The organism is Paenibacillus sp. J2L1-98, from assembly GCF_056269405.1.
Genome location: NZ_JBWDNW010000018.1, coordinates 1 through 57,671 on the forward strand (window position 1 = coordinate 1; position 57,671 = coordinate 57,671).

Annotated in this window: 45 protein-coding genes and 2 pseudogenes (1 of these 47 running past the window's edge); 36 read left to right on the forward strand and 11 right to left on the reverse strand. The window is 46.9% G+C overall.

Translation table 11 applies throughout. The features are described 5' to 3' along the window. Positions 1 to 474 precede the first annotated feature (474 nt). On the forward strand, positions 475 to 1,218 hold the full coding sequence (locus tag AC0YNZ_RS23675; protein WP_475828957.1) for an SDR family oxidoreductase: 744 nt from the start codon (positions 475 to 477) through the stop codon (positions 1,216 to 1,218). A 61-nt stretch (positions 1,219 to 1,279) separates the two neighbouring features. Here the strand turns inward: AC0YNZ_RS23675 and AC0YNZ_RS23680 are convergent, their stop codons facing one another. Further along, on the reverse strand, positions 1,280 to 1,660 hold the full coding sequence (locus tag AC0YNZ_RS23680; protein ID WP_475828958.1) for an SET domain-containing protein: 381 nt from the start codon (positions 1,658 to 1,660) through the stop codon (positions 1,280 to 1,282). Between the two features lie 266 nt (positions 1,661 to 1,926). Here AC0YNZ_RS23680 and AC0YNZ_RS23685 point away from each other — a divergent pair, with 266 nt between their 5' ends. From AC0YNZ_RS23685 to mglC, 6 genes are all read left to right on the forward strand, one after another. After that, positions 1,927 to 3,576, forward strand: a complete 1,650-nt coding sequence (locus tag AC0YNZ_RS23685) for a response regulator transcription factor (protein ID WP_475828959.1) — start codon at positions 1,927 to 1,929, stop codon at positions 3,574 to 3,576. Further along, the gene (locus tag AC0YNZ_RS23690; protein WP_475828960.1) at positions 3,576 to 5,324 is read left to right on the forward strand and encodes a cache domain-containing sensor histidine kinase; all 1,749 of its coding nucleotides are present in this window, start codon (positions 3,576 to 3,578) and stop codon (positions 5,322 to 5,324) included. Before AC0YNZ_RS23685 ends, AC0YNZ_RS23690 begins: the two co-directional genes overlap by 1 nt. Then, positions 5,324 to 6,307 carry a substrate-binding domain-containing protein gene (locus AC0YNZ_RS23695; RefSeq protein ID WP_475828961.1) on the forward strand — a complete coding sequence of 328 codons (984 nt, stop codon included), beginning with the start codon at positions 5,324 to 5,326 and terminating at the stop codon, positions 6,305 to 6,307. Before AC0YNZ_RS23690 ends, AC0YNZ_RS23695 begins: the two co-directional genes overlap by 1 nt. A gap of 112 nt (positions 6,308 to 6,419) precedes the next feature. Then, entirely contained in the window at positions 6,420 to 7,430 is a 1,011-nt protein-coding gene (locus AC0YNZ_RS23700; protein ID WP_475828962.1) for a galactose ABC transporter substrate-binding protein, read from the forward strand. 106 nt (positions 7,431 to 7,536) lie between these two features. Then, positions 7,537 to 9,054 carry a sugar ABC transporter ATP-binding protein gene (locus tag AC0YNZ_RS23705; protein WP_475828963.1) on the forward strand — a complete coding sequence of 506 codons (1,518 nt, stop codon included), beginning with the start codon at positions 7,537 to 7,539 and terminating at the stop codon, positions 9,052 to 9,054. 30 nt (positions 9,055 to 9,084) lie between these two features. Beyond that, positions 9,085 to 10,101: a galactose/methyl galactoside ABC transporter permease MglC gene (gene mglC / locus AC0YNZ_RS23710; protein WP_475828964.1), complete on the forward strand. Its 1,017-nt coding sequence runs from the start codon at positions 9,085 to 9,087 to the stop codon at positions 10,099 to 10,101. A gap of 81 nt (positions 10,102 to 10,182) precedes the next feature. Here the strand turns inward: mglC and AC0YNZ_RS23715 are convergent, their stop codons facing one another. From AC0YNZ_RS23715 to AC0YNZ_RS23725, 3 genes are read right to left on the reverse strand one after another with little or no spacing between them, the layout of a single operon-like run. Then, the gene (locus tag AC0YNZ_RS23715) at positions 10,183 to 11,163 is read right to left on the reverse strand and encodes an ABC transporter ATP-binding protein (protein WP_110773854.1); all 981 of its coding nucleotides are present in this window, start codon (positions 11,161 to 11,163) and stop codon (positions 10,183 to 10,185) included. Between the two features lie 21 nt (positions 11,164 to 11,184). Next, entirely contained in the window at positions 11,185 to 12,003 is an 819-nt protein-coding gene (locus tag AC0YNZ_RS23720) for an ABC transporter permease (RefSeq protein ID WP_475828965.1), read from the reverse strand. 10 nt (positions 12,004 to 12,013) lie between these two features. Continuing rightward, the gene (locus AC0YNZ_RS23725; protein ID WP_475828966.1) at positions 12,014 to 12,811 is read right to left on the reverse strand and encodes an ABC transporter permease; all 798 of its coding nucleotides are present in this window, start codon (positions 12,809 to 12,811) and stop codon (positions 12,014 to 12,016) included. Between the two features lie 226 nt (positions 12,812 to 13,037). On the opposite strand from AC0YNZ_RS23725, the gene AC0YNZ_RS23730 reads away from it, so the two are divergent. Beyond that, positions 13,038 to 14,330: an ATP-binding protein gene (locus tag AC0YNZ_RS23730; RefSeq protein WP_475828967.1), complete on the forward strand. Its 1,293-nt coding sequence runs from the start codon at positions 13,038 to 13,040 to the stop codon at positions 14,328 to 14,330. A 61-nt stretch (positions 14,331 to 14,391) separates the two neighbouring features. Here the strand turns inward: AC0YNZ_RS23730 and AC0YNZ_RS23735 are convergent, their stop codons facing one another. After that, positions 14,392 to 15,237, reverse strand: a complete 846-nt coding sequence (locus tag AC0YNZ_RS23735; protein WP_475828968.1) for an HAD hydrolase family protein — start codon at positions 15,235 to 15,237, stop codon at positions 14,392 to 14,394. A gap of 283 nt (positions 15,238 to 15,520) precedes the next feature. On the opposite strand from AC0YNZ_RS23735, the gene AC0YNZ_RS23740 reads away from it, so the two are divergent. From AC0YNZ_RS23740 to murI, 7 genes are all read left to right on the forward strand, one after another. Continuing rightward, a complete protein-coding gene (locus AC0YNZ_RS23740) occupies positions 15,521 to 17,353 on the forward strand; it encodes a sensor histidine kinase (RefSeq protein ID WP_475828969.1) in 1,833 nt (610 codons plus the stop codon). Further along, complete coding sequence (locus tag AC0YNZ_RS23745) at positions 17,331 to 18,875, forward strand: response regulator (protein ID WP_475828970.1); 1,545 nt, start codon at positions 17,331 to 17,333, stop codon at positions 18,873 to 18,875. Before AC0YNZ_RS23740 ends, AC0YNZ_RS23745 begins: the two co-directional genes overlap by 23 nt. A 169-nt stretch (positions 18,876 to 19,044) precedes the next feature. Next, positions 19,045 to 20,289, forward strand: coding sequence for an ABC transporter substrate-binding protein (locus AC0YNZ_RS23750; RefSeq protein WP_475828971.1), 1,245 nt, complete (start codon positions 19,045 to 19,047; stop codon positions 20,287 to 20,289). Positions 20,290 to 20,396: 107 nt separating this feature from the next. Then, positions 20,397 to 21,317: a carbohydrate ABC transporter permease gene (locus AC0YNZ_RS23755; RefSeq protein WP_475828972.1), complete on the forward strand. Its 921-nt coding sequence runs from the start codon at positions 20,397 to 20,399 to the stop codon at positions 21,315 to 21,317. A 6-nt stretch (positions 21,318 to 21,323) separates the two neighbouring features. Further along, positions 21,324 to 22,145, forward strand: a complete 822-nt coding sequence (locus AC0YNZ_RS23760; protein WP_475828973.1) for a carbohydrate ABC transporter permease — start codon at positions 21,324 to 21,326, stop codon at positions 22,143 to 22,145. A 228-nt stretch (positions 22,146 to 22,373) separates the two neighbouring features. Further along, positions 22,374 to 24,260, forward strand: coding sequence for an LTA synthase family protein (locus AC0YNZ_RS23765; RefSeq protein WP_475828974.1), 1,887 nt, complete (start codon positions 22,374 to 22,376; stop codon positions 24,258 to 24,260). A 1,377-nt stretch (positions 24,261 to 25,637) separates the two neighbouring features. Beyond that, complete coding sequence (murI, locus tag AC0YNZ_RS23770; RefSeq protein WP_475828975.1) at positions 25,638 to 26,435, forward strand: glutamate racemase; 798 nt, start codon at positions 25,638 to 25,640, stop codon at positions 26,433 to 26,435. A gap of 161 nt (positions 26,436 to 26,596) precedes the next feature. Here murI and AC0YNZ_RS23775 read toward each other — a convergent pair whose 3' ends face one another. After that, the gene (locus tag AC0YNZ_RS23775; protein WP_475829043.1) at positions 26,597 to 27,355 is read right to left on the reverse strand and encodes an exodeoxyribonuclease III; all 759 of its coding nucleotides are present in this window, start codon (positions 27,353 to 27,355) and stop codon (positions 26,597 to 26,599) included. Positions 27,356 to 27,524: 169 nt separating this feature from the next. On the opposite strand from AC0YNZ_RS23775, the gene AC0YNZ_RS23780 reads away from it, so the two are divergent. The 9 genes from AC0YNZ_RS23780 (at position 27,525) to AC0YNZ_RS23820 (ending at position 37,592) form a co-directional block, all read left to right on the forward strand. Further along, complete coding sequence (locus AC0YNZ_RS23780) at positions 27,525 to 28,880, forward strand: helix-turn-helix domain-containing protein (RefSeq protein WP_475828976.1); 1,356 nt, start codon at positions 27,525 to 27,527, stop codon at positions 28,878 to 28,880. Positions 28,881 to 28,901: 21 nt separating this feature from the next. Next, entirely contained in the window at positions 28,902 to 29,069 is a 168-nt protein-coding gene (locus tag AC0YNZ_RS23785; RefSeq protein ID WP_475828977.1) for a hypothetical protein, read from the forward strand. Continuing rightward, entirely contained in the window at positions 29,018 to 29,422 is a 405-nt protein-coding gene (locus AC0YNZ_RS23790; RefSeq protein WP_475828978.1) for a VOC family protein, read from the forward strand. Before AC0YNZ_RS23785 ends, AC0YNZ_RS23790 begins: the two co-directional genes overlap by 52 nt. Before the next feature lie 184 nt (positions 29,423 to 29,606). Next, the gene (locus tag AC0YNZ_RS23795) at positions 29,607 to 30,263 is read left to right on the forward strand and encodes an SGNH/GDSL hydrolase family protein (protein ID WP_475829044.1); all 657 of its coding nucleotides are present in this window, start codon (positions 29,607 to 29,609) and stop codon (positions 30,261 to 30,263) included. 99 nt (positions 30,264 to 30,362) lie between these two features. Next, positions 30,363 to 32,159, forward strand: a complete 1,797-nt coding sequence (locus AC0YNZ_RS23800; protein ID WP_475828979.1) for a sensor histidine kinase — start codon at positions 30,363 to 30,365, stop codon at positions 32,157 to 32,159. A 4-nt stretch (positions 32,160 to 32,163) separates the two neighbouring features. Further along, positions 32,164 to 33,738 (forward strand): response regulator transcription factor, encoded by a 1,575-nt coding sequence (locus AC0YNZ_RS23805; protein ID WP_475828980.1) that lies wholly within the window; start codon positions 32,164 to 32,166, stop codon positions 33,736 to 33,738. Positions 33,739 to 33,922: 184 nt separating this feature from the next. Then, positions 33,923 to 34,885 carry an ABC transporter permease gene (locus tag AC0YNZ_RS23810; protein ID WP_475828981.1) on the forward strand — a complete coding sequence of 321 codons (963 nt, stop codon included), beginning with the start codon at positions 33,923 to 33,925 and terminating at the stop codon, positions 34,883 to 34,885. Positions 34,886 to 34,936: 51 nt separating this feature from the next. After that, complete coding sequence (locus AC0YNZ_RS23815) at positions 34,937 to 35,815, forward strand: carbohydrate ABC transporter permease (protein WP_475828982.1); 879 nt, start codon at positions 34,937 to 34,939, stop codon at positions 35,813 to 35,815. A gap of 67 nt (positions 35,816 to 35,882) precedes the next feature. Beyond that, on the forward strand, positions 35,883 to 37,592 hold the full coding sequence (locus AC0YNZ_RS23820) for an extracellular solute-binding protein (protein WP_475828983.1): 1,710 nt from the start codon (positions 35,883 to 35,885) through the stop codon (positions 37,590 to 37,592). A gap of 66 nt (positions 37,593 to 37,658) precedes the next feature. Here the strand turns inward: AC0YNZ_RS23820 and AC0YNZ_RS23825 are convergent, their stop codons facing one another. Beyond that, positions 37,659 to 38,906, reverse strand: coding sequence for a helix-turn-helix domain-containing protein (locus AC0YNZ_RS23825; protein ID WP_475828984.1), 1,248 nt, complete (start codon positions 38,904 to 38,906; stop codon positions 37,659 to 37,661). 673 nt (positions 38,907 to 39,579) lie between these two features. On the opposite strand from AC0YNZ_RS23825, the gene AC0YNZ_RS23830 reads away from it, so the two are divergent. From AC0YNZ_RS23830 to AC0YNZ_RS23840, 3 genes are all read left to right on the forward strand, one after another. Next, positions 39,580 to 39,834, forward strand: a complete 255-nt coding sequence (locus AC0YNZ_RS23830) for an XF1762 family protein (protein ID WP_475828985.1) — start codon at positions 39,580 to 39,582, stop codon at positions 39,832 to 39,834. Positions 39,835 to 40,368: 534 nt separating this feature from the next. After that, entirely contained in the window at positions 40,369 to 43,038 is a 2,670-nt protein-coding gene (locus tag AC0YNZ_RS23835; protein WP_475828986.1) for a beta-glucosidase, read from the forward strand. A 187-nt stretch (positions 43,039 to 43,225) separates the two neighbouring features. Then, a complete protein-coding gene (locus tag AC0YNZ_RS23840; RefSeq protein ID WP_475828987.1) occupies positions 43,226 to 44,578 on the forward strand; it encodes a glycoside hydrolase family 30 protein in 1,353 nt (450 codons plus the stop codon). Between the two features lie 157 nt (positions 44,579 to 44,735). On the opposite strand, the gene AC0YNZ_RS23845 is transcribed toward AC0YNZ_RS23840, so the two are convergent. Next, positions 44,736 to 44,993, reverse strand: a complete 258-nt coding sequence (locus tag AC0YNZ_RS23845) for a GerAB/ArcD/ProY family transporter (RefSeq protein ID WP_475828988.1) — start codon at positions 44,991 to 44,993, stop codon at positions 44,736 to 44,738. On the opposite strand from AC0YNZ_RS23845, the gene AC0YNZ_RS23850 reads away from it, so the two are divergent. Next, positions 44,917 to 45,273, forward strand: a complete 357-nt coding sequence (locus AC0YNZ_RS23850; RefSeq protein WP_475829052.1) for a hypothetical protein — start codon at positions 44,917 to 44,919, stop codon at positions 45,271 to 45,273. The genes AC0YNZ_RS23845 and AC0YNZ_RS23850 overlap by 77 nt on opposite strands. A 230-nt stretch (positions 45,274 to 45,503) precedes the next feature. Here AC0YNZ_RS23850 and AC0YNZ_RS23855 read toward each other — a convergent pair whose 3' ends face one another. Further along, positions 45,504 to 46,361 (reverse strand): YitT family protein, encoded by an 858-nt coding sequence (locus AC0YNZ_RS23855; RefSeq protein WP_475828989.1) that lies wholly within the window; start codon positions 46,359 to 46,361, stop codon positions 45,504 to 45,506. A gap of 635 nt (positions 46,362 to 46,996) precedes the next feature. On the opposite strand from AC0YNZ_RS23855, the gene AC0YNZ_RS23860 reads away from it, so the two are divergent. The 6 genes and pseudogenes from AC0YNZ_RS23860 (at position 46,997) to AC0YNZ_RS23885 (ending at position 52,822) form a co-directional block, all read left to right on the forward strand. Continuing rightward, the gene (locus AC0YNZ_RS23860) at positions 46,997 to 48,067 is read left to right on the forward strand and encodes a bifunctional 3-deoxy-7-phosphoheptulonate synthase/chorismate mutase (RefSeq protein WP_475828990.1); all 1,071 of its coding nucleotides are present in this window, start codon (positions 46,997 to 46,999) and stop codon (positions 48,065 to 48,067) included. Between the two features lie 252 nt (positions 48,068 to 48,319). Further along, a pseudogene (locus AC0YNZ_RS23865) lies at positions 48,320 to 48,574 on the forward strand (GNAT family N-acetyltransferase); the annotation flags it as partial. Positions 48,575 to 50,155: 1,581 nt separating this feature from the next. Further along, positions 50,156 to 50,485, forward strand: a complete 330-nt coding sequence (locus AC0YNZ_RS23870; RefSeq protein WP_475828991.1) for a hypothetical protein — start codon at positions 50,156 to 50,158, stop codon at positions 50,483 to 50,485. Between the two features lie 224 nt (positions 50,486 to 50,709). Next, positions 50,710 to 51,387, forward strand: a pseudogene (locus tag AC0YNZ_RS23875) (glycosyl hydrolase family 95 catalytic domain-containing protein); the annotation flags it as partial. Between the two features lie 105 nt (positions 51,388 to 51,492). Further along, positions 51,493 to 51,966: a heme-degrading domain-containing protein gene (locus AC0YNZ_RS23880; protein ID WP_475828992.1), complete on the forward strand. Its 474-nt coding sequence runs from the start codon at positions 51,493 to 51,495 to the stop codon at positions 51,964 to 51,966. Positions 51,967 to 51,994: 28 nt separating this feature from the next. Beyond that, positions 51,995 to 52,822 (forward strand): AraC family transcriptional regulator, encoded by an 828-nt coding sequence (locus AC0YNZ_RS23885; RefSeq protein ID WP_475828993.1) that lies wholly within the window; start codon positions 51,995 to 51,997, stop codon positions 52,820 to 52,822. A gap of 153 nt (positions 52,823 to 52,975) precedes the next feature. On the opposite strand, the gene AC0YNZ_RS23890 is transcribed toward AC0YNZ_RS23885, so the two are convergent. Together AC0YNZ_RS23890 and AC0YNZ_RS23895 are read right to left on the reverse strand one after the other, a co-directional pair. Next, a complete protein-coding gene (locus AC0YNZ_RS23890) occupies positions 52,976 to 54,385 on the reverse strand; it encodes a HEAT repeat domain-containing protein (protein WP_475828994.1) in 1,410 nt (469 codons plus the stop codon). A gap of 937 nt (positions 54,386 to 55,322) precedes the next feature. Next, on the reverse strand, positions 55,323 to 56,669 hold the full coding sequence (locus AC0YNZ_RS23895; RefSeq protein ID WP_475828995.1) for a glycosyltransferase family 2 protein: 1,347 nt from the start codon (positions 56,667 to 56,669) through the stop codon (positions 55,323 to 55,325). A gap of 185 nt (positions 56,670 to 56,854) precedes the next feature. Between AC0YNZ_RS23895 and AC0YNZ_RS23900 the strand changes: the two genes are divergently transcribed. Together AC0YNZ_RS23900 and AC0YNZ_RS23905 are read left to right on the forward strand one after the other, a co-directional pair. After that, positions 56,855 to 57,280 (forward strand): DUF6157 family protein, encoded by a 426-nt coding sequence (locus AC0YNZ_RS23900; protein WP_475828996.1) that lies wholly within the window; start codon positions 56,855 to 56,857, stop codon positions 57,278 to 57,280. Positions 57,281 to 57,475: 195 nt separating this feature from the next. Beyond that, positions 57,476 to 57,671 carry the 5' end (the start) of a methyl-accepting chemotaxis protein gene (locus tag AC0YNZ_RS23905; RefSeq protein ID WP_475828997.1) on the forward strand. The gene runs 1,898 nt beyond the window's last position, so the window shows 196 of its 2,094 coding nt (coding positions 1–196); the start codon lies at positions 57,476 to 57,478; its stop codon lies off the right edge, out of view.

The following is a 57,671-nucleotide window of genomic DNA, read 5'->3' on the forward strand; positions in this document are numbered from 1 at the left end:
AGTCTAGCCGTAAATTCATGGATATGTCTTCATACCACGAATGGCGTAAAACTCGTTAGCATCATTTCAGATAACACGGATGAGATTTTACACATAAATATGGACTTGACCCCCATTCATAGAAATAAGTCTAGAAAAAAGATCTATTGCAGCATAACCCCTCACCAAATGAGCATCTAGGCACCTTCCATTGAAAATAGATCTAGAATCTAGATCTATTTCTGTCAAACCAGCTCCATTCGCAGAAATAAGTCTAAAAAATAGATCTATGGCAGAACAAACCCCACTATATAAGCATTTGGGCAACAGTCTATCGACATACCATGGGCTAGTTTAACTTTTCATAATGAGTGAATTCCAATTGCAAATCATATTATTAAAACAAGTGACATAAATATAAATTTGTCACTTGTTATTCGTTCGTCATGCGCATATAATCAAAATATAAGAAAACATTCCGGGGAGGAATCAATTATGGAGCATAAATTAGCTGGCAAAGTAGCCTTGGTAACGGGTGCATCGAGAGGAATCGGACGTGAAATCGCTGAGGAATTAGCCCGGAATGGGGCGAAGGTTGTAGTAAATTACGCAAGCAACCCGGGCAAAGCAGAGGAAGTTGTGAACGGCATTAAGCAGCGGGGCGGAGATGCTGTAGCGATTCAAGCGGACATTAGCAGTGTGGCCGAAATAGAGATGTTGTTCCGCAAAACGATTGAAGCATACGGGCAAGTAGACATTCTAATCAATAACGCCGGCATTATGATTACGAAGCCAATAGCGAGCATGACGGAAGAAGATTTCGATAAGCAGTTTGCTATTAATGTGAAGGGTACTTACTTTGCCTGCCAGCAAGCGGCTAGACATATGAACGATAATGGACGCATTATTAATTTCTCGACTTCGGTTAACGGTTCAATGTTCCCAGCCTACAGCGTGTATGCAGGAACGAAAGGCGCGGTTGAACAGTTTACGCGTCAGCTCTCCAAGGAGCTTGGTCCTAAAGGGATTACGATCAATGCGGTCGCACCTGGACCGGTTAACACGGAGCTCTTCACAGTTGGAAAAACGGAGGAACAAATTTCTGCGATTGCGAATATGAATTCTTTTGGACGATTGGGTGAGCCGGAGGATATTTCGAGGATTGTCATGTTTCTGTCCAGTCAGGAATCACAGTGGATAACCGGTCAAACGATTCGTGTTAACGGGGGATTTGTATAAGCATGCAAGCAGAAACAAAAGAGGCGGATCAGCGTATTTTGCGCTGACCTGCCTCTTTTTGTTACTTCGTTTCATTAAACCACAAAGGATCTTCACAATCGACCTCGCCGTTATAGTTAATGAGGATCTCTTCCCCTGCGGTTATCGCAGTATGGGCATAGAAATCGACAGTGTGATTGTCAAAATTAAGATCATAATAGGCGTTAGGCGTATAGGAATGGTTGAACAGCATGCCATAGCCCAGCAGGATAGCCGTATGGTTAGCGCCATACTCAAACACGTAATCGGCAAGTATCGTTTTCTCTATGTGAACATGCTCCTCATTTAGGAAGGGAATAACCGGTGCTTCGTGTATCAGATCACCTTTTGCAATATCGCGTGTCGCAAAAACCCCTCTATTTAACTCTCCATCACTAAGCTTGGATGTCTTTATCTCAATCATGATTGCCACCTGCACATTCTTTAGTCTAAGGAGTCTATTATCTGTATAAGAAATCTAACTCATCTTACGTAATATAGCAATTTTATGAGCAAATAGCCAGCACCGGTGAAATACAAAACGAATAATAAGCTATGTGAATGACAAACGCTATACAAATCAAAATGATCTTTTATTTACAAAGGCGAAATCTGTGGCAAAATGATAGTGGCGGCAGGAAGCCTTTAACAAGGCGTCGTGCCCAAAGCAATGTTTTTAGGGGGAGCTATATGTACAAGCTGCTGCTCGTTGATGACGAGCCGGAAGTTACAGACGGATTAATGATAGAAATCGACTGGAAGAGCTGCGGCTTCTCGGAGGTAAGAACAGCGGGAAACGGCAAGGAAGCGATGGAGTTGTTTGAGAAAATGGAGCCTGACGTGCTCATTACCGATATTAGTATGCCATACATGAACGGGCTGGAGCTCTCGGAATGGGCCAGGAAGATGTACCCGATTACCCGTATCGTCATCTTATCCGGCTACGATGAGTTTGAATACGCCAAGCAAGCAATTCATTTGCAGGTGGAGGCGTATGTTTTGAAACCGTTCTCAGCTGAGCAGCTGACGGACACGATTGCGGAAGTGGCGAAGCGGATGGATGAGGAGCGGGAGAAGCGGAGTAATATCGCGCTGCTGGAGGAGCATTACCGCACAAGTCTGCCCATCGTTCGCGAGAAGTTTCTCTCTTCCTTGATCACCCGCAAGCAGCTGCGTAGGGATATATCTGTGAAAGCGGCGAAATACGGCTTGCAGCTGGAAGGGCAAGGCTATGTCGTATCGATTATTGCGGTGAACCATTCGGAGAATGCGGATGAGCCCGCTGAGAAGCCGGCTTCCTATTCCCTGGCTTCGTCTACCGATTTGGACTTGAAGCTGTTTTCCGTATGCAACATTGCGAGTGAAATTTGGACGAGGCATGAGCTGGGAAAAGTGTTCATCCATCAAGATCAGGTTGTGCTGTTCACGGTAAGCCCGCTGGCAGATGCCGTGCCAATCATGGAGCAAACGCAGGACGCGCTGAAAGAAATATTGCAAAGTATCGAGAGATTTTTACGCTTTCCGGTTATGATCGGCGTCGGAACGTTTACGCGGGATATCGGCAGCCTGAAATATGCGTACGAAGCTGCCACGGTAGCTCTCGATTATCGGCGCATTCTCGGCAATAACCTGATCATCTGCATCGATGATATGGAAAACCGCGTTCATGAGAAGCTTCTCTTCGACGAGTGGAAGGAGCAGAATCTGATTCGCACGATCAAGCTGGGTACAGAGAAGGAGCTGGAAGAGGTAATAGAGGGGCTGTTCGACGAAATCTCCCGCAGTCAGGCGCCTGTACACGAATACCAGCATTATTTGCTCGAAATGGTAACGGCGCTAATCAAATTGACAAAAGTCCATGATAACGAGACCGATGATATATTCGCGGGGGGATGGGGGATTTTGAATCAATATCAGAAGCTGAACAGCGTGCAGGAAACGAAGGCATGGTTCGGCGAGCTGTGTGCGAAGGTGCGCAGCCGCATCGCCAGCCGCAGGCAGCATACGTATAAGCAAATTGTAGAGGATGCCGTTAGCTATACGAAGAGCCACTATCACGAAAGTGATTTATCCATATCGAAGCTTTGCGCGCAGCTGCATATTAGCACAGGCTATTTCAGCGGTTTGTTCAAGAAAGAGCTGAAAATGACGTTCGGCACTTATTTGCTGCAGCTTCGTATGGAGGCGGCCAAGGAGCTGCTTCGGACCACGGAGCTTAAAGCATTCGAAATTGCCGAAAAGGTCGGCTTCGCAGACCCGAACTATTTCAGCCTCAGCTTTAAGAAATACGCGGGAGTGTCTGCAAAAGAATATAGAAGCGGTTTAGCGGAGGAGAAGTGATGCAGCGCAGAAGCATTCAGTATATTTTAACGGTATCGATCACGCTGTTTTCTATTTTCATTATTTTGCTTGTCAGCGGTGTGCTGTATGGCCGATTCTCGGCGACCGCCAAGGAAAATGCGTTTCGCAACTCGCAGCAAATCGTCGATCAAGCCAGCTATAATCTCGAAAATTATGTGGAGGTGACATCGGATCTGTTCAACATGGTGCATCATGCAATCGGCAAAAGCGATGATGTGAGCTCCGATGCGATGCGAAGGCAGCTGGAATCGATGATGTCCACGCGTACCGATACGGTAGCGCTTGCCTTGTTTGACGATAAGGGGGAGCTTATGCTCGACCTGCCGAACGTCGAATTGAAGGACACGCTGCAGGTTTCGAAGGAAGGCTGGTTCCGAAGCGCGCTCGATACCGCAGGCCATTTGTCCATATCGCTTCCCCATGTGCAGAATTTGTACAAGCAGCAGTTCCGCTGGGTCGTATCGCTCAGCAAAAGCATTACCGTCCAGCATAACGGCAAGCAGGTGCATGGCGTGCTGCTGATGGATGTCAATTTCAACACGATTGACGAGCTGTCTGAGCGGATCAGCCTTGGGCAGAAAGGGTATGTGTACATCCTCGACGAATCGGCGGGCAACATCGTGTATCACCCGCAGCTTGAGCTCATTTATGCGAACTTGAAGGAAGAGAATGTCGAGCTAGCGCTTAAGTATACCTATGGCAGCTTTATCGACGAATCTGCAGAGGAAGCGAAAATGATAAGCGTCCAAACGATCGGCAACGTAGGCTGGAAGGTGGTCGGCGTATCGTATATGGATGAGGTCATGACGACAAGCTCGGAATTGAACCGTTCGATGACTAAGCTGCTGATCGCATTAGCGCTCATTGTGTTTCTATTGTCCAGCCTGGTAGCCAGCCGTATATCAAGGCCTATCAGGCGTCTGGAGCTATCGATGAAAAGCGTGGAGCGGGGCGATTTCGATCTGACTGTCAGCGGCGAGGGACCGCTTGAAATCAAGCATCTGGCGGATCGGTTTAACATTATGATCGGTACCATCAAGCAGCTGATGAATCGGATTGTAACGGAGCAGGAGAGCAAACGAAAGTATGAGCTGGAAGCGCTGCAGGCGCAGATCAATCCGCATTTTTTATACAACACGTTAAACACGGTCGTACGCATGGTTGGCATGAATAAGAACGAAGAGGTCATTATGACGATTACCGCGCTGTCCAAGCTGTTCCGAATCAGCATAGGCAAAGGAAAGAGTTTGATTACGATTGCGGATGAGATGGAGCATGCGCGCAACTATTTGATCATTCAGCAAATGCGATTCAAAAATAAATTCGACTATTCCTTTGATATGCAGGAGGAGGCGCTCTCTTTTGTAACCTTGAAGCTTATCATACAGCCGCTCATCGAGAATGCGTTAATGCACGGCATTGAGCCGTCCGTCGATAAGGGCCATATAGCTGTATCCGTAAAGCTTGACGGCAGCGAAGTGGTCATCAAGGTTAGCGATAATGGGCTCGGCATGTCTGCAGAGCAGCTGGGCAAAATTTTGTCGGGAACAGCCGTAAGTTCGAAAGGATCGGGTGTTGGCGTTAAGAACGTGCAGGAAAGGATCCGGCTTTATTTCGGCGATGCATATGGGCTTCATTTCGAAAGCGAGCAGGAGGTCGGCACAACCGTTACGATTCGGTTCCCCGCTCTTATACCTAAGCAAATCGAAGGAGGGGACCGTTCTTAATGTTTAAAAACAAAGGAAGCATAGTCAGCTGGCTGCTCCTGATCATAGCGGTCTTCTTGCTGTACTCTGCGCTATCTCCAGGTAGCAAGCAGCCGAAGCAGGAGCAAACCGGCGAGACGATACAGCTTATTCTCCGCACAAGCAAAGGAGACTACTGGCAAAATGTGACGATGGGGGCGCAGACAGCCGTTAAGGAATTCGGCATTAACCTTCATGTATCCGCCGGAGCCGATGAAGGGGATGTCCAGGGTCAGCTGCAAACGGCGATGCAATCGCTGGAAGCGCAGCCGGGTGCCATCGTTCTCGGGGCGAACGCCGATGCGGCATTCGAGCCGTTCCTAAAGGAAGCCGCGAGGCGGCATATTCCCGTAATCGCGGTCGACAGCATTCTGACGTCGGGGAAGACGGCTTCTTATGTCGGTATGGACAACTACTTTGCCGGGAAAGAAGCGCTGCGTGAGATGGCCGGGCATCTTGGAGGCGAAGGAGACATCGCTATCGTTGCGTTTAACAAAGGAGGCATTAACGGCGCGCTGCGGGAGCGGGGCATCCGTGATGCCGTAGCGGAGTATAAGGGCATTCACCTCGTAGACCGCCAAACATGCTCGGAGGAATACGGGGCATGCCAGCAAACCGTTAGCGGCATCTTGGACAAGCAGAAGGTTGACGGCATTTTGTCGCTGAATACGGAAACTTCGATTGGAGTAGCGCTGGAGCTTAAGCGGAGGCAAGCCGGCGATAAGATTAAGCTGGTTGGTTTCGACAGCTCGCCCGAGCTTCTGGAACTGCTTCAGGAAAATCAGCTGCAGACATTAATCGTGCAAAATCCGTTCAGTATGGGTTATCTCAGCGTCAAGCATGCGATCGAGGCTGCGCAGGGCCGAACGATTCCATCCCGGGTGGAAATGAGCGTGGAGCTCATTACAAAAGAAAATATGTTTTGGCTTAAAAATCAAAAATTACTGTTCCCTGTCGTTCAATAAACGCAAACACATGAGGATTTTAATAAAAGTGATGAGGATATTAAATGTGAATCATCCGCAAACTACGACATAATGAAGGAGTAGTTAATTCATCCACCAGGGGGTTATAAAGATGAAAAAGTGGACAGCTGCTTTCATTATTGGAGCATTAGCGGTTACAGCGGCAGGTTGCGGAAGTTCTAACAGCGAGGGAAGCACAAGCGGCCTTGCAAAAGCAGGCGTGGCGATTTATAAATTTGACGATACATTCATGAGCGGCGTGCGAAACGCGATTGACAAAGCGGCAGAGGGTAAATTGACAGTAGACATCGTAGATAGTCAAAACTCGCAGCCGACACAAAATGATAAAGTCGATTTGTTTATTACGAAAAAAGTAAAAGCGATGTCGGTCAATCCGGTTGACCGTACGGCTGCAGGCATTATTATCGACAAAGCGCAAAAGGCGAACATTCCGGTCGTATTCATTAACCGCGAACCTCTTGCAGATGATTTGGCGAAATGGGATAAAGCGTTTTTTGTAGGCGCAAAGGCTGAAGAGTCCGGTACGATGGAAGGCGAAATTATTGCGGAGTACTGGAAAGCGCATCCGGAGGCCGATAAAAACGGCGACGGCGTACTGCAATACGTTATGCTAAAAGGCGAGCCGGGTCACCAAGACGCTGAGCTGCGGACGAAATTCTCCGTACAGGCGATTCAGGATGCAGGCATTAAAGTCGAGAAGCTTGCGGAAGACACGGCGATGTGGGACCGCGTAAAAGGACAAGAGAAAATGGCGGCATTCCTTTCGTCCAAAGGTGACAATATCGAAGCGGTTCTGGCAAACAACGATGATATGGCGCTTGGAGCAATCGAAGCGTTGAAAGCGGCAGGCTACTTCAAAGGCGATAAATATATGCCGGTTGTCGGCGTAGACGCAACGGATCCTGCACAACAGGCGCTTAAAGAAGGCACACTGCTCGGTACCGTTCTGAACGATGCGGAAAACCAAGGTAAAGCGACGGTAGAGCTTATGAATGTTCTTGCGAAAGGCGAAACGCCGACGAAAGAAAATACAGGCTTTGAAATTACAGACGGCAAATATGTTTGGATTCCGTACCAAAAGGTAACAAAAGAGAGCAAATAATACGTACAGAGATGAATGATCAAGAGCAGGGGAATAACGGCACTTGCGCTGCCCCTGTTTTTTTTCGCCCGCTTGCTTGGCGGACTGGACAAAAGGAGGCTATACGATGGCAAAGCAGCATCCTTATTTACTTGAAATGAATGGGATTACGAAGACTTTTCCGGGTGTTAAAGCGCTGGACAATGTAACGTTGAAAGTACGGCCCGGCACGGTTCACGCTCTCATGGGCGAGAATGGCGCAGGCAAATCTACATTGATGAAATGCTTGTTTGGCATTTACAAGCCGGATGCCGGCGAAATTTTTCTGGATGAACAGAAGGTCGACATTAAAAACTCGAAAGACGCATTGAACTACGGCGTCTCCATGATTCATCAGGAGCTTCATCCGGTGCCGCAGCGCAGCGTGATGGAAAACATTTGGCTTGGCAGATTTCCGGTCAAAGGCATTCCGCCTTTCCGGTTCATTGATCATAAAAAGATGTACCGCGACACGGTAGCGCTGTTCGAGGATTTAAATATGGCAATCGACCCGAACCAGCTTGTCGGCGAGTTGTCGGTATCCAAAATTCAATCGCTCGAAATTGCCAAAGCGGTATCGTTCAACTCGAAAATTATCGTAATGGATGAGCCGACTTCATCGCTTACAGGCAATGAGGTAGAGCAGCTGTTCGCTATTATTAACAAGCTGCGGGCACGCGGCGTTTCCATTATTTATATTTCGCACAAAATGGAAGAAATTTTGCGCATATCGGACGATGTTACGATTATGCGGGACGGTAAATATATCGGCACTTGGCCGGCGCCTGAGCTGACGATCGATACCATTATTACCCGTATGGTTGGCCGCGATTTATCTGAACGGTTCCCGGAGCGGACCAACAAGCCTGGAGATGTCATGCTGCGGGTGGAAGGGTTAACTTCGCCGCATGCGCATTCCTTTAAAGACGTATCGTTTGAGCTTCGCAAAGGGGAAATACTTGGCATAGGCGGTCTTGTCGGCGCGCAGCGGACGGAGCTGGTCGAAGCGCTGTTCGGACTTCGTTCTGTGAAATCGGGTGCTATTTATAAGAATGGCAAGCCGATTACCGTTAAGTCGCCTATTGATGCGAAGAAGCACAAAATAGCGCTGCTAACGGAAGAGCGGCGGGTAACCGGTATTTTTCCAGTCTTGTCCGTGATGGAGAATACCGCCATTGCTAACTTGGGCATTTACGAAAACCGCTTCGGCTTCCTGAATGAGTCAAAGATGAGAAAAGAGGCAGTGAGTGGCGTTGAGAAATTCAAAACGAAAACGCCGTCTGTCGATCAGCTTATCCGTAATTTATCAGGGGGCAATCAGCAGAAGGTGCTTCTGGCTCGTTGGCTGCTTACCGATCCCGATATTTTGCTGCTGGATGAACCGACACGGGGCATCGATATCGGCGCGAAGTACGAGATTTACAGCATTATTATCGAGCTCGCGAAGCTAGGAAAGAGCATCATTATGATCTCGTCGGAAATGCCGGAGCTGATCGGGATGTCGGACCGCATCATGGTGATGTCGGAAGGGCGCTCGACAGGCATTCTAAACGGCAATACGGCGAGTGAACAAAGTATTATGCGGCTCGCGGCACAGACGGGCTAATGGTAGAGGATTTAAAGGAGGTTAAGACAAATGGACGCTGCTAAAGGCTTAAAGCTGAAAAATATATTTTCGCAAAACGCAATTTGGATTGTGCTTGTCGCATTGATCTTAGGAATCGCAATTATCGATGCAAACTTTTTGTCGATCACAACGCTTAGAGATATGATGGTGCAATCCTCGACGAGGGTTATCATTGCACTTGGCGCTGCTTTTGTACTTATTACCGCGGGCACAGACTTGTCGGCAGGCCGCGTAGTCGGCCTCAGTGCAGTCGTATCCGCATCGATGCTGCAAATGCCGGATTACGCCAGCAAGTTTTTTCCTAACATGCCTGAGCTGTGGCTCGCTATCCCGATCGTTATTGCGATTGTGGTTGGTTTGCTGGTCGGACTTCTAAACGGTATCATAGTAGCGAAGTTTAACGTTCCGCCGTTCATTGCGACACTCGGCACGATGGTCGCGGTTTACGGAGCGAACTCGCTCTACTTCGATATGCCGCCGAACAACTCGCAGCCGATCGGCGGTTTGCGCAAGGATTTCACGGAGCTTGGAACAGGCGCGATTGGCGGCGGTCAATTCTCCATTCCGTATATCGTTCTCATCGCTATTTTCGTAGCTTTTATCGTTTGGGTCGTATTCAATAAAACCCGCCTTGGCAAAAACATGTACGCGATTGGCGGCAACATTCAGGCGGCGCATGTATCCGGTATTAACGTTGCACGCAACCTAATGTGGATATATGCGATCGCAGGCGCTTTGTACGGCTTGGCCGGCGTACTGGAAGCGGCGCGCACAGGCGGCGCGTCGAACAACTATGGTAACATGTATGAGCTTGATGCCATTGCGGCGTGTGTCGTCGGCGGCGTTTCGACGACCGGGGGCGTAGGCCGCGTGAAGGGAATTATCGCAGGCGTTCTCATTTTCACCGTCATCAACTATGGTTTGACTTATATCGGTATTAATCCGAACTGGCAGCTGATTATTAAAGGCTTGATTATCGTCGTTGCCGTCGCATTCGATATTCGGAAGTATGTAGCGAAAAAGTAATAAGCTTCAAGCGGCTGTCTCAAAAGGTCTAAAAACCCGGGAGACAGCCGTTTTTTGTTTTCTCGATGTGTGTTTTCAGTTTTACGTCGTTTTGTACACTTCCCGGATCGCATCTTCGATGTCAGGCTCCTTCACGCTCAAATCCTGAATCGGCAGCTTCTGCGACAGATCGGAAATAAGCTCTGCTGCGGATATGCGTTCTTTCTCGAACTGATACCAGATTTTCAGCCCGTCACATTTAATGATTTCCGCAGAAGGGTGCGCCAGATCATCGCAGGGATGCTCCAGCTCAACGACAAGCAGACGATGCGGCGTTAACTTATGAATAAGCGATTCGATGGGACCGTCCTCCACGACTTTTCCGTGATTGACGACGACTAAACGGCTGCATAGCTCCTCGACATCATCAAGGTCATGTGTCGTTAGGATAACGGTTACTCCCCGTTTACGGTTTATTTCCTTGATGAAATTGCGAATGGCATGCTTCGCGTCTGCATCGAGGCCGATCGTCGGCTCGTCGAGAAACAGGATGGAAGGCGAATGAAGCATGGCTGCGGCCAAGTCGCCGCGCATGCGCTGCCCAAGAGACAATTGACGCACCGGCGTGTTGATAAACTCGTTTAGCTTGAGCACGTCGCTCAGTATGGCCAAGCTTTCTTCATAGCTGGTTTTATCGATTTGATAGATTCGCCTTAACAGCTCGAATGATTCGCCAAGCCGCAAATCCCAATAAAGCTGCGTCCGTTGGCCGAATACGACCCCGAGCTTGCGCACGACAGATTTCCGGTCCGCTTGCGGTGAGATGCCGCACACCTTAATAGATCCGGAGGTTGGATGTAAAATGCCGGTTAACATTTTGATGGTCGTGCTTTTACCCGCACCGTTAGGGCCGATATACCCGACGATTTCTCCGGGATTAATCGAGAAGCTGATGCCGTCCACCCCGCGAACCGTTCTTTTCTCAGGAAACAAGAGACCTTTGAGCGCTCCCCGCAGTCCGCTTTCTTTTTTCGTTACGATATATTCCTTCACTAAATCATTAACCTCAATTACGGCTTCCACGTTTGCCTGCACCTCGCTTTATTATGAGCCAGCACTCTCGTAGCTTTTCATTCCGATTCGAAAAATCCATTGCGACAAGAAGAAGCATACTAGTCCAACAGCCGGAGTCATCAGTGCGAAGCTAATCGGAAGCTGCAGTCCGCCGCTGCTTTTCCCTAGAAACTGGGCTGCCGGATAGAAGCTGATAAACCCGATTGGAATCAAAAACGTGAAGAGCGTCTGGATGATATGCGGATAAATCGTGAGCGGATACATCGTTCCACGCTCCAGCATGCCGAGGGCAAAGCCTACCATGGAAGCATTTCGTTTGGTCCAGAAAGCAATCGTCCCTAGCGTAATGAATAATGCGGCGCGAATGAATACGCCTCCAGCAAGCACCAGGAGAAGCTTAATGACATTAAAGAAGGTCCACTCGAAGCCGACTAATTGGCAGCCATAGATGAAAATGATAATACCTGGAATACAGTCGATGAGGCCGATAAAGTTGACATAGCTTGCGACCAGCTGGAAAAAGACGTTCATTGGGCGCAGCAGCAGCCGGTCGAACTGCCCGTCAATAACCATGTGGTCGATATGCCATGTATTGATGAAGAAGACGACAAAAATGCCATGACTAATCAGGCCTAGACCGTATAGAAACGTAAGCTCGGGAAAATCCCAGCCGTTCAGGGGCTGAAAGCGGTCGACGATGATTTTCAGCATCCATATGCCAGAGAAATACTGGATGGGAATCATAAGGAGCCAGCTGAACAAAAATAACGGATATTCAAGCTGCCGCTGAATAGCGAGCCGGGCAAAACAGGCTGCAACAGAGGCGTAATGACGTATGGACGATACCATCGTGTGCTTTTCAGCCTCCTTGAATTAATGTCTTCGTCTTGGTTCGCTTCCATCCGGCCGCAAGCAGTATAAACAAGACGGCAATCCATATGAATTGAATACCCATGGCCGCGAGTGCCTCTCTAGTTCCGATATTGCCTATGTAAATGCCGAGCGGGGTCTGATAGGTATATTGAAAAGGAAGAAATTTCGATACCGTCTGAACGCTTTCCGGAAAAAACCAGAGCGGCACGATGCTGCCGGACAATACGCGAACGATGCTGTCTTTGACCATGCCCATATTGCCGATCTCCATAACCCAGAATGCAATTAAGCCTACAAGCGCGCTAAGCAGCCATAAAATGCCGTAGCTTAATAGACAGCAGGGGATAAACAGCAGCAGGCTAATGCCGGAAGATGGCCATGGTACGCCAAAGAAGAGAGCAGCGAACAGGAAAAGAGGGAGTACTTTATTGATCAGTGCGCTCAGCATGCCTCCGATATCGTCAGCCAAATAACAGGCAAGCAGAGGGATGGGGCGATAAAAGTCGGTAACAATTTGTCCATCCCGGATTTTGCGGTAAATGGTGTCCTGGACGCCGCAGACGTATACCGATGAAAGCATGATGGACAGGATGGTATAGGTAGTTAGATCCTGAAGATTAAGGGCATTAACCTGCTGGGTTCCTCCGCCATATGCGGCTTTCCACAGGAATACGGATGCCAGCATCAGAATGAGATTGGTGCCTATGGAAGCAAAAACCTCAAAGCGGTAAGCCAATCCGGTAAGCAGCTTCATTTTTGTAATGTACCAATAAGCATACAGCATAGACGACCCCCTTAAATTACGCTCTATTGTAAATATTTATCAGTATAAGAGTACGTGAGAGCGGTTGCAACAAAATTCTACACTTCGTATATGAACTTTGTAAACATTTTCACGAGAAAGGAGGAAAAGTTCACCCTCATATGGAATGTTCACTTGTTAAGGAAATAAGTCTTCGAATAATATAAGCTTCTGCGAGCTAAAACATAGAGAAAAGAAGGGAAATTAGATGGGCTCAAGTAGACAGAAAAAGTCCAATGAAAGATTTGAAATTTTAAAAATCGTTTTTGCCTTTATTATTATCACAGGATTGTGGATAGTATTTACAGATTATATGTTATTTGTAATATTCAAGAATGAGGAAACGATAACTAGAATACAAACGATTAAAGGCGTATTCTTTATCGTAGCAATGGCTTGGCTGCTTTATTTATATATGCAGCGTAACAATTTTAAGCGGAATCAAATCGAAGAAATGCTTCGCGACAGCGAGTCCAGATACCGGAGAATCATTAAGCTCTCGCCTGAACCCATCACCATCCATAGCGACGGTATTTTGATCTATGCGAATGATGCTGCTTTGAAAGTAGTCGGGGCATCCAGAATTGAGGATGTGATCGGTAAACCATTCTTTGATTTCTTGCATCCTGACTATCATGAGATGGTAACAGAACGAATTCAGTCTATTATACCGACGGAAGAACGTTCGGAATGCATTGAACAGAAGATTATCCGGATGGATGGAGAAATTATAGACGTCGAGACCTCTTGCATCTGTATTGATGAATATTTGGGTAAACCCGTGATTCAAAATGTGATGAGAGATATAACGGAGCGAAAGCGAACGGAGGAAATGATCAGGAAGTCTGAAAAGCTCTCTGTAGTAGGGCAATTGGCAGCGGGAGTTGCGCATGAAATCCGGAACCCATTGACTTCTTTGAAAGGGTTTTTACAACTATTAAATTCAAAAGATCTTGGTTATAAAAACTATTTTGAGATTATGCAAGCCGAGATCGAACGAATCAATTTTATCGTAAATGAATTTATGATTGTTTCGAATCCGCAGGCGGTCCGCTCTCAGGAAGAAAAAAATGTGGAAAGCATACTTCGTAATATCGTCATGCTGCTTGGCGCACAAGCAAATCTGATGAATGTACAAATGATAACGGAATATGATTGTGGCATTCCTTTAATCAAGTGCGATGAAAATCAGATGAAGCAGGTTTTTATTAATATTCTTAAAAATGCTCTGGAAGCGATGGACGATGGAGGCGTAATCCTTATTCAAGTTAAAAATATTCAGCCTAATGAAATATTAATCCGGTTTATTGATCAAGGCATCGGCATCCCTGAGGAACAACTGCCCAAGCTGGGCGAACCGTTTCATTCCACCAAAGAGAAAGGCACGGGGCTCGGATTAATGGTAACGAATAAAATAATAGAAGGTCACAGAGGGAGGATGTCAATAACAAGTAAAGTTAATCAAGGAACAACCGTTGAAATCATTCTTCCAGTTGAATAATCATTCAGGATTGACCGGCCGCAAGGGATGCAGACACGTATTCGCGATAGGCATCCCTTATTTATTTAACAGTCACGCTTGCAATATATTTTGCAACGCCGTCCTCATCGTTACTCTCTGCCACATGCGTTGACAGCTCAATAAGCGCTGTATGCGCGTTGGACACGGCGACCTTGGTTCCTGCCGCTTCAAACATCCCTAAATCGTTCAGATTATCTCCGAAAACCGTCACTTCTTCAGGCTGACAATGCATAAGCTCGGACCAATGTCTAAGCCCTTCTTTTTTATCAGCCATGCGGTGGCTAAACTCCAGAAAATAGTGATTTTCTATATATTGATCCTTCATAAGGTGGATATGAATCCGTTTTCCGAATTTTTGCTGTATCTCAGCTTTTAACGGTTCAAGCTCTTCTAGCAGTCCAATATAGGTAATGATAAGCGTTCTAAACGAATCGGGGCATTCCAGCTGCGGCATTTCTCCAAAGCGAGGATCGCCAGGGCGGCTTTCGTAAAATTTCAAGTCACCGGTCCGGAGCAATTTCTCATGCAGCACGCGTTCCTTATCTTCCTCATCCAGCGCAAATAAAAACGGGATCAGGCCTTGTCCTCTTCCCAGTTTAATGATTTCATTCGCCGTTTCGATATCCAGCCAATATCCGCCTATAACCTTCGATGAAACCGGATCAAAAATAACGGCGCCATTATATAAAATAATAGGATATTTCCATGGAATAACAGAAACGATTTTGTGAGAGCTGATATAGCTTCTTGCGGTTGCATAACTAATGATAATTCCTTGATTCAAAGCGTTGTTAATGACGTTAATCGTATACTCGGACAAGGACGCATCCGATTGCAGCAGCGTTCCGTCGAGATCGGTAAGGAAATGTTTAGGCAAATTGTCCATAATAGAACCCCCCGTATCGGATCAGGTAATTTATCGGTGAAGCGGTCAATCCCTGCCGATTAACTATTATAACTTATGAAAGCCTTATGATGAATATTTTTTCCAAGGCCGCATCTGTTTTGCCGGCATGGGGAATCCTTACAGCGAGTATGGCTGTTCGCAAGCAAGCCGGATTCTTTCAGGTCGTATACGCTAGCTGGTAAAATTGTGCTGAAATGAAAGGCGTTCTGCGTTAAGATAGATAGCGTTCCTTATTTTATATAGAAGAAGAGTGGCCTGAGTTATGTGGAATTCCATCAAAGAACGCTTTCGGCAGTCGACCCTGCGGGCAAAGCTGATACTCGCTTTCGCATGCATTATCGTAATTCCGTTCGTCATCATCGGAGGGACGCTGTCCTGGTTGTACATGGATTCAAACCAATCCATGATCGTAGACGCGGCAGTGGAAAATAATAAGCAAATTATCCGAAACATCGAAACGTCGCTGCATCCGATCCTGCGGCTGTCCATGTATCCGGTTCAGGATAAGACGCTGCTGCAGATGATGCATAAAGACTATACGGCGCTGCCGTACCCGCTATACGAGCGGGAGCTTGATTACGATACAGCCGGGGCCATCGTGAAAAACAATATGCTGCTGTATTCCGATCTGACCGATTCCATCGTTATTTATCAAACCAAGAACCGGATCATCATCGGCAGGAGCAACGATGATTATATGAACCATCATTATTTGGAGAACGGGTTTTCGGACGAGCTTTTCTTTAAAGCCGTCATCAACAAGAACGGCGAATACATGGCGGTCGGCGTGCATCCCGATAAGCTGATGTCTCCTAACGCGAAGCCGATTGTATCCATCGGGCGGGCGATCGTCGACCCGTATTCGAGGGAAGTGCTTGGTTTGATTCTGCTCAATATTAGCGTCGATAAGCTCAAGACGCTATGGGGCGACATTCCTTTTACCGAGCATACTCGTTTCTATCTAGTGGATGATTATCACCGAATCATCTACAGCAAAAATAAGAACGAGATCGGGCAGCCCGCTGCCGATATCATCGGAGACAATTACGTGCAGGTCAGCGAAGATCAGCCGGAGACCAGGCAGAACCGTGACCACTTCATGATCGTGTCAACGTCCGGTGTCACGAACTGGAAGGCGGTCACCATTATTCCGAAGAACGAGCTGTTCAGCTTCGTCAATACGATCGTCCGAACGATAACCATCTCGCTGCTGGTGCTGCTTGGCTTGTCGATCTTGACGTCCATTTATATCGCGACCAGCATCACAAGGCCGCTTCTGAACCTTCATAAAAAGATGAAGCTGGTGGCTCAGGGCAATCTGGACGTGACGATCGATATCCAGCAGGGGGAAGTCGGCAAGATCAGCATTACGATCGACAATATGCTCCAAGAGATCAGAAGGCTTATCGCGAAGATTTACCGGGAAGAGCAGGATAAGCGGAAGCTGGAGCTGCTCGCGCTGCAGTCTCAGATCAAGCCCCACTTCATGTACAATACGCTGAATGCTATCAAATGGATGGCGAAGATTCAGGGGGCCTCCGGCATTGAGGAAGCGCTGACGGCGTTCTCATCAGTCATACGATTTACCGCCAAGGCGGAGGATGATTTCGTCACCGTTGCCGAAGAGGCGGCGTTTATCCGGGATTACACGAAAATTCTTGAATTCCGTTATTTTAATAAATTCGATGTTGACTTCGATTTCGATTCGCAGGTGGCATCCTGCTACACGCTCAAATTTTTGTTACAGCCCTTGATCGAGAATGCCGTGTTCCACGGCTTTGATGGCATTGCTTATAAAGGGCATTTGAGCGTTCGCATCCATCAGGAAGCGGGCAGCCTGGTCATGACCGTTTCGGATAACGGCAGAGGCATGGAGCAGACAGCGCAGGAGCTTGCGTCAATCGGCCATTCGGCCAACGAGTTGAATTCGATCGGCGTAAAAAATATCCGCAAACGAATCAAGCTGCATTTCGGTGCCAGCTATGGGCTGGACATTACAAGCAAACCGGGTGGCGGAACCGTTGCGACAGTCGTCGTACCGATCATCCGGAACCTAGAAGAGGTGAATACGAATGAGAATCGTCATCGTGGATGACGAGCCGCTGGTGCGGATCGGCATTAAATCATCGTTCGGCATGAAGGAAGCAGGCATCGAGATCGTCGGCGAAGCGGCCGACGGAGAGGAGGCGCTTCGGCTCATTGCGGAGCTGAAGCCGGATGTCGTGCTGCTCGATATCAAGATGCCGAAGAAGGATGGCATCGAAGTGCTTACTGAGATTCGGAAACAGGGACTTAGCGCCAAAGTGATCATTTTAAGCAGCTTTGACGATTTTATTCATGTGAAGCAAGCGCTGAAACTGGGAGCGGTTGATTATTTTCATAAGCCGAGCATGAATGTCGACGAAGTGATCAGCGTATTGAACAAGTTAAACGAGGAATTGGCCGTGACCGGGGGGCAGAGCGCAACGGGGGCAGACAACTCCAAGCAAGGCAAGGAAGATGCGCTGCGTCAGCTGCTCACCGGACACGGACAGCGGGAACAGATTGGTATAACCGGCCTGCCGGAAGGGAATTTGTATGTTGTCTTGTTCACTGTGAAGCTGTATGCGCAGATCATGAAGCGTTACGCTAAGGAAAGCTCAGTCATTTTGCCAAACACGATCCGTCATCTGCTCTCCGAGATACTTGCCAAAGAATGCGAAGCCGAATTCGTTCACGTTGATGAAAATCGGTATGCTGTCATTTTCGGATACAGCCAATCGAAAAGCGTACAGGCCGCGTTCTCGCATGTTAACGATATGGTGGTGCTGATTCATTCCTCGCTCAAGCGGTTCGTGAATATCGACACCGTATTCGGCATCAGCGAACCGTTTCATTCGCTTCGCAATGTCCCACAGGCGTTTCAGCAGGCCAAGCAGGCGCTTGAGACGAAATTTTATCAACCCGACGAACCGCTGTTCTATTACCGCCCCCGTCAAGGAAACGATGAGCAGCTGCTGGAGCAGCTTCAAACTTGCGTGACCGGGATGAAAAGCGGCCTTATGGAGCAAAAGTACGAACGGTTCGCGCAAAATATGCAGGGCTGGGAACAGCTGGTGGAGCAGCACGAACTGTTGACCGAACGGGATGTGAAGAAAACCTATGAGGGCCTGCTGTTTATGTTTCAGAATGGGGAAGACTATTGGATGCAGGCAAGCGGAGCGGAGGAAATTGAGTCGTTCCAGGAGCTGTCCGCCTATTATCACAAGCTGTTCAACGTCAAGCTGAAAGAGAAGATTACCGGCTTCGTCAAAGAGTATAATCCGCTGGTCCGACGCATCCTGCAGTACCTCGAAACCAATTACAAGGAACCGATTTCGCTCAAAATGCTCGGGGATTTATTCCAGAACAGTCCCAATTATATTAGCAGACTGTTCAAGCAAGAGGTCAACCGGGGCTTATTCGATTACTTAAATGAGGTGCGGATCGAGAAGGCAAAGGAGCTGCTGAAGGACTCCAACTTTAAAATCTACGAGGTCGCGGAGATGGTCGGCTTCAAAAGCCAGGTTCACTTTGCCATCGTGTTTCAAAAATATGTCGGCATGGCCCCGAAGGATTACCGCAGGGAAACAGGTTGATTTCAATAAAGAAAAGTAAACAGGAATAAAAGTGCTTTCAGATTAAGGGAAGGCTACATAAAAGATGTGCATTTCATTAAATTAATCATTATTTGATTAATTTTTTTTTGTCTGCGGACACGTTATGATACGTCTAGTTGGACAACATTACATCTTTAGGGGGATGAAAATGAGAAAAAATGTGAAAAATTCAATCCTGTTGATTCTATCCTTCATGCTTTTATTCGCGCTTGCGGCCTGCAGCAACAAAGACAAAAATAGCGGAGCAGCCGGGGGCGCGGGCAACAACGGCAAAAAAACAACGATAACGATGGGTTTTTGGGGAACGGCGCAGGACTTGAAGATCTATCAAGCGGCCGCGGATTCTATCGGAGAGCAGTACCCGAACATTGAGCTGAAGATCAAACAGTATCCGAGCAGTGACCAGTTCTGGAACGCTCTGCCTGGTGAGATAGCGGCGCATGTCGCACCTGATTTTATTAAAGTTTCGAATGAAGGTTCTTACGAGTACATCAGCAAAGGACTATTTGCACCGCTTGATGATTTGGTCGCATCCACGGGCGTGGACATGAGCAAATTCACCGAGTCCGTCACGAACATCTGGAAGGTGGACAACAAGCTGTACGCCATTCCGAACAGCAGCTCGCCGGCGATGTTCTTCATCAATGAAGATATGTGGAAAAATGCCGGCCTCGGCGCGTACCCGACCACTTGGGATGAAGTCGAAGCAGCGGCTAAGAAGCTGACGAGCAAAGACGTTTACGGTATTACGATTAACCTGGATCCGTACCATATCAGCAATTATGTGAAGAGCTACGGCGGAGATTGGGGCAACGGCAAGACGGTCAACAGCAAGGAGAACGTACAGGCGCTTCAAAAAATATTCGACCTATATAAGGAAGGCGTAGCAGTAACGCCGAAGTCGCTCGGCTACGGCTGGGACGGAGAGGTGTTCTCCAATGGCAAAACGGCTATGACTACGGGCGGTTACTGGTACAAAGGCTTTCTGAAAGATGCCGCGCCGAACCTGAAGTACGCGGTTGTACCGGTACCGAAAGGGACAACTGACGGAAGCACGATGATATCCGACGCATACGTCGTATTGAAAGACTCGGATAATAAGGATGCGGCGCTGCAAGCGGCGTACTACATGACAAATGAGAAAACCCAGACGGACTTCCTCGCTATCGGCAACAATTCGGCTGTCAGCAGCCTATCCGCCAAATATTTCGATGCGAATCCGGAGTTTAAAGCCGTTCAACCGGCGATGGACTACAGTTCTGATTTCGCATACCCGGCGGAATCGAAGAAGTTCAAGGATGAGCTGGTCAATCAGCTTGAGGCGACGATTCTTGGCGGTGCCAAAAAGACGCCGCAGGAGATTTTGGACAGCATTCAAGCGGGAACAAAATAATCGTACTGACCTTAGATTAAACGTTCTCCCTCAGGTTCCCGTTCCAGCTTGCGGAGCGGGAACCTTTCCTTACACGAACATATTCCGCGACAAGATGGGGGTTTATTATGACTATATACCAAAAAACGAAGAAGCAATCCTGGTTACGCTCCTTTGCAGATTCTGATTTTGGGGTCGGTTGGCTGTTTTCGCTTCCGTTCCTGCTCCTATGGGTTTGGTGGTTTTTCTACCCGTTTCTGCAGTCGTTTATCCGAAGCTTTCAGGATGCGAACTTCGCGGCATTGGATCAAGCCAAATTCATTGGGCTCCAGAACTATGTGACAATTCTGAACGACCGGGAATTTTACCGCGCGGTGCTGCATTCACTTGAGATCGTCCTGATTGCTGTTCCTCTGCAGACGTTCATCGGCCTGCTCATGGCCATTCTGGTTAATCAGAAGCTCAAAGGCAAAGGCATGTTCCGTACGATCTTTTTTATTCCGTATATCACTTCCCAGATTGCGGTCACCACAGTGTTCATGATGCTGTTTAAGCAGGGCACGTTCGTAACCGATTTCTTCTCCATATTCGGCTTCGGAGATGTGACCTGGTTTGCCGATACGCGCTACGCGCTGCTGTTTGTAGCGATTCTATTCATCTTTCAGCAATGCGGCTTCAGCATGATCGTTTACCTGTCGGGCCTTCAGGAGGTGCCGAAGGACCTGTACGAAGCGGGCGAAATAGACGGCGCTACGAAGTGGGGGCAGTTCCGCTTCATTACCGTTCCGTTTCTGAAGCCGATCACGTTCTTCATCGTATCCGTAGCTACGATTCTCAGCTTCCAAATCTACGACCAAATCGCGGCCATTTCACGGTATGGCGCGCTCGGTTCGCCGGCCGGCGCCACGAACACCGTCGTCACTTATTTTTACCAGAACGGCATCCGCTATATGAATATCGGCTACGGCAGCGCCGCAGTTGTCCTGTTCTTCTTCATCATTATTACGATTACGCTGCTTCAGAAGAAACTGCTGGATGAGAAGGGGTGACCGACGATGAACAATAAAAAAATAGTTCTATTCGGAAATTATACGCTGCTGACCTTGCTGGGCTTTTTATTTGCGCTGCCCTTTCTGTATACGTTATACACATCGTTCGTGATGATGGAAGACGTTAATAAATTTACTAGCTTTTCAAATTGGACGTTTGACAATTACCGCATGTTTTTCACCAACGATGCCTATAACGTGCCAAAATGGCTGGTGAACACGATCGTCATGACCGCGCTGGTCATTTTGGGCAACCTGATCATCAACCCGATGGCCGCCTTCGCATTGGCGAAGCTTGATTTTGCGGGGAAGAAGGGGATTTACTGGATCGTGGTTGCGACCATGATGGTGCCTTACCACATGATTCTCATCCCGGTATTCGTCAATGTGGCGCAGCTCGGCTGGCTCAATTCGTATGCGTCGCTTACCGTTCCGTTTCTGTATCAATGCCTTTACATTTTTATGCTGCGCCAGTTTTTCGTCAGCGTGCCGGAGGATTTTATCGAGGCGGCCCGGCTTGACGGTTTGACCAAGATGGGCTCTTTCTGGCGCATCGTCTATCCGCTTGCCAAGTCTTCACTTATTACGATGTCGATTCTAGCCTTCGCAGGCACGTGGAACAGCTACCTAATCCCGAGCACGATGGTGACGGATCCTGCGTATTACGTGCTGGTTGTCGGTCTGAACAGCGTTAAGGATTTGTTTTTCGAGAATACGCCGCTAATTATGGCTGGCGTTGTACTCAGCACCCTGCCGATATTGGTGTTCTTCTTCATCTTCCAGCGGCAGTATATGGAAGGTGTAAGCAGCTCGGGCGTCAAAGGATAACGCCGTTAAAAACATTCTCAGCCGGAAGGGCTAAGGCCGAACGCATCCGGATTGGCGAAGGTTATTTACCGGTGATCTTGACCCGGAACGCAGGTTCCGATTTCCTACTTATTGGCCGTTGCATTTGACTTAATAATATCTTAATATTAGTGTTTAGATTAGCCGTCATCTCATGACGGTTTTTTCTATTTGATTACTTTCTTTAATTTTTAAGGAGTGAAAGAAAACTTGGAGTTTACAGCTAAACGTTACGGCAGATCACCGTTTATTCTCATATTTATCGTCATCATGCTGAAAATGATCTTGTTTCGCCATTTCGTCTTTCAAGGCATTCAGGCGGATCGGCTGCTGACGGATGCGGCCGCAGTGCTTAGCTTGCTATTGCTGATGGAGATGATTACCTTAGCGAAATGGAAGGGGGCTGTGTTCGGGACGCTGAACGCGCTGCTCTCGCTGCTGCTGTTCGCATCTACGGTATATTTTAGCTATTATGGCACTGTGCCTACCTATACCGCTCTGCATGGACTCGACCAGGTGCTGCAGATACGGTCGAGCGTAGATTCGATCATACAACCTTCGTATTATTTGTTCTTTGCAGATGTTGTTGCGTTAGCTGTTCTATCTATTGTTAACCGTATTAAAGGCATTCGCAGCGAGGGACGCAAGCGAATCGCCAAGCCGTCGTTCATAGGCATTGCGGCTGTTTTGTGCGTAACGGTATCGGGCGGATACATTTGGTCGGGCATTGCCATTCCTAATGAGATCGTGCAAGCCGAGAGCCTGGGCTTTCTTGATTATCAGGTGGCTGCGGCGATAAAAGCGAATAAAGAGCAGAACGCGCTCCGCAGCGGCAGCGTGGAAGAGATCGCTGCCAGCGCGGATGCGCTTCAGACCTCTTATTTTGACCAAGCCGGGGATACGGTGTCCGCAGGCACGCCTAATTACTTTGGCTTCGCCAAAGGGAAAAACGTCATCGTCGTTCAAATGGAGGCATTCCAAAATTTTGCGATCAACCTCTCGGTCGATGGACAGACGGTCACTCCTGTGCTTAACCAGCTGGCTAAGGAGAGCTTCTACTTTCCGCATTTCTTTCAGCAAATTGGGCAAGGTAACACGTCGGATGCCGAATTCATGTCTAACACCTCCATCTATCCGACGGGTGTAATCGCCATGTCGACAGGCTACGGCGACAGAGTCGTGCCAAGCCTTCCCAGACTTCTTGGGGAGAAGGGATACGAATCCAATACATTCCATATTAACGATGTGACGTTCTGGGATCGTAACCGGATGTATCCTGCATTAGGATTTACGGCATACTATGATAAGCCTGCTTTTAAAAACGATCATTTCAATTCTTTCGGCGCTTCTGATGAGGAGTTGTACAAGGTTGCGCTGGAAAATCTTCAGTCGCTGGATAAACAAAATAAGCCTTTCTATGCGCAGCTTGTGACCGCCTCGAGCCATCATCCGTTTAAGGTGCCAAGCGAGCGCCAGCGGATTACGATGCCGGATTCGCTTCAAGGTACCCAGCTTGGAGACTATTTAACGGCGCTAAATTATACGGATTACGCGCTCGGAACCTTTATTGAAGGGCTTAAAGCAAGCGGCTTATGGGAGAACACGGTACTGGTCGCGTACGGTGATCACGCCGGCCTGCAGACAAAGGATAACGATCCTGCATGGGTCAGCGAGCAGCTCGGCATTCATTATGACGGGCAAATCAGCCGCTTCAACATTCCATTGTTCGTGCATGTGCCAGACGCAGAGGGGAAGGTCGTGGAGCAGGTAGGCGGTCAGATGGATATTATGCCGACGATTTCTAACCTGCTGGGCCTATCGCTGAAGGATGAGGGTTATACCGCATTTGGCCACGACTTGCTCAATATTTCCCGGAATGTGGTGGGTATGAGGTATTATCTGCCGACCGGCTCATTTTTCAACAATGACATTTTCTTCGTGCCAGGCAAAGGTTTCGAGGACGGAACCGCGTTCGACATTAGAACGAAGGAGCCGGTGGCCGACTTCAGCCAATACCGCGGCGATTACGATTATATATTGGAGCTCATGAAGCTGTCGGACGATTATGTCCGATTGCTGCCAAAGCGGGCGCCGTAGAATAGAGAACGCCTCTTGTCCGCCAAGGACGAGGGGCGTTTTTTTTGATTAAAGATGAAAGAAGTGAAAGTCGAAACAAGTGAAGTCGAAACAAGTGAAGTCGAAACAAGTGAAGTCGAAATAATGCTAGGAAGTGGTTCATGCTGGTGCCTTCGGTTTGTGCAAATTAGGCTGGCTCCTTCGAATTGGCTAATATGCTGATGCCTTTGATTTGTACAATGTAGGCTGGCTCCTTCAAATTGCGCTAATATGATGGTGCCTTCGGTTTGTACATATCAGGTTGGCTCCTTCAAATTAGTTACATTCCGTCAACTTAAATGAACGGAGTCAGGTGAAATCGACCTCATAGTTCGATTTCGTGAAACTAATCCAGCTATTTTTTCATGTATCCCTAAAAAGCGGCTATTAGTTCGACGAAATGAACTAAAAGCGTGCTTTTCACAAGCCTGCTGCGGATTAGTTCGACGAAATGAAACTAAATCAAATCGTACGTAACCGGGAAGCATGATCGAACATCGCTTATTCCATAGGGAAGTTGTCCCACCGCGTTTGTTTTTCTACAACCCTGATCCAATCCTCGAAGAAGCTTACCTAGCTGGTTATTTCGAATAGTGCTAATCATGCTGTAGCCCTCGGTTTTTACAAATTAGGTTGGTTACTTCGAATTGCGCAAACCAGGCTGTAGCCCTCGGTTTTTACAAATTAGGTTGGTTACTTCGAATTGCGCAAATCATGCTGGAGCCCTCGGTTTTACAAATTAGTTGGTTCCTTCAAATTGCGCTAATATGATGGTGCCGTCGGTTTGTACAAATCAGGTTTGCTCCTTCAATTTAGTTACATTCCGTCAACTTAAATGAACGGAGTCAGGTGAAATCGACCTCATAGTTCGATTTCGTGAAACTAATCCAGCTATTTTTTCATGCATCCCTAAAAAGCGGCTATTAGTTCGACGAAATGAACTAAAAGCGTGCTTTTCACAAGCCTGCTGCGGATTAGTTCGACGAAATGAAACTAAATCAAATCGTACGTAACCGGGAAGCATGATCGAACATCGCTTATTCCATAGGGAAGTTGTAGCGAATGCCAATCGGTATATGTTTGTTTGGGAAAGGCAGTTGCGGGCTTTTCATACATCAAAATAGAGAGAGACTGCAGCAAAAATCATAGTTTTCAGAAAAGGGAGCTGTCACTAAGGCGTGCTTACTTATTTTAGAGACTGCCTCTATTTTTGTCAGCTATTGCCGTTACAGCGCTGCGCCTGCCTGTTTCGCTTGATCTGGATACAATTATAAGCTTTATAGTAAGGGGGCAATGAGTTAATATGGAAAGAGCAGAATATGAATATTCTATTCCATAAACGTAAGGAATCGATGAGACATGCGAATTGGTTTTTTTGATTCAGGGATTGGCGGGCTTACCGTGCTGGCGGAAGCGCTCCGAAGGCTCCCTGACAAGGATTTTCTTTATATGGCGGACACGCTTCATGTTCCCTATGGCACGAAGTCGCAGGAGGACGTGAAAGGGTATATTTTGGAAGCAGTTGGAACGATGATGAAAGAGGGAATTGATGCTTTAGTTGTAGCCTGCAATACGGCGACCAGTATTGCAATAACCGAGCTAAGAGAGCGCTATTCGCTTCCGATTGTCGGCATGGAGCCTGCAGTTAAGCCGGCGGTAGAAATGAACAGCGCAACGGGCAAAAGAGTACTCGTCTTCGCAACGCCTTTAACGCTTCAGCTGCCTAAGTATTATGCGCTCGTATCCCGCGTGGACGATATGGGAATCGTGGATTCGCTCCCGCTGCCGGAGCTTGTGCATTATTGCGAATCGCTGCAATTCGATAAGCAAATTATGAATGAATATTTTCGGGCAAAGCTCGCTGGCTATGATCTGAATGATTACGGCATAATCGTACTCGGATGTACGCATTACCCGTTCTACAAGGACATTTTGAGAGAGCTGCTTCCGGCTCATATTGCGATTGTCGACGGCAACGTCGGAACGGTTAAGCGGCTGTCCGCATTGCTCAGCCGCTATGGTATCGCCGGGGGCGGCGGAAGCGGGAACGTTCAATTCATGTGTACGGGCAATGACCCTGCCTATATTGATAAAATGCAGACGGCGCTCACCTATTTACGCGAAAAAGACACTTTGACGGAAACGCAGCCCACTTAAACGACGAATAGGCGGACAACACTCATCCTTGTGTGTTGTCCGCCTATTTGGTTTGATGTGGTAGCGGCTTCCATTAGCTGTGTATATTTCATCGCGAAACGAGCTTATGCCGCCAAGGGACGGCGCCGGCTGTTTACGCCTGAATGTCTTCGCCTTTACGCTTAAATGTCTTCGATATGCAGCAGGACCGGACAATGATCGCTGCCTAATATATGCGAGTCTATTTGCGCGTCGATAAGCAGCGGGCTCAGCCTTGATGAGGCTAGGAAATAATCAATCCGCCACCCCACGTTCCGCTCGCGCACCTTCGGCATGTAAGACCACCAGCTGTACACATCTGCACGGTCCGGGTAAAAATGTCTGAACGTATCGAGGAAGCCGCCCTCCAGCAGCTCCGTCATCTTGCCTCGCTCCTCCAGCGTAAATCCGGAATTTCCTAGATTCGGCTTCGGATGCTTCAGATCGATCTCCTGATGGGCTACATTCAGATCGCCGCAAACGATCACGGGCTTCCAGGAGTCCAGCTGCTGCAGATAGCTCCGGAACCGGTTCTCCCATTCCAATCTATAGTCCAATCTCGACAAATCGCGCTTCGCATTTGGCGTATAGACATTAACGAGATAGAAGCCGTCGAACTCGAGCGTAATGACACGTCCCTCGGGTTCTGAATTCTCCTCCAAGCCGTAATGTACCGAAAGAGGCTTTATCCTAGTGAAAACAGCCGTACCGGAGTAGCCCTTCTTAAGCGCGTAATTCCAATACTGCGAATACTCCCCGCCCAGCTCCATGCTAATTTGTCCTTCTTGCAGCTTCGTCTCTTGCAGGCAAAAGATGTCCGCGTCCGTTTCTTTGAAGTAGTCGTTAAAGCCCTTCGTTACGCATGCTCTTAAACCATTTACATTCCAGGATACCAGCTTAATCATCATCTATCTCCTTGCGGTTCTATCGTTTAGTTACTAGTTTATCATAGATGCGTCCACTCAAAAATTGAAATTACAAGCATTTTTTGATAGAAAACGGCATGTTTTCCACGAACCAATTTGATAAGATAATTACAGGAAAAGAACCCCAACCGGATAGAGGGTGAATATGGACGCGAATAAACACCTGCAAAACGCCATTCATTATATCGAGGCAAATCTTAATGAACGTTTGGAGCTGGAGCAGGTCGCGGATGCGGCCTATATGTCCGTTCCTAACTTGTACCGCGTGTTTTATGCGCTGACAGGGCATTCGCTCATGGACTACATCCGGAAGAGACGCGTCAGCCAGGCGGCTGTCTTGCTTCGGCACTCGAACCGTCCTGTACTCGATATCGCCATGGCAAGCGGCTTCGATTCGTACCGCACGTTTGCGACCGTATTTAAGCGGATAACGGCATTAACGCCGGGCATGTACCGCAAGGCCGATTTCTATTACAGCTTTGAGCCGGTCAATTTATTGGAGAAGCACAGCTACACAGAGGACCGGGAATTATCGCTTCACTATTCTGACATAAAGGTTATTAAGGCAGAGCCGATGCAGGCAATTGCCTACCGGCACACTTCTACAGCAAGAGAAGGCCTGGAGGAAGAGGCTTTTCGGCTGTTCTATGCCATGCTGGAAACGGCTGGCTGCAGGGCGGATAAGCTGCGTCTATTCGGATACAATCTGGATCCGGAGCATCCCCCGCATCCCGCCCTTCATGAATACGTTATGCTCGCGCCGTTAACGTCGCAAGTAAAGCCTGATCATCCTGCTCTGTTCCTAACTGTACTTGAAGGCGGCTTATATGCGGTTAGTAAAGCGCCGGCAGAGGAGCCCTCCGTTATTATTGCAGCCTGGAATCGCATGCTGGAGGAATGGCTGCCAAGAAGCAGCTTTAAGCTTGGGGAGCATCGTTTCGTTGAGGAGTATCTTCATCATCGTGGCAAGGCGACTAGACTTAGACTGTTTTTGCCGGTCATGCGCAAGCAGGAGCAGGAAACGATCATCATAGAAAGCCTGCCCGCCGTTCACATACGGGCCTTTCGCTCAAGCGGGAGCGATGCGAAGGAGGCAGCTGACGTGAAGCTGACAGAGTGGCTGACAATGAACCCTGTAGCAGAGCTATTTCGGCAAGCGCTTTACATGTCCTATAGCTACGGAAGTTCGGAAGAGCATCACGCGTGGTATGAACTCGCGCTTGCGCTGCCGGAGTCTAACGGGCTTACTGAAGAAACTGCCGGAGAGAGCAGGCTTCTTGCAGGCGGACTTTATGCATGCATGACAACGGGTGCATACGGTGCCATGACAGGCGTGCTGGATATGCTTCATGCATGGGCTGCCCATAGTGAAGAATTCATGCTGGATGCGGACAGAGACTGGTACGCTAAATACGTCAGGACAGATGGCGCGGATGTGGAAAGGTCGACGGTCGTCACCTGCTGTCTTCCTGTCATTCGGAAGGACCAGGCTTTATTTTGAGGGAGGAGGAGCTCAGCTTGGGTGAACAATCAAAAAGGCGGCCGCCAGCCGTCAAACGCAGAACAAAACGGGCAATTAAGTGGTACAAACCTGTCGTTATACCGAAAGCTGCTAAAACACTATTTGGAGGCGTTCAAATGGATAGGAGGGAACAAGGAAGCAGCGAAGCTGTCAGAAGCCCCATCATGAACAAGGTAGGCAGTATATTTGTTCCGGTCAAGGATATTGAGAAGTCGCGCGATTGGTATTGTCTGCTGCTGGGGCTGCCGAATGATTGTGAAATTATGAATGGCCATCTTTGTCCGCTGCCGATGCAGGGCACAGGCCTTATTCTGGACACGATGCCGATGTGGGGCGGGCAGGAGCCCGGAGGGGCTCCTCCTATTAAGACTCCGGCCTTTATGCTCTTAACGGGCGATCTCCAAGCGTCCTATCATTTTGCGGTGGCGAATCAGGTGAACGTGGTCACGGATATTCAGAATGATCACTGGTTCGTCATTAAAGACCCGGACGATAATCTTCTTATGGTTTGCCGGGAGTAAAAAAACATATTGCTGAGACCGGCGCGTTCCTGCTTAAGGAGCCCCGGTCTTTTTTGGCTGCTCTCCCGCAAACCATTGATTTTCGATAGGATCGTTGATTTTTGCAATTACGCCGCACTCTAATTTGTCCTATAATAAGCGTAATATTAGTAAGTGCAGAGGAAAATAATGAAGAGGGGTGCTCATCATCACGGACAAACGGGTTATTTTATTTCAAGGGGACTCGATTACAGATGGAGCAAGGGGCAGAAATGACGATCCTAACCATATTTTAGGGCATAGCTATGCGTATATCATCGGGGCAAAGCTAGGCTACTTATGGGCAGAACAAGAGCCTGTATTTATTAACCGCGGCATAAGCGGCAACCGGGCATCTGATTTATATGCAAGGTGGAATGAGGACGCGATCAGCCTAAAGCCGAATCTGATCAGTATTCTTATTGGCGTTAACGATGCATGGCGGACGATGAGCGGAGAGCCGAGCGGCGTAACGGACAGATTTGAGCGGGCCTACCGGCATGTGCTGGAGGAAACGAGAGAGGTATTGCCTGGTGCGGACCTGGTGCTGTGCGAGCCGTTTATTCTGAATACGGGAGCGCCCGCGCGAAATTGGGAAGCCTGGTCGGAGCGGGTAACGGCATACGGGCAAACGGTTCGCGGGCTTGCGGAGCAGTTCGGCGCTATTTTCGTTCCGCTTCAAGCGGCATTCGATGAAGCCTGCGGGCGCGCGAAAGCTTCCTACTGGCTGTGGGACGGCGTTCATCCGACCGCTGCCGGTCATGAGCTCATTGCAAGGCAGTGGCTGAAAGTGGTTTTGGACAGTAAATTAGCGGATAATTGACCTTAATAGTTAATATGATTTATTATTTATCGGAATGGAACCGGCATCGACAGAAAGCCGGTTTTCTCCGTTTAAGCCGACAGAAGAAGGTTACAGCTCATGCATAAGATGACGAAGCTATTTCGCAATTTAAGCGTAACGTGGAAATTCGTAGCGACATTCCTTTGTATTCTGGCGGTATCGCTCTCCGCATGCGGCATTTATCTTTATATGCAGCTGTCGGGCTCGGCCGTCTCGCAGGCGCAAACGGTGATGGAGCAAAATTTGCTGCAAACGCGCAATAGCGTGCTGAACAAAATGAATATGATTCAAAACATTTCTAAGCTGCTGACGTCCGACATCCGGCTGCAAACGTTTTTGGGAAGCGATTTCAACAGTAATTCGTTTGCTTACGACGACTATACCTCGAATATCACTCCTTATGTGGAAAACGTGCTGCGGCAAAATCCGAATGTCCATTCGCTGCGCGTTTATATGACGAACCCGTCGATTCCGGAAGTCTACGACAGCTTTTATCAAATCAACCGGATCGAGCAGCAGCAATGGGTACGCGAGGTAACGAAGGACAATTCGGACATATCGGGCTGGCGGGGGCTTCATGCGGAAAAGTTTTTGCTCAACATCCCGAAAAGGGGCGAGCCCGGGGACGTTTTTTCCTTTTACCAAAAAATTAATTCGATCCGCTATTTTGACACGGTGGGCCTGCTGGAAATCGAAATTTTGGAAAGCGATTTATTTGATATTTTGAGCTCGGAGAGCACGGGGCAAATGGATAACGTCTTCATGATCGATGAGCAAAACCAAGTCGTTTCCAGCAACAAACGCGGACTGTTTAAGCAGAAATTAACCTATTCCGAATTAGAGGCGCTCCCGCTGACGGCTTCGTTTAATCAGGTTATCAAGGTGGACGGGCGCAAATCAGCCGTTATTTCCGTACCTGTTACTGGTTTAGGACTTCGTTTGATCGGTATTTATCCTGTAAGCGAATTGAACGAAAAGGTGAAGGAGTCGGCTTTCTCGATTTCGATTATCCTGCTTATCGCGCTTGTCGTACTTGGATTTATTGTCTATTTCATTACGAATGCACTGCTGTCCAGGCTGAAAATGATCGTACTGGCGATGAAGCGGGTCAAGGAAGGTTCGCTTACGGTTTCCGTACCGGTACAGTCGAACGATGAATTCTCACAAATCGCAATCAGTTTTAACCTGATGACGGCCAGAATTCATGAATTGGTTGAGACGGTGTACAAAAGTCAGCTCATGGAGAGAGAGGCCGAATTAAAGGCGCTGGAATCCCAGGTGAACCCGCATTTCCTTTATAACACGCTCGCCACGATTTCGTGGGTGGCACGTAAGGCGAAGTCAGCTGAAATCGTACATCTTTCAGATGCGCTTGCCCAGTTCTACAGATTGGTGCTGAACAAGGGCAGACGCGAAATTCTGATCAAGGACGAGCTTGAGATGGTGAAGGCATATCTGGCTATACAGAAATTCCGGTTTGAGGAGCTGTTTGACGTCGTATACGACATTGACGAGCGCGTCTATGAATACTGCGTCGTGAAAAACATTCTTCAGCCGATCGTCGAAAATGCGCTAAATCACGGAATCGAACCGAAGCGGGACCGCGGCACGCTTGTCATCAAGGCCTCGATTGAAGAGGATGACATGCTGTGCTTTAGGGTGATCGATGACGGGGTTGGCATGTCGAAGGAGCGGCTCGGAGCGCTGCTCGCCGGAAATATCGAGCGTACGGGCGGCAGCGGCAGCGGCTACGCGGTGAAAAACATAACGGAACGGCTCAATTCGTATTACGGCAAGAGGCATGCCTTCCGCATTCATAGTGCGCCGGGCATCGGAACGTCGGTCATGATTATTTTTGCCAAGGAAAGAGCGTGATCCCATGTATAAATTGCTTATAGTGGAGGACGAGCGTTGGGAGCGGGAAGGGCTGGTCGATTTTCTCGATTGGAACGCGATGGGCATTGAAATTGCAGGAACGGCCCGCGATGGTATCGATGGACTGGAGCAGACGATGGAGCTGAATCCCGATATCGTCATTACCGATATTCGGATGCCGGGCATGGACGGCCTCGAGATGTCCCGCAAAATCAAAGAGCTTAAGCCGCATGTGCGGATCATTATATTAACGGGATACGGCGATTTTGAATACGCGCGCAAAGCGATTGATCTTAAAGCAAGCCATTATGTGCTAAAGCCGGTAAGCGAGCAAAAGCTTCTCGAAGCGATGGGCAGGGTGCTGAACGAATGCGAGCAGGATACAAGCTTCATGCAGGAACGGGAAGAGCTGAAGGCTGAGGTGGAGGAGCATCGCCACCTCATGAAGGCGAAATGGATCCAAGATTTGCTGTTTGGCTCGCTGGAGCTGAAATATGCGAAGGAGCTTGCGAAAACGGAGGGCTTCATGTCCGAGACGGAGTCGTTCGCCGTTTTTGCTATTGCGGATCAAAGGCAGGGCCATTTTGAGGAGCGGCTGGGCAGTCTCTTCACAGGACCAAGCATAATAAGCTATTCGGAAAAGCGGGAAGGCGATTGGATTGTCGTTATCCCGGCACCGGCAGTGCACCCTGACGAGTATGCGGTCAAGCTGGTCCCGCGCATTACCGGCGGCGGAAGCCTATTATGGCCAGACCAAGTAACGATAGCCGCCGGCTCTCGCGCAGACGGGCTGATCAAGGTGGCGGAATCGGTCAAGCAAGCGGAGAACAGTTTGGCTTACGCTGCATTCTGGGGAGAGAGCGGCGCTATCTCGCAAGATAAGGTCGAACGCGAGCGGTCGATTTTTCTGAATGAGGCGGCGGATTTTCTGCACAAGGGCGGTCAGCAGGCCAAGGCTGTCGTATATGGCGTGCATGCGCTGGAGGAGGAGCAGGCGCTTGCAAGCGCGAAGGAAATGTTCGACGACCTGCAAGCGCGCAGAGGCGCCGACGGTGACTACGTCCGGCATTACGTCAGCGGTCTGCTGTTCGAGCTATCCATTCTCGCAGGCGCGCGCCAAACCGGGGATGGCGGGAGTGATCCGGGGGAGCAATTGGATGCCCTGCCGACTTTAGCGGCGGTTAGAGCCTATACGCTGAGAAGCATAGCGGATACGATTGCAGTGCTGCGGGAGAAGCGCGGCGGCAAGGAGGAGTATGTCATCCGTCAAGTGAACAAGCTGATCGAGCAAAAGTATATGTCGCCCGATATTAGCTTGAAATCGATTGCGGACGAGGTGTTTTTGTCGCCAAACTACTTAGGCTCCCTGTATAAGAAAACGACCGGAAGGTCCGTTCACGATCAGCTGGCCCAGGTCAGGCTTGATAAGTCGAAGGAGCTGCTGGCGATTCCGCAGTACAAGGTAGCGCGGGTCGCGAAGGAGATTGGCATACCAAGCACCTCTTACTTCTGCACCGTTTTTAAAAACGCATTTGGCGTTTCACCGGGCGAATATCAGGAAACGCTTCACCGGAAATAAAGCTGCCCGTTAGGCTTGGCGGCTGCCTCATTAAGGGGGCAGCCGCCTTTTTTTATATAAGAATGATTGCGCTGCAATATTGCGTTGATAATTAAAACAAACCACATTTTTTGATATATCTCCCCCCCGCGCCCATCTTCTACAATGTGAATTAAGAGACAACATCGAGAGAAGGGGTGGACAGATGGAAGACTTGAGCTTGGCGGTAAAGGCCAGGGCAACCAGAGAATCGGGACGCATTCATATCGGCAAGCGGTTCTGGGCGCAGCGCTATTTGATGATACTGACGCTGCCTGCGGTCGTTTGGCTGATCATATTCCATTACGTGCCGATGTACGGCATTATTATTGCATTCGAGGAATACAACCCGGTGCAGGGCTTTACGTTCAGCCCATGGGTAGGACTGGACAATTTCAAGGAATTGTTCATCGATCCGAGCTTTATGGATTCGGTCCTTAATACGCTCAAGATCAGCTTGCTGAAGCTGTTGTTCGGCTTTCCGGCACCGATCCTGTTAGCCATTATGCTTAATGAGCTGAGAGCGCAGCGCCTCAAGAAAGTGGTTCAATCGTTATCGTATCTGCCTTACTTTATTTCATGGGTGTTCGTCGTAGGCTTCATGTATACGCTGCTTGATCCGAGAACGGGGGCGCTGAGCGGCTTGCTGCAATGGCTCGGCTTCATCTCTCCGGACCAGCTGCTCATGGGCGACCCGAAGACGTTCACGACGCTGGTTGTCATATCCGAAGTGTGGAAGAACATCGGCTGGAACTCCATCATCTTTTTGGCAGCGATTGCAAGCATTGACCCGCAGCTCTACGAGGCCGCAACGGTCGACGGGGCGGGACGCTTTCGCAAAATATGGCATGTGACCCTTCCGGCCATTAAGCCGACCGTCGTCATTTTGCTTATCCTCAATGTGGGCGGCTTAATGAATGCCAACTTTGATCAGCTGTTTCTGATGAAAAACTCGATGACGCAGGATCAGGCCAACGTGCTCTCTATTTACTCTTACGAGATGGGCCTCGTGCTCGGGCGGTTCTCATACGGTACGGCGGTAGGCTTATTCCAATCAGTCGTTGCGTTCCTGCTTATGCTGGGCGCGAACTACTCGTCACGCAAAATAACGAACGAGAGTCTATTCTAACATGATGAGAATGCATAAAGCCGATATTCTTGCGCCTAAGGAGGTTTGCCCATGAACGCTGTACACCGGACCACAGGAGAGAAGCTGTTTGACGCGGTCAATGTTGTGCTGCTCCTGCTGCTCGCCTTCGTTACCTTATATCCGTTCTATAACATATTGATTACATCATTAAACGATCCTGCCGATGCGGCACGGGGAGGCATAACGTTCTGGCCCCGCGTCATTTCCTTTGAAAATTACAAAATGGTGCTGCAGGACGAGAGCTTGACCGGTGCGTTCGCCGTTACGGTTCTTAGGACCATTATCGGAACGGCAACTGCCGTCCTGTTTACCGCGGCCTTCTCGTATGGCGTATCCAAGCCGGAGCTGCTCGGAAGAAAGCTGTTTCTTCTATTGGCGATTATTACGATGTATTTCAGCGGCGGCCTTATTCCGCAATATTTGCTGATCGCGCAGTATCTGCACTTGAAGGGCAGCTTTATGGCTTATATTTTGCCTAACCTGTTCAGCGTGTTTAACGCTTTAATTATGCTTACCTTCTTCCGGGGCATTCCGAAGGAGATGGAGGAATCGGCCAAGGTGGACGGCGCCAACGAGCTTACGATTTTTTGGAGGCTGATTTTGCCGGTATCGAAGCCCGTGCTTGCCACGATTGCGTTATATAACGCCGTGTTCCATTGGAATTCCTGGTTCGATGCCATGCTATACGGCGGCGAGCATCTGCGGACGCTTCAGCAAATTCTGATGCAAATTATCAGCTCCAACAGCAATGTCAGCCTGATGGCAAGCAATCTCGGAATGAAAGCCGTTACGGCCGAATCCGTGAAGCTGGCAACGATGGTTATTACAACGCTGCCAATCGTATTCTCGTATCCGTTCCTGCAAAAATATTTTGTCAAAGGGATTATGATCGGTTCGGTCAAAGGCTAATGAACGGCTTCAACGGGCACACTGCCCGATATATAGAAGCAATACGAAAAGGGAGGATTCATTCATCATGTACAAGATAAACAAGAAGCTTACGGCAGCGCTGGCATTCATTCTGGTGCTTGCCTTGGCGATGACCGGCTGCAGCGCCAATAACGAAGCAAAGACAAATTCGGGCGGCGAAAAAACAGAGACAGGAGCAGCCGATAATACGACAAAGGCTCCCGCCGATCCGAATGAGCTGGAGTGGAAGCAGGATACCTCGCCCTTTACGTTCCGCCAGTACTTTTACGGCACATGGGCATCCAATTATTTGTGGAAAGACCAGCTCAATATGAAGCAAATTACAGATAAAACGGGCGTGACGATCGATCGTTTCCTTGCTACCGGCAATGATAATGACTTCCTGAATACGATGATCGCTTCGAATGATTTGCCGGATACGCTCATGCTGGACTGGAGCCATCCGCAGGTAACGAAATTGATTAATAACGGCATGCTCTATTCCTTGGATGAGCTTATCGATAAATATGCGCCGAAGATGTGGGATTTGATTGATCCGGAAATTGTAAAATATCATTCCGTTAACGGCAAGCTTTGGTATTTGCCTAACAACTACGAGACGGAAGAGCGTTTAACGAACGGCGTTCCGATTACGGGCATCCGCCCATGGTTCGTGCGCAAGGACATCTATAAATCGCTTGGCGAGCCAAAGATCGAAACCGAGCAGCAGCTGCTCGATTTTCTGAAGCAGGCAAAAGCGAAATATCCGGAGCTGAGTCCGGTTGGGATGGAATCCTTCGACGTGCCGATGTGGGGCTTTGATGGCAGCTTGTCGATGAGTTATCTGATCGATTCGTTCTCCCCGATGAATATGGAAAACCGGATTAAAGACGACACGCAGCGCGTGCTTTATCCAATGCGCGATAAAAAGTATATTGAAGCATTCCGCTACGTGAACAAGCTGGCGAAGGAAGGCTTATTCGATCCGCAGCAGCTGATTGCGAAGCAGGAGCAGTACGACGAGAAAATTTATGGCGCTAACTTTATCGTTACTTCAGCGTTTATGAACGGCATGTATACGCAATATAATCCGAAAATCGAAAGCACGCTGGGCGAAGACAAAACGTATGTGGTGCTCGACGGCTTGAAGGTCGGCGGACAGGAGCCGCGTTATCCGGCAAGCCGCTTGATGGGCTGGCAGGGCTTCTTCATTACGAAAAAGGCTGAAAATCCGGAACGGATCATCAAATTCCTTGAATACGCATGGTCCGATGAAGGCCAGCTGGATTTCCGCTACGGCAAGGAAGGCGAAACCTACGACATGGTAGACGGACTGCCGAAGGCAAAGGCAGAAGTGAAGGATCTGGAGCTTACCGATAACAATGCATGGTCCAGCAAATACGGATTTTCGGCTTCCACGCTAATGTGGCGCTCCGGCAAGCTGTGGGATGCCGCTGAAAAACGCGATTTCGATGAGAAACAGCCTGAGCAGGCCGCGGCAAAAGAACTGCTGAAGAAATACAATTTCGACAGCTTCTCGCTCGGACTTGAAAATATCGAGCCGGAAGGCTCCTCGCCGGAAGGCGTCATTAACGCCAAAATAAAAAACCTGTGGAACAAAACGATACCTATGCTCGTTCTTGCCGGATCGGACAAGGAATTTGACGATATTTACAATGATTTTGTGAAAGACATAGATAAAGTAGGCGCAGACAAAGTAGAGAAGGTGATGTACGAGCGCCATTTGGCTGATTTGGAGAAAAAGGGAGTTAAATAAGCGGGGAGCGGGCGGGGGGACTTGTCCGCTCTTTCCTTTTTGGTAGGTCATAAAGAATCGCTTTATTTATCGTGACATTTCCATGCTATGGTTGATCTTGAATTGATTTGGTGTAACCCCCGTATTCTTTTTAAAAACCTTAGTAAAATAACTTTGATCCGTAAAGCAAAGTCGGGAGCAGATCTCAGAGAGCGGCAAATCGGATAACGTGATCAGCTTCTTGGCTTCCTCTATCCGTTCCCGTTGAATATATTCACTGATGGTGATATTGGTTTCTTTTCTAAACAACCGGGACAAGTAATTGGCATTAAGCTCAGTAAGATCGGCAAGGTCATGAAGGGTAATCTTGTCATACAGATGATTAAAAATATAGTTCTGGCAAAACACAACCTTTTTGGATACCCGTTGTTCCCGATTTGTCCTCACTCGTTCAGTAAAGTCCAACATCGCATCGGTCAATGAACGTTCCAATTGTTTGATGTCCTTTAGCTCTTCAATATGACGGATATGAAAATCACTTAACGTATAGGCCATCTCCCAAAATAATCCTCCATCGATTGCCGCGCGAGTCGCCAATGTAATGCCGGCGATCGCAAGATTTTTGCGGTGCCGCAGATAACTGCGGTTGGAGAGACTACCGTATTTATCATCCGAAAAAGATTCACGGGCTTCCAAAAGCTGTTTCTTGTTGCCTTTTTTAATGGATTCAAACATAGCCTTTTCGAGTAGAGGGCTATGGTGAAAGAAAGTGTTTTCACGTTGATTTGAGACATGCATGTCGAGACCATCGGCTGGCTTGGAATGTTCAGGTACTTCCGTATGCACCATCACTTCCGACATTTCGATTGTGTCCCCGTATACCAGGTAATGAAGCAGCATTCCCGCGTGGAGCAGTCTCCTCTTATTGAGAACAGTCAGCCTGTCTGCATAAAGGTGCAATTCGTGGTGGAGTCTATAAGGCACCTCATTGTCATGGATAAGCATGGTGATTGTATTTTCACTCAATGCTGAATAAACGGAGGGACCGATAACAATGGCACCAGAAGGAGCTGACACCGTAGAAAGAGGAAGAATTAAAAAATTTTCCAGAAAATTTGTTCTGTGGATAAAAGGAATGGAAGCTGTATTCGAAACATCGACGATTGCAGATAACATATCCTTGGTTTCCGGAAACAAAGGACTATTAATAAACTCGTTATATATGTCTATTTCGGGCTTCGCAAGGTCATTTATATAAAATACAGGGACCTGGAAAGCTTCGTACATTAAATTACATACGTAATTAATGTCACTTTGAGCTAAAACACGCTTCATAAAACACACCACCTAATTAAAATACCTTTAATATGTTTAAAATACCATAATTCATTCTGTAATTTCCCTATGATTATTATGGAATCAAATGCAGGCCACTATTCAGATAAGAGGCGTGTAAATGCAGAAAATCGGAAAAACGTATAGGAAGTAATTATAATGCGTCTATTAAACGTGGGAAGATTATTTTCCGAGTTATGTAACACAAATCCGAATGTTCGTGCATGTATCGTAGATAAGATGGATTCTATTGAAGATTATATATTAGGTAGAATTGGTCTGCCACAACTCGATAATGAATTTCTGTGACTTAACCTTCGTAGAAACTACCACTCCGCGCCTGACTGACCGGGTCCCTCGGGCAGTTCTTTTTTTCTTATAGTTTACATACATGAAGGCGTCATATTATAATATAGGCATTCCGAAACAAACAAATTTTCCTTGCCGCTCAACATGCTCTGGCAGGGAAGGAACCGCTTTACAGCGATTAATCATAGGTGCGAAAATAGGAGACCATTCAAACATACGGGAAACGTATGTTTTTTTGCGTCTCCTTTTTTTTGTGCCCAAACGAGGAGGAATTGGAATTGGATTATTTAGTGCATAAGGGACTTAGATTCTCGATTCCCGACTTTGGGATTCGGCACGGACCCGCAAACAAGCGATCCATTACATGGTCGATTTTTACCCGGAGTATGACAAATTCGATACGATCTTAACGCCCGTAACTCTCCGTCAAACCTGCGACTTCATCAACGAGCATCATCGGCACCATATGGCGCCGCAGGGGATGAAGTTTGCGCTTGGGCTTACAAACGGGGAGAGGCTGATTGGTGTCCTTACCGCGGGTAGACCTTTATCCAGGCATCGCGACGACGGGACGAACCGTTTTATTCGGCTCAACTCAGATGCCCCATCTACAAGTTAAAGGGAGTCGGTCTCCGGTATGCGAAACGGGGATGCCGGACATTTAAAGTCGTATCGTAATTGGTGGTAATTTGCAGGGAACATATCAAAGGAGGCATTTGAAATGGGAAGAGAACAACGATCAGGTATTGGCTATGGGATGAACGAAATCGTAAGAAATTCAGGGATGGTTTGAACCGGTCCTACGGAGATGATACATACGACGGAGGAGGGAGAACGATTACCGTTGTTTCTTTAGTTGAATGACAATAATAAGGCTTTTCTTTTAGATTGCCGTCCACGGTAAACCATTGTTAGAGGGGACTAACCGTGATGACAACGTTTTTTTTATCCTCTCGGGTCTAACTAAATTACTAAAAAAGTAACGAAATTACTATTGGTGATAATGAAATTAAACTAATATGATCAAAGTTGCAAAATCCACTTTACGAGGAGGCAAGAGTGTAAAAGATGATTCCGTATATTTGTTACATTGGAAGTATTGAGTAAGACGAAGCTATTGTATTTCGGATTAAATAAGAGGAGGAATTAACAAGTGAAAACTAAATTTTTTGCGCGTCTTATGTTTATGTCAATCGTTCTCGGCATGGTCGTTTCGCCCTTTAATCTGGTTGTCGCAGCTGAAAGCAATCAGGACCGGCCATGGATGGACACCTCAATATCTGCAGAAATTCGTACGGAGCTGCTGCTTAAGGCTATGAAATTAGAGGACAAAGTACATTTTATCACAGGTGATCGGAATAATTATTATGGTTTTTATAATAATGGAGTAGAGGAATATGGTATTCCTGCGTTACAAATGGCAGATGGACCTCTCGGGGTTCGGATTGCACATCCGGACGTACAAAATAAAAAATCAACTGCATTGCCTTCCGCGATTGGATTAGCGGCAACCTGGGATCCGGAAACAGCTAATCAATATGGGGATTTAATTGGAAATGAAGCGATTAATACCACACATAATGTATTGTTAGGACCTGGATTGGATATTGCCAGAAATGCTTTTGGGTCAAGGAACTTTGAATCCTTGGGAGAAGATCCGTACTTGCAGTCACAAATGGCTGTGGAAATAGTAAAAGCTATCCAAAGCAATAATGTATTAGTTACAGGGAAGCATTTTCTATTAAACAATCAAGAATTGGACCGCTTCACAAGTGATTCGCAGGCAAGTGAGCGTGCAATAAACGAAATCTATGCAAAACCTTTCGCAAGTGTCATAAAAGACGCAGATTTAGGCAGTGTAATGTGTGCCTTTAACAAAGTGAATTCGGTGTATTCTTGTGATAATGAAGATCTTTTAACGAAGCTTTTAAGAGAAAAACTGAATTTTGCCGGCTTTGTCATGAGTGATTACGATGCAAATGTTAGTACTGCAAAATCGATTAATGCTGGACTTGATCTTGAAACGCCTGGAGACCCAGGTGGTTTATGGGGCGATAAATTACTACAAGCGATTAATAATGGAGAAGTTAGTGAAGAAACAGTAAATCAAAGTGCATATCGGATGCTGTATCAAATGTTTGATAAAGGATTATTTGATAACCCTGCGCAAAATAATCAAATTGACGCAGCAGCACACGGAGCAATTGCGCGGGAAATCGCTGCAGAAACAATGGTCTTGCTTAAAAATAATAATGACGTTTTACCGTTAAGTTCGGAAAAGATAAAATCCATTGCTGTAATCGGACCTGATGCGGATAATGCTTCTGCAGTCGGCGGGGGCAGTTCCCTTGTGAATCCTACGTATACGGTTAGTCCACTTGAAGGAATTAAGAACCGTGCAGGAAAAAATGTAAAAGTAGAGTATGCGGCTGGAACAGATCCAATTAGTGCGGCAGATGTTCTTCCAGGACCCAATGCTGTTCCATCTGCATTCTTAAAGCCTTCCGCCGATGCAACTGAAAATGGATTAAAAGCGGAGTACTGGTCGAATGAAAACATGGAAGGCAACCCGGTCTACAATAACATTTCAAAGCAAGCTGCCCTGCATCTTGGATTTTATAATTTTGAAGGCTTTAATGCTCAATCCCCGAAATTAGACAAACTTCCTGGTTCGTTAAACAGTAAGATGTCGGCTAGATATACAGGTGTAATAAATGTACCCAAATCTGGTGAGTACAAGCTTTCCACCACAAGCTTCGGTTCTAGTAAAGTTTATATGGATGGCAATCTTATTATTGACAATTCTGGAGAAGTGCTTAAAACTGTAGAAAAAACGGTTAGATTAGAAGCAGGTAAAAACTATTCGGTTCAGATTGACTATAAAACAGATTTCACGAGCAGTACTGGAAATGATGATAGCGGCGCTAAATTCCGATTCGGCTGGGCGGCTGCAGAAGATGTGGTCGACAAAAATATCGTCAATGCGGTTGAGTTAGCGAAAAAATCGGATGTTGCCGTTATTGTAACAAAAACGTATGATAGCGAAGGTAATATCGACCGCTCTGATATGCAATTGCCGAATAACCAAGATCAACTTATTAAAGAAGTTGCAAAAGTAAATAAGAAGGTTGTTGTTGTCAATGAAAGCGGAACGGCTGTCAAAATGGGGGCTTGGAAAGATCAAGTTGCTTCTATTGTACAAGCTTGGTATCCAGGACAAGAACAAGGCAATGCGATAGCAGATATTCTGTTCGGAGATGTAAACCCATCAGGTAAATTGCCGGTAACTTTCCCTATAGATGCAAAACAAACACCGGTAGCATCGCAAGAACAATATCCGGGTATCAACGGCGTTTCCAAATATTCAGAAGGTATTTTTGTCGGATACCGCGGCTTTGAAAAAGCTGGCATCAACGCAGCCTTCCCGTTTGGACATGGTTTATCTTACACCGAATTTGACTATAATAATTTAGAAACGAAGGTAAAAACTTCGAAAGAATCGGCAGAACCTACCTTTGAAGTAACATTAAACTTAAGAAATAAAGGCGATGTAGCCGGCTCTGAAGTTATACAAGTATATGCTGGCCAACTTCCGACAGACGTGGAGACTGCTCCGAAACAATTAGCAGGGTTCCAAAAGGTGGAGTTAAAGCCTGGCAAACAAAAAAGAGTAACGATTAAACTTGATCCAAAAGCATTCTCTTATTATGACGAAGAAAAACATGCATGGTTGATGCCTTCCGGTCAAGTGAAAATCTATGTCGGAAGCTCTTCGCAAGACATCCGTTTGGTGGGTAATGTAACTGTACCTGATCAAAAGTAATACTGTTTGAAACTGAAAAGAGCCGGGAGATTCGGCTCTTTTTTCATTTTGACTCGAATACTGGAACATAAATGCTAAGGAGGAGATTCACATTCGAATTTGGTTAAGAGGGGTCCTAATCGGACTCGTTATACTACTTTTATGTACAGTCGTTATGCTCACTCAAACTTCAAAAAGTACGATAGAGGTGTGGTTGACCACAGCGGATCAGTCAAACCTTTTGACGCCACAAAGATCTTTAACTTTTACTAACGATGCGGTTCACAAATCATCTACCATAGAAATAAATGCACAAGAGACCTATCAAACCATGGACGGTTTTGGGGCAGCCGTGACCGGTTCATCCGCTTATTTAATTAATCGGATGACTCCTTTACAAAGAGAATCCCTGTTGAACAATTTATTTACTGACAGCGGAATCAATATGAGTTTTGTTAGGCATACAATCGGAGCCTCCGATTTTTCCGTCGATCAAGACGGCCGTCCAAGCAGTTATACTTATAACGATATTGTTTCGGGAACGGATTATGGTCTGAACCATTTTTCTGTTGCCAAAGACATCGATGTCATTAAGTTGCTTAAGACAATAAAGACCAAACAAAATGGAATAAAAGTGCTTGGAACACCTTGGACAGCACCACCATGGATGAAACACGGGATGCGGACTCATAACGGCTGGTACTTAAACTATAACGATCCGCACGTTTACGCTGCTTACGCCGACTATTTCGTTAAATATTTAAAGGCTTATCAAAATTATGGCATTCCGATTTATGCAATAACGATTCAGAACGAACCCGAATTCACGTCAGCAGAGTATCCTAGTATGAGCATGAGCGCTACCGAACAAGCGATGTTTATTCGGGATTATCTGGGCCCGGCTTTTAGAAAGAATGCTATTTCAACTAAAATCATCGCTTTTGATCATAATTGGGATATCGGAATGGATTATGCGAATACGGTCCTCAGCGATAGTGGTACGAGCGTGTTTACGGACGGGACCGCCTATCACTGCTATGCCGGAACACCGGATGTCATGTCCGAGATTCACGATAAGTATCCTGAAAAGCATATTTATTTCACCGAGTGCAGCGGTGGAGAATGGAGTTCTGATTTCGGCGAGAATTTAAGCTGGTTTATGAGTAAAGTTATCATTGGTGCACCCCGGAATTGGGCAAGAACCGTCCTTCTATGGAACTTGGCGCTGGATGATAGCGGGGGACCCGCTAATGGGGGATGTAAAAACTGCCGGGGAATAGTTACTGTGAATCCAAGGAGCGGGGCTGTTACGAAAAATGTGGAGTATTATGCGATTGGCCACGCAAGCAAATTCGTGATGCCCGGAGCACGGCGAATCAAATCTTCCGTTCAAAACGGTGGCATCGAGAATGTGGCCTACCAGAACCCTGAAGGCTCCATCGTCTTAATTGCCGCGAATACAGGATCCTCAGATAGGTCATTCAACGTTCTCTTTAATTCGAAAACATTCACTTATACACTGCCTTCGAAATCGTCAGTTACGTTCAAATGGCCGAAATAGAGGGAGAGCTTTGTTTGTTTCCACGCATTAGGATTTATCTTTCACTTTTCTAGCGGGATGGTTCTTGCATTTCTTTTTTAGTATCCATGAGCAAACCGATAATAGAATTGCAAGTATTATAAATAAAGGAAAAACCCAGTAATGACGGAGTGTAACTTCATCTTGCCAAGGCGATAAATATAGCATAAATCGTGATCTTCCTAATCTTTCCTGGTTGATTCGTAAATGGCCAGATCATCGCGAATAACAATGTTGCCCCATACGTTTGAATTGTTCCTAACGGCCAAGCCGCTCGCCAAACGCTTCCCCACCCGTCTTCCAATAGGGGCTCCAAACGTTTGATCAGCGTAATATCTGAACCCCAAATCAACAAAAACTCCAGAATAAATAAAATCAAGAGAATCGGTAAAATCAACTCCGCCAGTCTTGCGATTATTTCAAGTCCGCCATCCAGAACAACGACGCTCGCGGATTGGGCACGCCAGTTTCGGGACTTCCTGCCGACGGTAGGCTCCGGGCGAACAATGCGCTACACAGAGGAGGCGCTCGAGGTGTTCGGGCTGATCTCAAAGATGAAGGACGCGAACGAGCCGCCTGAATACATACGGCAGCAGCTACATGGATTAGTGACGGAAATAATCGTTGTTTGTCTTTCTCTTTCCGTGCAATCCGGCATATCAGGATGTCATGATTGATGCGGTCGAAGAATTGCGATGTCGATCCCGACGACTAGATGTTGAGCGGTAATTTTTTCAATGAGTTGATTTTGTTTCGCTTGCGATTTAAAATTCATAGTAGAGCGTCCTCCTGGATGATGGAATTTTTAGGGCTATGACCCGTTGCGTACTTCCATCGTACCGAGGCGCTCGTTTTTTTGCAAAGCGGAAATTTAACGCTCTACAGGAATGCTATCGTGTCCCGTTAGTTAGGATTTTGGATTTTGGGAAGTTACCGATTCAGAAAATCCTTGTCCAAATACCTCGGTAGCATCACAGACAATAATAAAAGAATGAGGGTCAATTTCTTGTATTATTGATTTTAGTTTATTTACTTTTAACGGATTAAGTACAGTCATCATAATTATTCTTTCATTCTTTGTATATCCTCCAGACCCCGTTATTTTAGTCAATCCTCTATCTAATTGATGTAGAATGGATGTACTAATGCTATTCTCATATTCTAAGGAGGATATTATGTACGCTACCTTAGAACCCTTATTTTTGAACAGAATAAATTCCATTGTCATTCTGGTCACAAATGCCCCAACCAGTGCGTACAATGCTTTTTCTGGTGAAAAAACGAATCCTCCAGCAATCATAACTGTTACATCCGTAATTATAATTGACGTACTATGCTTGATAGCCCTTTTTTTATTCAGAATTTGAGCAATTAATGTAAAACCACCCGTATTCCCTCCTGCACGAAAGACCACAGCTAAGCCAATCCCTATACCTAAACCGCTAAAAATTGCCGCCAGTAGCGCATCATATGTAAGTGGAGGTAATTCTTTCGTTATATAGACAAAAATAGGAATTAGTAAAGAACCAAAGACCGATTTTAAAATGGTTTGCACTCCTAAAAAACAGCAACCAATCACTAATAAGATTAAGGTGATTGCCCATAAAATCATTGTCGGAGTTATATCAAATAAAAAACTAAGAACAAGGGATGCTCCAGTTAAACCGCCAGAAGCAATCTGGTTTGGACCCTGTAATAAATTAAAACACAAAGCAATAATAAAGCTACCCAATAATATAGATGAGTATTGCTTAACTTGATACACGTTATTCAACTCCATTTTTTATCGAAAGTATAAAGGTAAAGAAGTTTTCTCGCAATAAACTGCCTTAACGCTAATACGCTTCTATGCTTTTACACTTTTAGACTTTTATACTTTATTGGAGTGAATTATTTATATTGGGCAAATATTGCCCATTCGTAACGAGGCTGCTGAGCAGATCAAGCGGCACGATACCGAATGGAGCTCTCGTTCATTGTTAGTTCAGTAGTTTTAAAGTAGTTTTAAGTTTGAATGCTGCAACGCAATAAAGCAAATATGCGTTAAACGATGTGCTTGCAAGAGATATTTTTTAGCTATACACTCAAACAAAATCAAATGCGATGATGGAGAGAGTAAGCGGATTGAGATTCTTGACAGGGACGGTGTGCCGATCGACTGAGAGCACCCGAATGGATCTGTTCGCCGAAGTTCACTCCGGAGCCGGTTGCTGAACGAAGCCGAGTTTCTGAGCTCGCTAGGCATACCCGTATTTCTCTGCGTTAAAGAGACGAAAGTGAGAAATGGCGTCATGCCGTCTAGGCATGCTTCATTTCTAATAAGGGTGGTACCACGGCTCCTCGTCCCTTGCGGAAAGGAGTCTTTTTGTTGTTCAAATACGATAACAAGGAGCAGTTTCAATGAAAACACATAGCTTAGAGCAATTAAGAGAAAAACTGAACATCATCAATCATAACCTTTTGGAGCTTTTGTCCGATCGGGCCCGAATCGTCCAAGAAATCGGGGATGTAAAGGAGAAGCAAGGCACGCCTAAATTCGATCCTGTACGTGAGAAGGAAATGCTGACCGAACTAGTTGCCGCAAATAAGGGCCTGTTCGACGACAAAACCATCCAACATCTGTTTAAGCAAATTTTTCAAGCATCTCTGAACCTCCAGGAATCGGAGCATAAGAAACATTTACTGGTTAGCCGCAAAAAACAGAAGGAAGATACTATTGTCCACATAGGCGAGGTAGCTGTAGGAGGAGCAATGCCGTTAATGATCGCAGGCCCATGCTCGGTCGAAAGCTATGAGCAGGTTCGGCTCGTGGCTAAGGCGTTAAAGGAAGCTGGCATTGCCGTTTTGCGCGGAGGCGCGTTCAAACCAAGGACATCGCCGTATGATTTCCAGGGACTCGGATTCGAAGGCCTGAAAATATTGAAGAAGGTAGCGGACGAATTCGGCCTGAAGACGATTAGCGAAATCGTAGACCCAAGACATATCGAGCCTGCTTCTGAATATATAGACGTTATTCAGATCGGAGCTCGCAATATGCACAATTTTGAATTGCTAAAAGCGGCAGGCGAGGCTCACATACCAATCCTCCTGAAGCGAGGACTGGCAGCCACGATTGATGAGTTTTTGCATGCGGCAGAATATATCGTTTCCCGCGGCAACACCCAGGTTATGCTGATCGAGCGTGGAATCCGCACTTATGAGAAGGCGACACGTAACACACTAGATATCTCAGCGGTGCCGATACTTAAGCAGGAAAGTCATTTACCTGTCCTCGTGGATGTAACTCATTCTACAGGGCGAAAAGACATACTTGCTCCTTGTGCAAAAGCGGCTCTCGCAGCTGGTGCAGATGGTATAATGGTAGAGGTACATCCAGACCCTGCTACGGCTTTATCCGATGCTGCACAGCAGCTTAACATTGATGAATTTAACCGTTTCTATGCCAGCGTTAAGGAATCTGGATTGTTGTAAAACATTCAAATACGATGTATAACGGCGGGGGAAACCGACAAGGAGATTGGCTTCCATACAGAGTGTACAAGAGTAGCTTAGAAAAAAGTTCATAATGGGCGAATCCCCTTCTCTGCGAAGCAAGGGAAATTACGAAAACCTCCTCCGGACTATATACCTGACGTTAAACGTCCGTATAGCCTATGAGGGGGTTTTCTTCATGAATGCCCACCGTACTTCTCGGTTTATTCTCATGAATGCAGAGACCACCGAGGCAAGGGCTACGGCACAAGGGCAGTAAACATACTTTTAAAGTACGCTTTCTTCGAGCGTAGACTAAATAAGTTCAATGATTACGTACTTGAAGGAAACGAAGCCTCCGCTGCAATGATGAGAAAAGTCGGATGCGTTCAAGAGGGGGTTCGTCGCCAGGTCTTTTATACTAATGGACGATATTCTGATTCCATTTTGTTCGGGCTAACCAAGGATGAATATGTTGAGCATCTCTCAAAGAAAACTAATGGATAACGATAGTGTAGGAGCATGCAATGCGGCAGCTCCTTTTTATCATTGAAGTAACGGGCTGAAGAGTTCTAATAAGACTGCTGTATCGTCCTAAGAAAACTCGTTATTCTGAAGGTATAACTTCGTTATTAGATGAAGGCATAAGTTTTTGATCATAGGACGAATTTTTACTTTTATATTTTTTTCGAATAAGATCAATCATATGTGAAACAATTTCGCCTTAAGTTACGTTTAATAAAATGTATGAAATGCCTAGATGGCAGGTAAACTTATTTAAAAATTTCGGCTAAGCCTATTCATTTTTATGAGAATAAAACCGATATAATTCGTAGACCCAATATAGCAAGAAAAATAAAGCTTAGGCCAATGTGTTTATGGTGCCTCTCACACCGCGGAGTAAAAAAGGTTATGAAATGAATCGATGTTCTTCAGGAATTCGGTCATGATTGATAATAATGGTAGGCTAAGCTTTCCTTTTAGTTAATAACTAGAAAAAAAGAACCCCAGCTCGTAAAGCTGGGGCCAAGGTTCCTCTGGTGACTCTCAAACACCGGAGGAGTAACAAAGGTTATGAAATGAACTTGATGTTTCAGCATCTCGTTCACAATTCATAATATAAAGGATGTCAGCTTATTTGTCATTGCCAAGAATCTGGATATAAATACAGGGACCGTCAGCATAATTACTTCTATTCATTTTATACAGTATATATAAAGATTTGAGAAATAGATTCTAAACGTTTTAATATTTTCCTAATCATTATGTAATAAAACCCTCTATACCCAAATGTATAATTTTTTAATTAATATTAATGTTAAATTGGCTTTAAAACAGGTAAACTAAAAAGTTGAAAATGTTGAAAATGTGCATAATAAAATAATTAAATGGCTGATTCTTCAATTGTTATTTTATCCGAAGGTGTAGGCCACGTTGATACATTAAAATTTTCTCATCTGCATCACGCTAACGGAGAACGATAGTGCAATGACAACAGGCAGGGTTATTGATGATAATATCCAATTATGGTAGGGGTATAATGAGTGATTACATGAACAGTGTATAAAAGCTGCCATGGAGTATGGAGTTGCGGCATTCGAAGTAATATCAAATTCAAAAAGGACGAATAAGTTATACGATTTAAAAAGAAAGCTCTTCGTTGTACTAAAAAGACAGCCTGATGGAATTCAGTGATTATATGGAATGCTTAATCATGAGCATCCCTATGTTAAGTATGCTGCAGCTATTTACTTGCTTTCAGTTGATGAACAACTCGGAGAAAAATGTCATGGTATCGAGTGTGAATCGCGGGAAGCATGATAAAGCATAGCATCTTACAAGAAACATTCGAAATAATAGTCCCTAAATTAAACAATGACTCGTAAGAACGGACACTTCGCGAATAAAGCGGCCATCTTACGGGTCTGTTTGCGTTCAAGATGATGGATTTTGTGCGAGTTGTCATGAGTAAATAAAGTATTAGACCATGAAAATAAAGTTGTAGACTGGCGATAGTCGTTAAGCTAACGGGCAGTTTAGTGCAATCCATTTTGATAAATGAGGTATAATTATCTTGGGGTGACGGCGGTGAATACAGACAAAGAAAAATTGATCGAGATTATTTTTGACGCTTCTTCAAGAGAAGACGAAGTTGATGACGCTGTTATGGATTTAGCCAAATTTGATGACGATCTTGTCATAGAAATACTTTTGAGAGTTGCCAATGACCCTACATTCGATGAGATGATAAGAGCCAGTGCAGGGGAATCTTTAGCAGATATTTGGATAAGAAGAAATGAAATTGATTATAAACAACTAACAAGTCTAACTGGGGCTGCTTTAAATGAAGCATTAGCAATGATTAAATCAAAACGAAGTGACTGGTACACCCATTTTGGGAAATTAAGAAGACATTAAATCGAGTGCTGAACAAACGGGAGACGATAGTTAAATAATCAGGGAGCAGGTACCGTAGCAGCTGCTTCCTGTTGTATGAACGGAGGAAACACTTGGGCGACAAGAATGAGTTCTTTATTACTCAAAAAGCAATCGAAAGTCTAACCGATATATTGGGACTCCCTGAATTAGATTAGTATTCGCAGGATTGGGAATATGAAATTGCAGACTCATCAAGGGTCTTGGCGAAGCTTCCGCCTTACCGGACCGGACGCTATGGCCAGCTGCAGGAATGGTATTACGATTTCGGGGAGATCGAGCCCGGGCATCGCCATGTGTCGCATTTGTACGGCCTGCATCCAGGCGAACAAATAACTAGGCAGACGCCGGAGCTCATGGAAGCGGCCAAGACAACGCTAAAGCGCAGGCTGGAGCATGGAGGAGGACATACCGGTTGGAGCTGCGCATGGCTCATCAATCAGTTCGCCCGTCTGGGGGACGGGGAATCCGCGCATCGTTTCGTTAGAATGCTGCTAGCCCGCTCAACGCATCCGAATTTATTCGATGATCAACCGCCCTTTCAGATCGACGGCAACTTCGGCGGCACGGCCGGCATTGCCGAAATGCTGCTGCAAAGCCACAATGGTTCGATTGCGCTGCTGCCGGCACTGCCGCTAAGCTGGTAAGCCGGCAGCGTCGCCGGTTTGCGGGCTCGAGGCGGCTATATCGTCGATATCGCATGGAGCGGCGGAAAGTGGACGACCTGCAGCATTACTGCTTTTGACAGCGGGACTTGCCGGATCATCCATGAAGGGGCGCTTGTCGTAACCAATGCCGAGGGAGGCTCCGTTATTTGCGCGGATGGCGCTTTCGCAGTGAAGGCGGGTCAAAGCTACCTGCTCACTCCTTATGAACAAGCTTAATCAAGCAGGGATTGTTGGCAAGTAAAAGGATAAGAGATAAGATGATGATATAAAGATGCCGGTTGCATCTTTTACTACGGGCGGTAAAGGGGAGCTAAGGCAAAAATGACGCTAAACATCAATCAACGTTTGCAGCAGATGGAGCAGGAAGAACAGGAGCTGCGGTTTCAGTCGTTTACGAATGAGAACGCTTTAGAATTAGGTTTAGCGATCGTGGAGGAAGCGCGGCGGAACGGCCAGCGCATAACGGTAGATATTACGCGGGCGGGACAGCGGTTATTTTTGCATGCGATGGAAGGAACTACTGTAGAGAACGAGAATTGGATCCGGCGCAAAAATAATGCAGCGAATCACTTTGGGACAAGCTCTTGGCATACAGCCTGCAGGCTGCGCAGCGAAGGAACGACGATGGAGGAGAAGTATGGGCTTCCTATCGCGGATTATGTAGGAGCAGGAGGGGCGTTCCCGCTTATTGTGGAGGGAGAAGGGCAGATCGGAACGATCACCGTATCCGGATTGCCGGATCAAGAGGATCATGATTTGCTTATATCCGTGCTGCGCCGCTATTTGTCACGGTAACCAGCAGGCTTGGAAGGCGGGAATAGCAGTGGACGCAGGCATGAGAACATTTTGGAAGTCTTATTTGTCCGGTTTGCAGCTGCATGTGGCTGTGGCTGAATATACGAAGGTACCCCTTTCGTGGAAGGACGAGGATTACACGCCCGACGTAAATAAGCTTTATTATATCCAAGAGGGCGAAGGCTATATTAAGGTTGGAAACCGTACATTTTATCCGAAGGCAGGCGATCTATGTTTGATGCCTGCTGATGTGATCCAATCCTACGGCACGATCAACTCAAACACCTTCGGCAAATATTGGTGCCATTTCACGGCGAAGCTGGGCAATTTCAACCTGTTTCAAGTGCTTGAGATGCCTGTCATGCTGACGGTATCCGATCATCCGGCGCTTAAGGATAAATTCGAGCGTCTCATGTATCATCACAAGAGCGGGGATTGGACGGCGGATCTGCATGTTCAGGCTGTCTTTCTTGAGATTATGGCGATGTTTTTGAAGCAAACCGAGCGGGTTACGATCAATACGCCAGCGACAAGCTCGTTCGAGAAGATGAATGTCGTGCTGACTTATATCGAGGAACATCTGTCTGAAAATATTACGGTAGACACGCTGGCGCAGCTGGTGCACTTTCACCCCAATTATTTCATACGCATGTTCAAAAATACGACCGGGCTCTCGCCCATTCAATATGTGAACCGCAAGCGCATGGACAAGGCGAGACAGCTTCTCTCCTTCACATCTATGAGCATTTCGGCAGTGGCCGAATCACTGGGCATGGATGCGACTTATTTCTCGCGGCTCTTTAAGGAGTACGCGGCGCTGTCGCCGAGTGAGTATAGGGAGCTTTCGTTAAAATAGGGAAGTGTTTTTACAAGCGTATATATGCTTACAACATGGAATCGGCGTGTGAGTAAGGTCGAAGGCTCGCTGTAAGCATGTTTATGAGCTTATATGAGAAAAACAAAGAACCGCGGTTGTCAAACCGACGGTTCTTTGTTTGCGCTTAGGGGATCAGGGATAGAAGGCGTTCGCGGGCGTAGTCGTTGTACACCAGCGCGCATTAAACAGCGACTTAATAAGAATATCCTTCGCTTCTTCCGTGCCGATATAGCGGAGCGCTTCGAGCGCATGCGCCCGTACGTAGCGGTTCTCGTCATCGAGTGCTGCCGTCAAAGCCGGAACGGCTGCTGCAGCTGCGGAGCCGAGCTTTGACAGTGAAAGGCCAGCCGTAAAACGGACCTGAGCATCTTCGTCGGCTAAGCATGCGATTAGAGCTTCGACCGCGACAGCAGCGTCTGCCTGAATCATCCCCAGCGCTTCTGCGATAGCGCTGCGTATGGAAGGGGCAGGGTATGATAACAAACGGGCAAGTCTTGGAAGCGCAGAGCCCGCATGGTGACGCAGCTCACCGAGTGCGAATATTGCATGGCATAAAGTTTCTTCGCGTTCATGCTCCAGCGCGGCTGTCAATCCTTCGACGGCATCCAGGCCGGCGGCCGAGAGCCCGTAAGCGGAAATGCGCGATACGTTCACGCTCTCATGGTGAAGTCCGGCAAGCAAAGCAGCGACGCCCTGCTTGCCATACCTGGCAAGCTCATATGCCGCGTTCAGCGCGTTCGGCTCGAACTTATCCTCTAATGCGATTGAAAGCTCGTTAATTCTCGCAGCATCCGCTGCCCGGGAATTCGCGATGCTGCCGACGCTGCCTGACAGCCAATTCCACGTTTCTTCCCATAATGTTTCATGTCTCGCAATTGGCAGCGCAAGGCCGGAAGGCTCTTTCCACTCCGCGGCCTGGTTATCCCAAGATGATCCGGTTGGAGCTGCCGTACGCATAAATTCGAATTTCAGCATATAGCGGGCATTGCCGAGCACATTCGGCGTCGAACGATGCCATATATCGTAATGAATGAGGGCGAACGTGCCTGCTGCACCGCTGGCGTAGGCTTCACCGGCTGTCTCATCGGAGACGAAAGTGCGTGATTCGTAATTTTGCGTACCGGGCATAACGCCTGTCGGGCCAAGCTCCAGCGGTGTATTTTGCGGAAAATACATGATCATCGCCCACCATGGATGGTGGTTGCGCATACGCGAGTAGCCAAAGTAGCTGTCCTTATGCCAGCCGCCGGCAGCAGGCATCGCATTATAATGGCCGTGCCGGTGCGCATGCAGCATGTAATTCGGTCCGAGCACACTCGTTAATGCACCCGTGATGACGGGGCTGTCGAATACCTGCTGAATCTCGCGGATTCGCGGCAGCAGGTTGTTGCCGGGGTTGCCTTCTTCGTCATAAACCCGTTTAAGCTCCTCTGTCATCGCAAGGTGGAATGCTTCAGGGAAATCCGTTTTTAAGATGAGAAAGCCCTCTGTAACGAACTTCCTCATTTGCTCGTCTGTCAGCAATAGCGGTGAATGATTCATATAATCGATGTCCTCCTAAGGTTTGATTTTATAAACCGATTATAAGAGATGTCAGGCCAATGCTACATACACGAAACTAAGTGAAGCTTGCATAAAACTAACTTCATCCGCTGTAGGAGGAATAGGGCTCGGTTATACCTTTACCATTCCATGGGATAAACAGTTGACCACAAGAGGATTAATCTATAATACTGAACCGCGTACATTTATTGCTGGCGAATCTGTTTATCTATGGGGAATGCAAGCAACGAGCACCAATGAAATTCATACTGCGGATTTCTCGCCGGAATCGTTAAGCAGACTCGAATGGGCAATTATCTTTACTTTGCGATTTGAAGATTAATATTTGGGAACTAGAGTAGAGGCAGACCGTTCTGAGGGACTCATAATCCCTGAATGATGAATGTGGAGAGGAATTATAACGAGATGGAAAACTCGCAGACGAAATGAAAGAGATAATTGCTCAGGGTGGTTTCCTCTTAGATAGACAATCCTGTGACATTGAGGATGCTAAAATCATATGGAAAGAAGATTATGAAATGTCAGAGGAGCTGCTAATGCACTCCGCTTCTTTGAAATTCAGCCTGATCGTGTCATAGTTTTTTGCGTTGATTCGATCTTTTGAATTGTATTAGCGAAGGAGCAGCACGCGACCTTGATTAAATTAATGTGAATAGTTCAACAAAACAGCGGCAGTCAAGGACTTTTGGCATGCTTTTTTTGTTTGCGTTTCTTTTTGAGGGGCCCTCATGCGGTGATCGCAGGTGGCATGCAAAAGCTCACGCCATTGACGGTGATTAACGATTCGTCAAATAGCGTGAACAATGATATTATGCCAGATTTAAGTTCTTCCTGTAGGGTTAAATACTGCGGCTAACAGGTTCACTGAAGAGTTGCGAATTAACAATAATTAAGCGTAAGATTGAATTTCAGGCGTTCATTTCCATACGCGCTTTTGCTTGAAAATCTCTTCCGCATAACCGGAAAGAGCCACAGGGGCGATGATCATTTGGAATAAGAATATGAAGCCCAACAGCCCTACAAAGCTTTTCTTTTGATGGATGCCCAGTTGTCCCAACAGTCTGTTCTGATATAGATTAAGTAAATAAAAAATGATCAGTGTCACAGGTAATACCAAGATGGCATTGGGTCCGACCACTCCATAATATCCGAAAGCGCAAAGAACTAATCCCGGTATCCAAATAAAGGTATAGGCCAAGTCAATATAAGGAACGACCAAATCGAGTCCTGTAAAATACCGTCTTGTCGGGCTCTGGATCTTCCAGGGAGAGACTTGTTTGAGTGCTTCAATCATTCCCCGCGCCCATCGTTTACGCTGCCGGATTAGATGAACGAAAGATTCAGGAACTTCTGTAAAAGCGATAGCGGCCGGCTCAAAGCATACACGTCCGTGATTCTCGAAAAATTTCCACGTTAGGACGATATCCTCGCCAATGGAATCCGGCCAACCCCCAGCTGCTTTGACCGCATTCGAGCGAAAGATGCTGAAGGCTCCCTGGGCTACTAAGGTGGATTGATAAATACTTTGCATTCGTTTAATTGAAGCGATACTTAAGTAATATTCCCATTCCTGAATGCGGGCCAGAAACGAACCTCGATTATTCTGTACAAGCAGAGAACCAGCAACAGCATGAACGTCTGGGCTTGAGCTCTGCAGCTTTGCAGCTAAAAACCGAATGGCGAGAGGGTGTAAGAACGTATCTGCATCCAGTGTAATCAGGTAAGGAGTGTTTACTTCTTTCAAGCCGCGGTTTAAAGCGTTGTGCTTTCCCGGGATTTCCTCATGAAGAATAATCAGGGACAGTCCCATCCGTTCTGCGGTTTGCCGGGCAATGTCTACGGTTCCATCAGTAGAGCCGTTATCAATGAGAATAATTTTAATAAGTCCTGAGTATTCTTGCCGGGCAATGTGTTCAAGCGTTTCACCGATTCCGATTTCCTCATTCCTGGCTGCGATCAATATTGTGATTGGAATGGAAGGGTTGTCTGTAGGGAGCTTTGCCTTCTTGTCCATTAACAAGCTGGTCAAAGTGAATGCACTGATATAACCAGGTAAATAGGCGATACCCGCAATAATCAAATAGGCGGCGATCATGCCTGTTGATTGTGATAGTTGATGGATCCACGGCTGGGATAGCCAGATGACGAATAAAAGCCAACCGATAGCCGCGATCTGGCTTATCCAAAATTTCCCTGCGTACGGTTCAGAAGCACGTGTAAGCTGTTTGTCATGAATTCTGTTGGTAATCAATTTAGACTGCAAGTTCTCACTCTCCAATTATTCAATTCCAATAGAGCATTCGGATAGGGAGACGATTAAGAGGGGATACTAGACTAGTAAGTCCCATAATTCGCTTTAAATTGTGACGAAAAGGTAAAAATACCACTATCCTCAAAAGTATAGATACCGCTACAATTGCTTTATCCTGGGTTAGGAGGCAGACTGCTATGAATTGGAACTACTATAATACGTTCATTACCGTTTCGCCGGACTGCCCGGCGGAGTTCGGGACGGTGCCTCCGGACAAGAAGAGCGGACGGACGAAACCGAGTCTCGAATACGAGCTGGCCGCGGGTCAGCCGTACGGGTATACGCAGGAAGAGCTGATGTACGAGGTGCATGTTCGCCATAAGGAGATTGCGCCAGAGGAGCTGGAAGCAAGGGGGGCGGAAATTCGGAATGAGTTTTTTTCAAAGCCGATGGCTTGTCTAAGGGCCTCCATGCTTCCTAAGAAATATGGCTGGGGCATTCATTTTAACGAGGCTGGCAAAATGGCGCTCATACCTGTGGAATCAGCCGAATACCATCGCTTCGTTGAAGGCGGGCACCATAACGTGACCGTGCTGCCGGGGATGCGGAACAGCAAAAAATAACGGCGAAAGCTGGATCATTCTATCGTCATTTTAAACAGAGAGCCGATGTATCCTTACGGATGTGCATCGGCTTTTGTCATATAGAGATGTATGATTGACCTGACATACAATTAATATGATAGGTAATTATACCTATTCACGATTGCGTACATTTTGTCGATTAATGTTTTATCATGGACAGCTGGAGTTGATTTAATGGCCGTATTTCGGAAACTTTCATTAACATTCAAATTTATTTCTGTAGTTGGATTAATTATTGCAATCGTTCTAGGCTCCACTTTATTTGTAAATTTAAAGCAGCTAAGGACGTTAAGCATAGCAAACGGGGAGCTTCAAGCGGAGAAGGCAGGCAAAGACTACGCGACAAAGTTTCAAAATAATGTTGCGGCGC

What these genes read in the sequence shown, in the direction of transcription:
- AC0YNZ_RS23880 (WP_475828992.1), top strand. Translation starts at nt 51,493, where the DNA reads ATGACGCTAAACATCAATCAACGTTTGCAGCAGATGGAGCAGGAAGAA.
- AC0YNZ_RS23810 (WP_475828981.1), top strand. Translation starts at nt 33,923, where the DNA reads ATGGAAGACTTGAGCTTGGCGGTAAAGGCCAGGGCAACCAGAGAATCG.
- AC0YNZ_RS23780 (WP_475828976.1), top strand. Translation starts at nt 27,525, where the DNA reads ATGGACGCGAATAAACACCTGCAAAACGCCATTCATTATATCGAGGCA.
- AC0YNZ_RS23830 (WP_475828985.1), top strand. Translation starts at nt 39,580, where the DNA reads ATGGTCGATTTTTACCCGGAGTATGACAAATTCGATACGATCTTAACG.
- mglC (WP_475828964.1), top strand. Translation starts at nt 9,085, where the DNA reads ATGGACGCTGCTAAAGGCTTAAAGCTGAAAAATATATTTTCGCAAAAC.
- AC0YNZ_RS23815 (WP_475828982.1), top strand. Translation starts at nt 34,937, where the DNA reads ATGAACGCTGTACACCGGACCACAGGAGAGAAGCTGTTTGACGCGGTC.
- AC0YNZ_RS23900 (WP_475828996.1), top strand. Translation starts at nt 56,855, where the DNA reads ATGAATTGGAACTACTATAATACGTTCATTACCGTTTCGCCGGACTGC.
- AC0YNZ_RS23685 (WP_475828959.1), top strand. Translation starts at nt 1,927, where the DNA reads ATGTACAAGCTGCTGCTCGTTGATGACGAGCCGGAAGTTACAGACGGA.
- AC0YNZ_RS23680 (WP_475828958.1), bottom strand. Translation starts at nt 1,660, where the DNA reads ATGATTGAGATAAAGACATCCAAGCTTAGTGATGGAGAGTTAAATAGA.
- AC0YNZ_RS23735 (WP_475828968.1), bottom strand. Translation starts at nt 15,237, where the DNA reads ATGGACAATTTGCCTAAACATTTCCTTACCGATCTCGACGGAACGCTG.
- AC0YNZ_RS23750 (WP_475828971.1), top strand. Translation starts at nt 19,045, where the DNA reads ATGAGAAAAAATGTGAAAAATTCAATCCTGTTGATTCTATCCTTCATG.
- AC0YNZ_RS23760 (WP_475828973.1), top strand. Translation starts at nt 21,324, where the DNA reads ATGAACAATAAAAAAATAGTTCTATTCGGAAATTATACGCTGCTGACC.
- AC0YNZ_RS23730 (WP_475828967.1), top strand. Translation starts at nt 13,038, where the DNA reads ATGGGCTCAAGTAGACAGAAAAAGTCCAATGAAAGATTTGAAATTTTA.
- AC0YNZ_RS23740 (WP_475828969.1), top strand. Translation starts at nt 15,521, where the DNA reads ATGTGGAATTCCATCAAAGAACGCTTTCGGCAGTCGACCCTGCGGGCA.
- AC0YNZ_RS23860 (WP_475828990.1), top strand. Translation starts at nt 46,997, where the DNA reads ATGAAAACACATAGCTTAGAGCAATTAAGAGAAAAACTGAACATCATC.
- AC0YNZ_RS23695 (WP_475828961.1), top strand. Translation starts at nt 5,324, where the DNA reads ATGTTTAAAAACAAAGGAAGCATAGTCAGCTGGCTGCTCCTGATCATA.
- AC0YNZ_RS23825 (WP_475828984.1), bottom strand. Translation starts at nt 38,906, where the DNA reads ATGAAGCGTGTTTTAGCTCAAAGTGACATTAATTACGTATGTAATTTA.
- AC0YNZ_RS23755 (WP_475828972.1), top strand. Translation starts at nt 20,397, where the DNA reads ATGACTATATACCAAAAAACGAAGAAGCAATCCTGGTTACGCTCCTTT.
- AC0YNZ_RS23675 (WP_475828957.1), top strand. Translation starts at nt 475, where the DNA reads ATGGAGCATAAATTAGCTGGCAAAGTAGCCTTGGTAACGGGTGCATCG.
- AC0YNZ_RS23800 (WP_475828979.1), top strand. Translation starts at nt 30,363, where the DNA reads ATGCATAAGATGACGAAGCTATTTCGCAATTTAAGCGTAACGTGGAAA.
- AC0YNZ_RS23820 (WP_475828983.1), top strand. Translation starts at nt 35,883, where the DNA reads ATGTACAAGATAAACAAGAAGCTTACGGCAGCGCTGGCATTCATTCTG.
- AC0YNZ_RS23700 (WP_475828962.1), top strand. Translation starts at nt 6,420, where the DNA reads ATGAAAAAGTGGACAGCTGCTTTCATTATTGGAGCATTAGCGGTTACA.
- AC0YNZ_RS23720 (WP_475828965.1), bottom strand. Translation starts at nt 12,003, where the DNA reads ATGGTATCGTCCATACGTCATTACGCCTCTGTTGCAGCCTGTTTTGCC.
- AC0YNZ_RS23745 (WP_475828970.1), top strand. Translation starts at nt 17,331, where the DNA reads ATGAGAATCGTCATCGTGGATGACGAGCCGCTGGTGCGGATCGGCATT.
- AC0YNZ_RS23790 (WP_475828978.1), top strand. Translation starts at nt 29,018, where the DNA reads ATGGATAGGAGGGAACAAGGAAGCAGCGAAGCTGTCAGAAGCCCCATC.
- AC0YNZ_RS23690 (WP_475828960.1), top strand. Translation starts at nt 3,576, where the DNA reads ATGCAGCGCAGAAGCATTCAGTATATTTTAACGGTATCGATCACGCTG.
- murI (WP_475828975.1), top strand. Translation starts at nt 25,638, where the DNA reads ATGCGAATTGGTTTTTTTGATTCAGGGATTGGCGGGCTTACCGTGCTG.
- AC0YNZ_RS23890 (WP_475828994.1), bottom strand. Translation starts at nt 54,385, where the DNA reads ATGAATCATTCACCGCTATTGCTGACAGACGAGCAAATGAGGAAGTTC.
- AC0YNZ_RS23705 (WP_475828963.1), top strand. Translation starts at nt 7,537, where the DNA reads ATGGCAAAGCAGCATCCTTATTTACTTGAAATGAATGGGATTACGAAG.
- AC0YNZ_RS23805 (WP_475828980.1), top strand. Translation starts at nt 32,164, where the DNA reads ATGTATAAATTGCTTATAGTGGAGGACGAGCGTTGGGAGCGGGAAGGG.
- AC0YNZ_RS23725 (WP_475828966.1), bottom strand. Translation starts at nt 12,811, where the DNA reads ATGCTGTATGCTTATTGGTACATTACAAAAATGAAGCTGCTTACCGGA.